46 protein-coding genes and 2 tRNA genes (1 of these 48 running past the window's edge) are annotated in these 57,671 nt (G+C 52.1%); 39 read left to right on the forward strand and 9 right to left on the reverse strand.

Annotation, left to right across the window (positions count from 1 at the left end; genetic code table 11):
- Positions 1-370 precede the first annotated feature (370 nt).
- Positions 371-3,448, forward strand: coding sequence for an ammonium transporter (gene amt, locus BCF53_RS15190; protein ID WP_132702896.1), 3,078 nt, complete (start codon positions 371-373; stop codon positions 3,446-3,448).
- 20 nt (positions 3,449-3,468) lie between these two features.
- On the opposite strand, the gene BCF53_RS15195 is transcribed toward amt, so the two are convergent.
- Positions 3,469-4,332, reverse strand: coding sequence for a LysR family transcriptional regulator (locus BCF53_RS15195; protein ID WP_132702898.1), 864 nt, complete (start codon positions 4,330-4,332; stop codon positions 3,469-3,471).
- A gap of 201 nt (positions 4,333-4,533) precedes the next feature.
- Here BCF53_RS15195 and BCF53_RS15200 point away from each other — a divergent pair, with 201 nt between their 5' ends.
- Both BCF53_RS15200 and BCF53_RS15205 read left to right on the forward strand, forming a co-directional pair.
- The gene (locus BCF53_RS15200; RefSeq protein WP_132702900.1) at positions 4,534-5,934 is read left to right on the forward strand and encodes an MATE family efflux transporter; all 1,401 of its coding nucleotides are present in this window, start codon (positions 4,534-4,536) and stop codon (positions 5,932-5,934) included.
- A 150-nt stretch (positions 5,935-6,084) separates the two neighbouring features.
- Positions 6,085-6,585, forward strand: coding sequence for a YbhB/YbcL family Raf kinase inhibitor-like protein (locus BCF53_RS15205; RefSeq protein WP_132702902.1), 501 nt, complete (start codon positions 6,085-6,087; stop codon positions 6,583-6,585).
- 106 nt (positions 6,586-6,691) lie between these two features.
- On the opposite strand, the gene BCF53_RS15210 is transcribed toward BCF53_RS15205, so the two are convergent.
- On the reverse strand, positions 6,692-7,654 hold the full coding sequence (locus BCF53_RS15210; RefSeq protein WP_132702904.1) for a LysR family transcriptional regulator: 963 nt from the start codon (positions 7,652-7,654) through the stop codon (positions 6,692-6,694).
- A 150-nt stretch (positions 7,655-7,804) separates the two neighbouring features.
- Here BCF53_RS15210 and BCF53_RS15215 point away from each other — a divergent pair, with 150 nt between their 5' ends.
- The 3 genes from BCF53_RS15215 to BCF53_RS15225 all read left to right on the forward strand — a co-directional run bounded on the left by BCF53_RS15215 (position 7,805) and on the right by BCF53_RS15225 (position 12,107).
- Complete coding sequence (locus tag BCF53_RS15215) at positions 7,805-9,220, forward strand: acetyl-CoA carboxylase biotin carboxylase subunit (RefSeq protein WP_132702906.1); 1,416 nt, start codon at positions 7,805-7,807, stop codon at positions 9,218-9,220.
- A gap of 71 nt (positions 9,221-9,291) precedes the next feature.
- Positions 9,292-11,082, forward strand: a complete 1,791-nt coding sequence (oadA, locus tag BCF53_RS15220; RefSeq protein ID WP_132702908.1) for a sodium-extruding oxaloacetate decarboxylase subunit alpha — start codon at positions 9,292-9,294, stop codon at positions 11,080-11,082.
- A 737-nt stretch (positions 11,083-11,819) separates the two neighbouring features.
- Positions 11,820-12,107 carry a hypothetical protein gene (locus BCF53_RS15225; RefSeq protein ID WP_132702910.1) on the forward strand — a complete coding sequence of 96 codons (288 nt, stop codon included), beginning with the start codon at positions 11,820-11,822 and terminating at the stop codon, positions 12,105-12,107.
- 72 nt (positions 12,108-12,179) lie between these two features.
- On the opposite strand, the gene BCF53_RS15230 is transcribed toward BCF53_RS15225, so the two are convergent.
- From BCF53_RS15230 to BCF53_RS15245, 4 genes are read right to left on the reverse strand one after another with little or no spacing between them, the layout of a single operon-like run.
- Positions 12,180-12,830 carry a CDP-alcohol phosphatidyltransferase family protein gene (locus tag BCF53_RS15230; protein ID WP_132702912.1) on the reverse strand — a complete coding sequence of 217 codons (651 nt, stop codon included), beginning with the start codon at positions 12,828-12,830 and terminating at the stop codon, positions 12,180-12,182.
- On the reverse strand, positions 12,823-13,461 hold the full coding sequence (locus BCF53_RS15235) for an ATP-binding cassette domain-containing protein (RefSeq protein WP_132702914.1): 639 nt from the start codon (positions 13,459-13,461) through the stop codon (positions 12,823-12,825). The genes BCF53_RS15230 and BCF53_RS15235 overlap by 8 nt, the downstream gene beginning before the upstream one ends.
- A gap of 15 nt (positions 13,462-13,476) precedes the next feature.
- Positions 13,477-15,213, reverse strand: coding sequence for an ABC transporter permease (locus BCF53_RS15240; protein WP_132702916.1), 1,737 nt, complete (start codon positions 15,211-15,213; stop codon positions 13,477-13,479).
- Between the two features lie 9 nt (positions 15,214-15,222).
- Positions 15,223-16,413, reverse strand: a complete 1,191-nt coding sequence (locus BCF53_RS15245; protein ID WP_132702918.1) for an ABC transporter substrate-binding protein — start codon at positions 16,411-16,413, stop codon at positions 15,223-15,225.
- Positions 16,414-16,730: 317 nt separating this feature from the next.
- Between BCF53_RS15245 and glnE the strand changes: the two genes are divergently transcribed.
- Together glnE and BCF53_RS15255 are read left to right on the forward strand one after the other, a co-directional pair.
- The gene (gene glnE, locus BCF53_RS15250; RefSeq protein WP_165901938.1) at positions 16,731-19,541 is read left to right on the forward strand and encodes a bifunctional [glutamate--ammonia ligase]-adenylyl-L-tyrosine phosphorylase/[glutamate--ammonia-ligase] adenylyltransferase; all 2,811 of its coding nucleotides are present in this window, start codon (positions 16,731-16,733) and stop codon (positions 19,539-19,541) included.
- 144 nt (positions 19,542-19,685) lie between these two features.
- On the forward strand, positions 19,686-20,681 hold the full coding sequence (locus BCF53_RS15255; RefSeq protein WP_132702922.1) for a branched-chain amino acid aminotransferase: 996 nt from the start codon (positions 19,686-19,688) through the stop codon (positions 20,679-20,681).
- Between the two features lie 63 nt (positions 20,682-20,744).
- Here the strand turns inward: BCF53_RS15255 and yhbY are convergent, their stop codons facing one another.
- Entirely contained in the window at positions 20,745-21,059 is a 315-nt protein-coding gene (gene yhbY, locus BCF53_RS15260; RefSeq protein ID WP_165901939.1) for a ribosome assembly RNA-binding protein YhbY, read from the reverse strand.
- An 82-nt stretch (positions 21,060-21,141) separates the two neighbouring features.
- Between yhbY and rlmE the strand changes: the two genes are divergently transcribed.
- From rlmE to pnp, 15 genes are all read left to right on the forward strand, one after another.
- Complete coding sequence (rlmE, locus tag BCF53_RS15265) at positions 21,142-21,762, forward strand: 23S rRNA (uridine(2552)-2'-O)-methyltransferase RlmE (protein WP_132702926.1); 621 nt, start codon at positions 21,142-21,144, stop codon at positions 21,760-21,762.
- 44 nt (positions 21,763-21,806) lie between these two features.
- On the forward strand, positions 21,807-23,777 hold the full coding sequence (gene ftsH, locus BCF53_RS15270; RefSeq protein ID WP_132702928.1) for an ATP-dependent zinc metalloprotease FtsH: 1,971 nt from the start codon (positions 21,807-21,809) through the stop codon (positions 23,775-23,777).
- Between the two features lie 62 nt (positions 23,778-23,839).
- The gene (gene folP / locus BCF53_RS15275) at positions 23,840-24,679 is read left to right on the forward strand and encodes a dihydropteroate synthase (RefSeq protein WP_243645846.1); all 840 of its coding nucleotides are present in this window, start codon (positions 23,840-23,842) and stop codon (positions 24,677-24,679) included.
- Between the two features lie 12 nt (positions 24,680-24,691).
- A complete protein-coding gene (gene glmM / locus BCF53_RS15280) occupies positions 24,692-26,035 on the forward strand; it encodes a phosphoglucosamine mutase (RefSeq protein WP_132702930.1) in 1,344 nt (447 codons plus the stop codon).
- A gap of 123 nt (positions 26,036-26,158) precedes the next feature.
- The gene (gene tpiA / locus BCF53_RS15285; RefSeq protein WP_132702932.1) at positions 26,159-26,908 is read left to right on the forward strand and encodes a triose-phosphate isomerase; all 750 of its coding nucleotides are present in this window, start codon (positions 26,159-26,161) and stop codon (positions 26,906-26,908) included.
- Between the two features lie 6 nt (positions 26,909-26,914).
- Positions 26,915-27,256 carry a preprotein translocase subunit SecG gene (secG, locus tag BCF53_RS15290; protein ID WP_132702934.1) on the forward strand — a complete coding sequence of 114 codons (342 nt, stop codon included), beginning with the start codon at positions 26,915-26,917 and terminating at the stop codon, positions 27,254-27,256.
- Between the two features lie 15 nt (positions 27,257-27,271).
- Positions 27,272-27,358: transfer RNA gene (locus BCF53_RS15295), tRNA-Leu, on the forward strand.
- Between the two features lie 123 nt (positions 27,359-27,481).
- Positions 27,482-27,558 (forward strand) — tRNA-Met (locus BCF53_RS15300).
- A 240-nt stretch (positions 27,559-27,798) separates the two neighbouring features.
- The gene (rimP, locus tag BCF53_RS15305; RefSeq protein WP_165901941.1) at positions 27,799-28,254 is read left to right on the forward strand and encodes a ribosome maturation factor RimP; all 456 of its coding nucleotides are present in this window, start codon (positions 27,799-27,801) and stop codon (positions 28,252-28,254) included.
- Between the two features lie 53 nt (positions 28,255-28,307).
- Complete coding sequence (gene nusA, locus BCF53_RS15310; protein WP_132702938.1) at positions 28,308-29,801, forward strand: transcription termination factor NusA; 1,494 nt, start codon at positions 28,308-28,310, stop codon at positions 29,799-29,801.
- 17 nt (positions 29,802-29,818) lie between these two features.
- Entirely contained in the window at positions 29,819-32,380 is a 2,562-nt protein-coding gene (gene infB, locus BCF53_RS15315) for a translation initiation factor IF-2 (RefSeq protein WP_132702940.1), read from the forward strand.
- A gap of 70 nt (positions 32,381-32,450) precedes the next feature.
- The gene (gene rbfA / locus BCF53_RS15320; RefSeq protein WP_132702942.1) at positions 32,451-32,864 is read left to right on the forward strand and encodes a 30S ribosome-binding factor RbfA; all 414 of its coding nucleotides are present in this window, start codon (positions 32,451-32,453) and stop codon (positions 32,862-32,864) included.
- Between the two features lie 2 nt (positions 32,865-32,866).
- Positions 32,867-33,790, forward strand: a complete 924-nt coding sequence (truB, locus tag BCF53_RS15325; RefSeq protein WP_132702944.1) for a tRNA pseudouridine(55) synthase TruB — start codon at positions 32,867-32,869, stop codon at positions 33,788-33,790.
- Positions 33,791-33,917: 127 nt separating this feature from the next.
- A complete protein-coding gene (gene rpsO / locus BCF53_RS15330) occupies positions 33,918-34,187 on the forward strand; it encodes a 30S ribosomal protein S15 (RefSeq protein ID WP_132702946.1) in 270 nt (89 codons plus the stop codon).
- A 205-nt stretch (positions 34,188-34,392) separates the two neighbouring features.
- Positions 34,393-36,510, forward strand: a complete 2,118-nt coding sequence (pnp, locus tag BCF53_RS15335; protein ID WP_132702948.1) for a polyribonucleotide nucleotidyltransferase — start codon at positions 34,393-34,395, stop codon at positions 36,508-36,510.
- Positions 36,511-36,589: 79 nt separating this feature from the next.
- On the opposite strand, the gene BCF53_RS15340 is transcribed toward pnp, so the two are convergent.
- On the reverse strand, positions 36,590-39,130 hold the full coding sequence (locus BCF53_RS15340; protein ID WP_132702950.1) for a penicillin-binding protein 1A: 2,541 nt from the start codon (positions 39,128-39,130) through the stop codon (positions 36,590-36,592).
- A 168-nt stretch (positions 39,131-39,298) separates the two neighbouring features.
- Here BCF53_RS15340 and BCF53_RS15345 point away from each other — a divergent pair, with 168 nt between their 5' ends.
- From BCF53_RS15345 to BCF53_RS15380, 8 genes are all read left to right on the forward strand, one after another.
- Positions 39,299-40,375: a pilus assembly protein PilM gene (locus BCF53_RS15345; protein ID WP_132702952.1), complete on the forward strand. Its 1,077-nt coding sequence runs from the start codon at positions 39,299-39,301 to the stop codon at positions 40,373-40,375.
- Entirely contained in the window at positions 40,362-40,931 is a 570-nt protein-coding gene (locus tag BCF53_RS15350; RefSeq protein WP_132702954.1) for a PilN domain-containing protein, read from the forward strand. The genes BCF53_RS15345 and BCF53_RS15350 overlap by 14 nt, the downstream gene beginning before the upstream one ends.
- On the forward strand, positions 40,928-41,566 hold the full coding sequence (locus tag BCF53_RS15355) for a type IV pilus inner membrane component PilO (protein ID WP_207902754.1): 639 nt from the start codon (positions 40,928-40,930) through the stop codon (positions 41,564-41,566). The genes BCF53_RS15350 and BCF53_RS15355 overlap by 4 nt, the downstream gene beginning before the upstream one ends.
- Entirely contained in the window at positions 41,566-42,117 is a 552-nt protein-coding gene (locus BCF53_RS15360; RefSeq protein WP_132702956.1) for a pilus assembly protein PilP, read from the forward strand. Before BCF53_RS15355 ends, BCF53_RS15360 begins: the two co-directional genes overlap by 1 nt.
- 12 nt (positions 42,118-42,129) lie before the next feature.
- On the forward strand, positions 42,130-44,271 hold the full coding sequence (locus BCF53_RS15365; RefSeq protein WP_132702958.1) for a type IV pilus secretin PilQ: 2,142 nt from the start codon (positions 42,130-42,132) through the stop codon (positions 44,269-44,271).
- On the forward strand, positions 44,271-44,807 hold the full coding sequence (locus tag BCF53_RS15370) for a shikimate kinase (protein WP_132702960.1): 537 nt from the start codon (positions 44,271-44,273) through the stop codon (positions 44,805-44,807). The genes BCF53_RS15365 and BCF53_RS15370 overlap by 1 nt, the downstream gene beginning before the upstream one ends.
- Positions 44,788-45,870: a 3-dehydroquinate synthase gene (gene aroB / locus BCF53_RS15375; RefSeq protein ID WP_132702962.1), complete on the forward strand. Its 1,083-nt coding sequence runs from the start codon at positions 44,788-44,790 to the stop codon at positions 45,868-45,870. The genes BCF53_RS15370 and aroB overlap by 20 nt, the downstream gene beginning before the upstream one ends.
- An 80-nt stretch (positions 45,871-45,950) precedes the next feature.
- On the forward strand, positions 45,951-47,414 hold the full coding sequence (locus tag BCF53_RS15380; RefSeq protein WP_132702963.1) for an SPOR domain-containing protein: 1,464 nt from the start codon (positions 45,951-45,953) through the stop codon (positions 47,412-47,414).
- On the opposite strand, the gene BCF53_RS15385 is transcribed toward BCF53_RS15380, so the two are convergent.
- Entirely contained in the window at positions 47,403-47,969 is a 567-nt protein-coding gene (locus tag BCF53_RS15385; protein ID WP_132702964.1) for an acyl carrier protein phosphodiesterase, read from the reverse strand. The two genes, BCF53_RS15380 and BCF53_RS15385, sit on opposite strands and share 12 nt — an antisense overlap.
- 69 nt (positions 47,970-48,038) lie before the next feature.
- On the opposite strand from BCF53_RS15385, the gene hemE reads away from it, so the two are divergent.
- The 8 genes from hemE to BCF53_RS15425 form a co-directional block, all read left to right on the forward strand.
- Positions 48,039-49,115 (forward strand): uroporphyrinogen decarboxylase, encoded by a 1,077-nt coding sequence (gene hemE / locus BCF53_RS15390; protein WP_279389140.1) that lies wholly within the window; start codon positions 48,039-48,041, stop codon positions 49,113-49,115.
- Positions 49,116-49,180: 65 nt separating this feature from the next.
- A complete protein-coding gene (gene parC, locus BCF53_RS15395; RefSeq protein WP_132702966.1) occupies positions 49,181-51,427 on the forward strand; it encodes a DNA topoisomerase IV subunit A in 2,247 nt (748 codons plus the stop codon).
- Positions 51,428-51,503: 76 nt separating this feature from the next.
- Complete coding sequence (locus BCF53_RS15400; protein ID WP_132702967.1) at positions 51,504-53,597, forward strand: putative bifunctional diguanylate cyclase/phosphodiesterase; 2,094 nt, start codon at positions 51,504-51,506, stop codon at positions 53,595-53,597.
- Complete coding sequence (locus BCF53_RS15405) at positions 53,597-53,872, forward strand: late competence development ComFB family protein (protein WP_132702968.1); 276 nt, start codon at positions 53,597-53,599, stop codon at positions 53,870-53,872. The genes BCF53_RS15400 and BCF53_RS15405 overlap by 1 nt, the downstream gene beginning before the upstream one ends.
- Before the next feature lie 92 nt (positions 53,873-53,964).
- On the forward strand, positions 53,965-54,909 hold the full coding sequence (hemC, locus tag BCF53_RS15410; protein ID WP_132702969.1) for a hydroxymethylbilane synthase: 945 nt from the start codon (positions 53,965-53,967) through the stop codon (positions 54,907-54,909).
- Complete coding sequence (locus tag BCF53_RS15415; protein ID WP_132702970.1) at positions 54,909-55,643, forward strand: uroporphyrinogen-III synthase; 735 nt, start codon at positions 54,909-54,911, stop codon at positions 55,641-55,643. The genes hemC and BCF53_RS15415 overlap by 1 nt, the downstream gene beginning before the upstream one ends.
- 26 nt (positions 55,644-55,669) lie before the next feature.
- On the forward strand, positions 55,670-56,770 hold the full coding sequence (locus tag BCF53_RS15420) for a uroporphyrinogen-III C-methyltransferase (RefSeq protein WP_132702971.1): 1,101 nt from the start codon (positions 55,670-55,672) through the stop codon (positions 56,768-56,770).
- Positions 56,767-57,671 carry the 5' portion of a heme biosynthesis HemY N-terminal domain-containing protein gene (locus BCF53_RS15425; RefSeq protein ID WP_132702972.1) on the forward strand. The gene runs 262 nt beyond the window's last position, so the window shows 905 of its 1,167 coding nt (coding positions 1-905); the start codon lies at positions 56,767-56,769; its stop codon lies off the right edge, out of view. The genes BCF53_RS15420 and BCF53_RS15425 overlap by 4 nt, the downstream gene beginning before the upstream one ends.

Consider the following 57,671-nt stretch of genomic DNA (forward strand, 5'->3'; position numbering starts at 1 on the left):
TTTTCTGAGTCGTGTCAGAGGGTTCTACCCGTTAAAATCAGAGGCTGCAACCCTTTCAAAGAATCCCATTAATTTATTCCGGACAGTAGTGCGCGCACCCCTAAACCCACGCCACATATTCCGGGCTGCGGGCATCCCCGCCCGCATCCTACTGTTCGTTTCTGCTACCTAATGCCTAACGTCACCCCGCCTGTAAAAGTGGTAATGTGCTCGGGCGAATTATTAGGTTCATGGCTACACTGGCAGTATCGCATTCTAACACCCTAAGAACCGGCGCCGGTGGCATCGGTGATTGCGTCTCTGTTTTTGTGCAGCTCAATTGCATTCGATATGTCAAATACGATTACCCTGAAGTCAGGAGAACGGTAAGTTGGAAGATTACTCTTGGTTGCTGGTCAGCGCCTTTTTAGTGTTTGTTATGCAGGCTGGCTTCCTTTGTCTGGAGACCGGAAGGGTTCGAAGTAAAAACAACATCAATGTCGCGGCGAAGAATCTGGCAGACTTTATTCTGTCGATTCTGTGCTTCTGGTTATTTGGCTTCGCCATTATGTTCGGCGACAGCTTTTTCGGCATCTTCGGGCATCAGGGGTTCTTCTTCGATGGTAACGGAGCTCCGTGGAATATCAGTTTCTTTGTGTTTCAGGTGATGTTTTGCGGTACCGCCACCACGTTGATGTCGGGTGCGGTCGCTGAGCGTATGTCTTTTATCGGCTACCTGCTCTGTGCGCTCGTGCTCAGCGGCTTGATCTACCCGGTAACCGGCCATTGGGCGTGGTCGGGTGTGTATAACAGCGATAACCCGGGCTGGCTGGAGCAGCTTGGTTTTGTTGATTTTGCCGGTTCGATGGTCGTCCACGGTGTTGGCGGCTGGATTGCCCTGATTACGGTGATCATCATTGGGCCCCGGCTGGGTCGCTTTGATAAAGGCGTCACTATCACTCAAGGCAGTAACCTGACGATCTCTGCATTAGGCACCATGCTGCTTTGGTTTGGCTGGTTTGGTTTTAACGGCGGCAGTACGCTGGTATTGAATGCGCAGGTGCCGGTGGTGATTCTCAACACCTGTCTGGCCGCGGCCTGGGGTGGCCTGGCCGCCGTGGCTATCGGCTATTACCGGCAGCGCTATATCGATGTGCCCAACCTAATGAATGGCGTGATTGCCGGTTTGGTCGCCATCACCGCCTGCTGCCACGTGGTCAGTACGGCGGATGCCATGATCATTGGCCTGGTTGCCGGTGTGATCGTTTACTGGGGTGAACTGTGGATTGAGCGGATGCGCATCGACGATGCCTTAGGCGTTGTGCCTGCTCATCTGTTTGCCGGCGTCTGGGGGGTATTGGCGGTCGCGCTGTTTGGTGATCTGGACACAATCGGCACCGGGCTTGGCAGATTAGAGCAATTGGCCATTCAGCTGTTGGGCATCGTGGCCATCAGCGCCTGGTGTATTGGTGTGGGTTATCCTTTGTTGCGGCTGGTGAACAGATGGGTACCGCTGCGCGTTTCCGCGCACAACGAACAGCAGGGCATGAATGTCTCTGAGCATCGCGCGGCCTCGGAGCTGCTCGACTTGCTGACGCTGATGAAGCACCAGCAGGACGAGGGTGACTTTTCTCATCAGGTTCCGGCACAGCCCTTTACGGAAGTGGGGGAGATTGCCGGTCAGTATAACCGGGTGATTCAGCGGGTGAATCAGGAAATATCGGCCAGAGACGACGCCATCGGCCGCTTCCGCAGCAGTGAGCAACGCAAAAGTGCCATTCTGGATTCCTCGATGGATGCCATCATCACGCTGAATCCGGATGGCAACATCGTGGAATTCAATACCTCGGCAGAACGAATATTTGGCTGCTCAAAGCGCCACATTCAGGGCCGAAATTTTATCGACTCCTTTGTGTTGCCGGAGGATCGTGACTCGGTGCGTTCGAGCCTTAAGCACCATTTTGTGACCGCCGAAGGCTTGTTGCTCAACCGGCGCAACAGTCTGACGCTGATGCGCAGCAGTGGCAATCACTTTCCTGCGGAAATTACCATTACCGGAGCGCAGCTTTCCTCACCAACCAAGGGCGAGTTTATCCTCAGCATTCGCGATGTGACCCGTCAGCGAAAGTTGCAGGAAAAACTTCGTCAGTTGGCCTACAGCGACCCGCTCACCGGCCTGTACAACCGAACCTATCTGATTGAACAGATCAGTAAAATGCGTAACGGACTGGCGCAGAGCGATGAAACTCTGGCTGTGTTTTTTCTCGATCTGGATAAATTCAAGCGCATTAACGATACGCTTGGCCATAAGGCCGGAGACGATCTGTTATGTGAGGTTTCTGTTCGCCTGGCGCGCGTGACCCGCGAAGACGATGTCATTGCGCGCTGGGGTGGCGATGAATTTATTGTGTTGATGAAGGGCCAGCTCAGCTCGGAAAGCATCGCCATTAAAGCGATGGAAATTTTAGAGGTAATGCGCGACCCGATAGAGTTGGAAGGGCACCATTTAAGTATTCTCACCAGTATTGGTATCGCGCAACTGGCGGAAAAAGATCAGGAGGCGGATGCCTTTATCCAGCAGGCCGATATCGCCATGTATCAGGCAAAAATGCAGGGGCCGGGCAATTACAGGATATTTGCCACTGAAATGGCCGATCGCATTAACCGCAACTTCCGCTACGAGCAGGATCTGAAAAACAGTTTAGAGACCGAGCTGTTCAGCCTTGTGTATCAGGCCAAGGTGAAGGCCGGTGGCAGCATCGTCGGCCTTGAGGCTTTGTGCCGCTGGCAGCACCCGGATGATGGCATGGTGCCACCGGATGAATTTATTTCGCTGGCGGAAGAGTCCAATCTTATTCTGGCGTTGAGTGAGCAGGTCTTTCATTTGGCGCTGAGCCAACTCGCCCGGTGGCGCGAGGCGGGCATTCGCCTTGTACCGGTTTCTATTAATGTTTCCGGCCGGCAGCTGCTCTCTGAAAGCTTTGTTCCCTTCCTGCACGAGGCGTTGCTGAAATACGGCATTGAGGGCCGATTGCTGGAGCTGGAAATCACCGAAGGGGTATTGGTGAGTGATATTGATCGCTGCATTGAGGTGCTCAGTAAACTGAAAGCGCTGGGTGTTGCTATTTCGGTGGATGATTTTGGAACCGGCTATTCCTCGCTGAGTTACCTGAAACGGTTGCCGATTGATGTCTTGAAGATTGACCGCAGCTTTATTGAAGAGTGTGACAGCGTTTCTGAAGATGCCAAAATCTGCGAAACCATCATTAACTTGGCCAGAAACCTGGAGCTGACCACCGTCGCCGAAGGTGTTGAAACGCAATCGCAACTCGCCTTTCTACAAAGTCATGGCTGCGATCTTTATCAGGGTTATTACTTCCACCGCCCGCTGCCGGCAGCGCAGGTGAAGGGATTGCTTGATGAGCACGGCCAGTTACAGCCGCAGGGTGCGGATGAAATAGGTTCTTAGCGCGGCTGTGCGTTACGCCTTTATAAATGCTCCGCCAAATAATCAATCAGCAGCCGCAACTTCGGCGATAAATAACGGTTCTGTGGGTACAGCGCCCAAATGCCTTCGGATGATTCGCGGAAGTTATCCAGCAGGGTGATCAGCTCGCCATTGCGGATGCAGTCATCCACATAAAAGTCGGACAGCTGCACAATACCGATGTCTTTCAGGGCGGCATCCAGCAGTGCGGTGCCACTGTTGCAGCGCAGGTTGCCGTTCACTTTGATGCGCTTTTCTTTGCCCTTTTCCATGAACAGCCAGTATTCACGCGTACCCAACAGGCAATTGTGATCCTTCAGGTCTGTCGGGGTCGTCGGCTTGCCGTATTTCTCTATATAGCCGGGGGATGCACAGACGTAGCTGTGGCGCATACCAATTTTTTTAACGATCAGGCTGGAGTCTTCCAGTTGACCGATGCGTATCGATAGATCAAAACCTTCTTCCACCATATCCGCCGGGTGGTTGCGTAATTCGGTTTCCACTTCCACCTGATCGTACTGGCGCACGAAGTCGTTGACCAACGGCTGGATTTTTCGTTCGCCAAAGGTGACCGGTGCCGACATCTTAATTTTGCCCTGCGGGGTGGTGCGCAGGCTGGTCACGGCTTCTTCTGCGGTATCGAGTCCATCGAGCAGTAACCGGCAGTGCTGGTAGTAAAGGCTGGCTTCTTCGGTCAGCGTCACCTTGCGGGTGGTTCGGTAGAACAGCTTAACCTGCAGTCGCTCTTCCAAAGCACTGACCTGACGGCTGACCTGCGCCGTGGAGATGCCCAAATGCCGGGCGGCGGCAGAAAAACTCTGGGATTCGGCGACGGCCACAAATTCATAAATTCCTTGCCACTTCATTGTTACTACCTGGTAAAAGTTAATTGTAAAAATAACGGATAATCATTTATTTGGAAATAAATATAATAGGTCCCCGGACGGTAAGACAAAGCGAGCGATCTCATAGCCGTTGATGGATGCTAAACCTGGTGTGTCCAGCACGGTGAGGTCGCAGGCTTTTATTGTTTCGCAGTGTCCGTGATCAGCAGTGAGAGGGTGAGAGTGAGCGCAGCGTTAGATTTACATCAAGACCCGATCCGAACGCTGGTATTCAAGATGACAACACCGCTCATGCTGGCGGGCCTTGTTACAACCTCCTATAACTTCGTTGATATGATCTTCGCCTCCCGTCTGGGCAGTGTCGAAGTGGCTTCCATTGCATTTGTTGCCCCCTTTTTTATGATGCTGCAGGCGCTGGCGATAGGCGTGATTCGTGGTGGCATCAGTATTATCGCCACGCTGCTGGGTCAGCAGGAGCAAAAGGAGGCATCTGCCTATGCCACTCAGTTAAGGCTGCTGGTGGTTTGGCTGTCCCTTATTTTTGCGGTGCCCGGATTTTTTGTTTTGCCGGTTATAATGCGCGCTGCCGGTGTTTCCGATGAGCTGTTCAGCAACTCGGTGACCTATTCCAGAATTCTGTTCTGCTCCATCCCCTTAATGCTGATGTTCCAGCTTTATCTGAGCTTTTTTAAATCTCAGGGCAAGATGAAAACCATCTCTCGCGTGTCCATTTTTGGTGTTGCCTGTAATGCCGCGCTCAATGCCGTGTTTCTGTTTGTGTTTCATTTTGAGATCGATGGTCTGGCTTACGCCAGCCTGTTAACAACCTTTACTCAGTTGCTGATTATCTATGTGCTGTACCGCCGTGAAGAGCAGGAATTTACCGTGGCCTGGCGCAAGCTGCCGGGCTATTCGGCGCTGCAAATCTGGAAGCGGCTGCTGGCGGTGGGCCTGCCATTGTCGCTCTCGCAGGCCAGTACGCACTTCGGCTTTATGGTGCTGAATATCTTTATTGTGCAGTACGGGCATCAGGCGGTGGCTGCGTTTGCGATCGGTAATCGTATTCACTCGCTGCTGTTCTTTCCTTCCAAGGAAATTGCCAGTGGGCTGATCCCGCTGATTGCTCAGAACTGGGGCCGTGGTGCCATCGACAGAGTGCGCGAGACGATTAAAGTCGGCCTGGGCTTTGCGCTGGCGTTTGGCGTTTTTGCGGCGGTGGTGATTCAGCTGATTAAGTACCCGCTGGCGCACTTCCTGACCAATGACGACCCGGAAACCTATCGGCACGTCATCAACTACATTGGTTTGGTGGGCTGGACGGTTATCGCCTGGGCACTGTTTCATACCTTTATGGGCATCTTCATCAGCTTCCAGAAAACACTGTTTGCGTTGGCGGTGGATATCGTCCGGCTCTGGGGTATTCGCATACCGGGTATCCTGCTGTTTTATCATTTCATGCCTGAACTGGCGGAATACGGCATCTGGAACACCATGTTCATTTCCAATACCGTCACCATGTTCTTTGCCATCGGCTATTTCTTTGTGATGATTCCGCCCATGCTGCGGCAGGCGGAAGCCGAAAAGCCACTGGTTTCAGCGGACGGGCGTGGTTCACTGGCCTGATTGGCAATCGCCTTTTCTGCACGTTTTTCTGACAAAATCTTTTCTCATGCATGGATCACATTCGCCCGAAAGTATCATGGGCAATCCGCCCGCATAGTCTTAACTTCAATCAGCAGTCAACTCAACAGAAATAATTAAAGGACGTCTGTTATGAAATTAACATTACCGCTTGCTTCGATACTTGCCGTAAGTCTCTCCGCCAATGCACTGGCATTAGATGTCAAGCTGGCCGACAAAGCCTGGAATGGCATGAAGGTTCCTGAAGGGCAGCAGTGCCAGAAATTCGGTGGTAATAACCCGGGTTCACCGGCGCTGACCGTGACCGATATTCCTGCCGGCTCCGACACCATCGTACTGGAATACAGCGACCGTGATTCCGCAGGCATGAACAACGGTGGCCATGGCCGCATGAAGTACGCCATTCCTGCCGGTGCTAAAACCGTGAAAGTGCCTTCTGTACCCGGCCATTCCTATGACCTGCCCAAGGGCTTTACCATGATTGAAGCACACCGTGGCCCGGGCTGGGATAAAGAGGGCGCTTACATGCCGCCTTGTTCCGGTGGTAAAGACCATGCTTACTACGTAACGGTGAAAACTCTGCAGAACTATAAAGTAACCAGTGAAACGGTTGTGGAATTGGGCAAATATTGATTCCCTGCTGAGTCGCTTGCGTTAACGGATTGCGGGCGTTGGGCCCGCACTCTTATGAGCGCGAATGAGGTTTGCAGCTGCCGTAACAGTCTGCAAACCTTTGTGCTCAACCCTTCACCGGCGCGCCGGTTACTTCTTCAAACAACGCCTCAATAGTTTTGATGTTACCCTGAACATAATCGATAAACGCACGCATCGCCGGCACCGGATGTTTATTACGCGGGTACACCAAACTCCACGATCTGCGCAGCGGAAAGCCGGCAATCGGTACCGCTTTTAACGCGCCAATTTGCAGCTCGGCCAGTATATTCAGCCGGGGCAATACGCAAACACCCAGACCCGCCATAACCGCATGTTTCAGGCCATCGTTAGAGTCAATTTGCATGTAAGGCTCCAGCTTTACCCGGACCTTCTGGCAGTGTTGTTCCAGCGCCAGCCGGTTGCCGGAGCTGGGTTCGCGGACCAGCAGCTTGCTGCTTAAAAACTCTTCAATGCTGACCTGCTTTTTCTTAAGCAGCGGGTGATTCGGTGGCACAACCGGCAGCAGCTCGTTATCCAGAAAGGGGAGCGAGGAAAAGGGCTTGCCGCTGGGCACCATGCCCATAATTACGATGTGATCGACGTTTTCACCCAGCCGCTGTATGGCCTGTACGCGGTTTACGGCGCTGATGTTGATCGATACCTGCGGGTGCTGTTCCATGAAGCCGGGCAGCAGGTAGGGCACAACACAGCGCGCGGTATTGACGGCGGCAATGTTGAGTTCGCCGGAAACCTTACCCTTCATCATGCCGATGTCTTCCTGCAGGAATTGCAGCTGCTCAAAGATGACATCAATGGCCTCGTGCAGGCGTTCCCCGGCGGCGGTGCAGAATAGTTTTCGGCTGACGTATTCAAACAGCGGCTGCCCGAGTGCCTGTTCAATCTGGCGAATCTGGCTGCTCACCGCCGGTTGGGTCAGCCCCAGTTCAACACCCGCGTGGCTGTAGCTCTTTAGTTCATACACGGTTTGAAACACCTGTAGCTGCCGGAACGACAGCCGTGAGGCCAGCCTTTGTACGTTGATTGCCATTGTTTTTTGCCCTGATGATTTATCTATAAGTAATAACTTATAGATAAACGAAGAAATATCAATTATGAGTTTATGGGTTGCTTGGTTATTGTTCTTTGCCGCAGCCAGAGCCGAACTCTGGTCAGAGCACTCTTTTGGGAGTAGATACCGATGATAAAAAAAGTCTTAATTGCCAACCGTGGTGAAATTGCGGTCCGTATCGTGCGCGCCTGTGCCGAAATGGGCATTCGCTCGGTGGCGATCTATACCGAGCCCGACCGATATGCGCTGCACTTAAAGCGCGCGGATGAATCCTATTCTTTAGGGGCGGACCCGTTGGCAGGCTATCTTGACCCGCTGCGGCTGGTAAACCTGGCACTGGAAACCGGCTGTGATGCGATTCACCCCGGCTATGGTTTCCTTTCCGAAAATGCCGAGTTTGCCCGCCTGTGCGAAGAAGCTGGCGTGATCTTTATTGGCCCGAAATCGACCGTGATTCATTCCATGGGTGATAAAACTCAGGCGCGCGACAGCATGCGTGCGGCCGGTGTGCCGATTACCCCGGGCTCCGACGGTAACCTGAAAGACATCGACGAAGCGCTGACCCTGGCTGAAGAAATCGGCTACCCGGTGATGATTAAGGCAACCTCCGGTGGCGGTGGCCGTGGTATCCGCCGTTGTGATTCGGCAACTGAGCTGCGCCAGCAATACCCGCGGGTAATCTCTGAGGCCACCAAAGCCTTTGGCTCGGCCGATGTCTTCATGGAGAAGTGCATCGTTAACCCGCGCCACATTGAGGTTCAGATTCTGGCCGACAGCCAGGGCGATGTGATTCACCTGTACGAGCGCGATTGCTCCATTCAGCGCCGTAACCAGAAGCTGATCGAAATTGCCCCCAGCCCGTCACTGACGCCGGAACAACGCGAATACATCGGCGGCCTGGCGGTACGTGCCGCCGAAGCCGTGGGCTATGAAAACGCCGGCACCGTTGAGTTTCTGCTCACCGGCAACGAAGTCTATTTCATGGAAATGAACACCCGCGTGCAGGTAGAGCACACCATTACCGAGCAGATTACCGGTGTTGATATTGTGCGTGAACAATTGCGTATTGCCTCTGGCCTGCCGCTGAGCTACCGCCAGGAAGACATCAGTTACCGTGGTTTTGCCCTGCAATTCCGTATTAACGCCGAAGACCCGAAGAACGATTTTCTGCCCAGCTTTGGCCGAATCTCTCATTATTACGCGCCGGGCGGCCCGGGTGTGCGAGTCGATACCGCCATCTACACCGGCTACGACATTCCGCCGTATTTTGATTCCATGTGTATGAAGCTGATCTGCTGGGCACTGACCTGGGAAGAAGTGATTGCCCGTGGCCGACGTGCGCTCGATGACATGCGTCTGCGTGGCGTGAAAACCACTGGAACCTATTACCAGCAGATTCTGAACCACCCGGATTTCCAGCGTGGTGAGTTCGATACCAGCTTTGTACCGAGCCACCCGGAACTGCTGAATTACTCGGAAAAGGCGCTGCCGAAAGAAATAGCGCTTGCCCTGGCCGCTGCGATTGCCGCACACGCCGGTTTGTAAGCGGGCAACCTGTGCCCTCATGAATTTCAGGCCCTGACACAGGTGCCCAAACAGAATTTTGGAGTAAAACAATGAGCAAGATTCAGATTACCGACGTTACTCTGCGCGATGCCCACCAGTCGCTGATTGCCACCCGGCTGCGTACCGAAGATATGCTGCCGATCTGTGAAAAACTTGATCAGGCCGGTTTCTGGTCGCTGGAGGTCTGGGGCGGCGCAACCTTTGATGCCTGCGTGCGCTTCTTGAAAGAAGACCCGTGGGAGCGCCTGCGCACCCTGCGCCAAGCGCTGCCGAACAGCCGCCTGCAAATGCTGTTGCGCGGTCAGAACCTGCTCGGTTACCGCCACTATGCCGATGACGTTGTTGAAGCCTTTGTTCACAAGGCTGCCGAAAACGGCATGGATGTGTTCCGTGTGTTCGATGCGCTGAACGACCTGCGCAACCTGGAAACCGCTATGAAGGCGGTGAAAGCTGCCGGTAAACATGCACAGGGCACCATCTGCTACACCACAAGCCCGGTGCATACCGAAGCGCTGTTTGTACAGCAGGCGAAAGACCTGGTGAACATGGGGGCCGACTCCGTTGCCATTAAAGATATGGCCGGTCTGTTAACGCCTTATGCCACCTTCGATCTGGTGAAAGCCCTGAAAGCCGCTGTTGATGTGCCGGTGATTGTTCACAGCCACAGCACCGCGGGCCTGGCACCGTTGTGCCAGCTGAAAGCGATTGAAGCCGGTGCTGATGGCATCGATACCGCCATTTCATCCTTTGCCGGTGGCACCAGTCACCCGGCAACCGAATCGCAAGTGGCGGCGCTGAAAGGCACCGAGTTCGATACCGGCCTGGATTTAACCCAGTTGGGTGAAATTGCCGATTATTTCCGCGAAGTACGCAAGAAGTACCACCAGTTTGAATCCGAGTTCACCCGCGAAGATGTTTCGGTGCAAATCAATCAGGTACCGGGCGGCATGATGTCGAACCTGGCCAACCAATTGAAAGAACAGAACGCGCTGGATCGCATCAACGAAGTGTTTGCAGAAATTCCAAAGGTGCGTGCCGACCTGGGCTACCCGCCGCTGGTTACGCCAACTTCGCAAATTGTCGGTACGCAGGCGGTTTACAACGTACTGGCTGGAGAGCGTTATAAAACCATCACCAACGAGGTGAAGCGATACCTGCAGGGCGGCTACGGTGCCGCACCGGCCGCTGTGAATACCGAGTTGCAGAAGAAGGCCATCGGTAACGAACTGGTGATGGAAGGTCGCCCGGCGGATCAGCTGAAGCCGGAAATGACCCGACTGAAGGGTGAAATTGGCGAGTTGGCAAAAACCGATGAAGACGTACTCACCTTCGCCATGTTCCCGGATTTAGGCCGCGAATTCCTTAAGCAGCGCGCCGAAGGCACCCTGGTGCCGGAAGCACTGTTGCCGGTTGAACACGCCAAAGCCAAGGTTTCGATGGCGACCGAGTTCAAGATTAACGTCTCCGGTGAAACCTACGATATAGCGGTAACCGGTGTGGGTGACCACGGTGGCGGTAAGCGCAAGATCTATATGTCGATGGACGGCGTTCCGCGCGAAGTGATCTTTGAATCGTTGAACGAATACGTCGACGATGGTCACAGTAAAGGCCGTAAAAAAGCCACCGAGCCGGGGCATGTGACCGCCACCATGCCGGGCAACGTGGTTGAACTGTTGGTCAAAGAAGGCGACAGCGTTGAAGCCGGGCAGGCTGTGATGGTTGCCGAAGCCATGAAGATGGAAACGGAAATTCATGCCAATGTCGCCGGCACCGTGAAGGCGATTTATGTAGGCAAGGGTGATCGTGTCACACCGGGAGAGGTGTTGATCGAGATTGGCTGATTTCATTAGAAATTGGGTTTGATAGAAAGCCGGGTAAGCAGATGCTTATTCGGCTTTTTTGTTTTTGCTTTGGTGAGTTTTCCAATCTTAAAAATACAGCAGCTTGTTTATTGCTGGGGCTCTTGAAAAGATACACACGGATTCTGTGGATAAGTCTGTTGGTAAACTTTTGAGAAGTGGCTCAAAGCTGCATGAGGCGTGCACTTTAGAAATTGTTTCAATTTCAATCACTTGTTTTTAAGATCAGAAAAACACCATGAAATCAACAGCTTAGATCATCTTTGTAGGTTATTCACAGTGCCGGCTTAGACTGCGGCGCCTGCGTAAATCTAGCCAACGGTTTACGTCGTCATTCGGCGGATATCTTCGTTGGGAAGGCTTGATCGCCATTCAGCTTCTGCGCTTTTTAGTGGCCGGATGGCTCGCATGAACCACGCGCGCGCTCAGCTGAATCCGGCTGTTTATGAGCGTACGCGCACTCATATTTTGAGCCCTGCACTACGAACGAACACAATAACCCCATGTTTATTCTGGGCTTTTTGAAAAGCTTAAAAAATATACTTAATTAGCTGAAATCTAAAACTGCTTAAAAATCATGCAGATGCAAATAAGCTCACAGATATGAATCTTTGTTTATAGGCGTATCGCCATTTGGTACACGAGTTGCTGTAGTGAGTGGATTGCAATTTCAATTGAGTGCAATCCATTCTTAAATGATCAGAAGGAGACTCACTGTTATGAAACTTCAGCAAGGTGATACCGTCGTTGTTGGCGGCGCGGCCTTTGTGGCTAAGAAATTAGCCCGCTCAGACAACCATGTTGCAGAGGGCGTGTACCTTGGCAACCAAACTCATTTGGCATCCGGGCAGAAGCTGCCTAAAGAAATACCGGTGTTGATCTTTTGCAGTTCAGTAAGTGAGACGCTCAGCGTGAAAGCACACACACCGATTGGCAACTGGCTGGTGGATGAAGTGCCCTACGCGGATGTGGTATTGGTTGAAAATGACTACCTCAGAACGGCCTGATGAACCCGGTTTGTTTCTATCCGCATGCTGCACCTGAAAGCTTTGGGCCGGCAGGCAACAGTATTTAAGCCCTTAAGTACTGTGCCGGCCTGTATTACTTTGTTTTATTTTTTCCAGAATTGCCAGCGTGTGTGCCCCGCCCACAACACGGGTCACGGTGGTGACCACGCAAAGCGCGAAGAACAGCCAGGCAATCACCGGGAAGTAAGCCGGGAATAAACACATCATCACAAAGAACAGAATCGTTTCTGTGCCTTCCGTTATGCCATTTAAATAATAAAAACCCTTATTGGGGTAAACCATGGAGTGCAGCTTCAGCTTTTCAGCCAGAATGGCGAACGCCAGAAAGCTGGAGCCGGTGCCTATAAAGCTGAAGATCAACGCGCTCGCCGCCAGTGCATTCTGCTCCGGGTTGGCCAAAGCAAAGCCAAACACGATGCCGGAATAAAAGATAAAGTCGAGCACGATATCCAGGTAAGCACCCTGCTCAGTTGATTGGGTCATGCGGGCGACGGTGCCGTCTAATCCATCGGCGATGCGGTTCAGTGCAATGAGCAGCAGCGTGATGCCGTATTGTTCCAGGGCGAGCATAGGAATGGCGCACATGCCAATGGCAAAACCAGCCCAGCTGATTTGGTTGGCGCTGATGTTGTTATCGACGGCAAGTTTTGCCGCCTGCTGCAGCGGTGGCTTGACGAGTTTTAAACTCCAGCGGTCAAGCATAGGAAACCTCCAGCTCTATTTTTACAGCGCTTTCCGGAATGTCCCGGGCATCGTGAGTCACCAGTACTGCGGGAATATCCTGCAGTTGAATTTGTTTGAACACCCAGCTGCGAAACTGGTCACGCAGCTCTTCATCGAGTTTTGAAAACGGCTCGTCCAGCAATATAAGTTTTGGCTCGGAAAGGAGTGTGCGCAGCAAACTGATGCGTGCACGCTGACCACCGGAAAGGGTGGCGATATCGCGCTTTTCAAAACCCTGCAGACCGGCATGGCTCAGGGCGCTGGAAATCTTCTGCGCCTTTTCTTTTTTGCTCAGCTTTGCCGGAATACCGAACACCAGGTTTTCAAACACATTCAGGTGAGGGAACAGCAGGTCGTCCTGAAAAAATATACCAACATGGCGCTGACCGGTGGGTAAGCCGGTGATGTCTTTTTCGTTCAGCCTAATGTTGCCGGAACGTGAAAAGATAGCCGGCAGCACCCCCAATATGTCGGATAGAATCGTTGACTTGCCGGAGCCGCTTGGCCCGGTAATCGCACCTATTTGTCCGGCCTTTATGTGAAGTGAAAAAGGCTCGAACAGGGCTTCATTATTCAGCGTTATTTGAAAATCGGTTAACTCAAAACACATTTATCAGACTCATGTTTAAATCGAACTCTGTTGCATCGCTTTGCGGTTTTTAAACAGCAGCGAAGGGACCAGTGTTGCCAGTAAAAAAATGATCAGCGGTAAAATTTGCTGCCACAGTGCCATCACTGCAATCAGCCGGCGATCGCTGCCACTGGTCATGGCGACTGCTTCGGTTGTAATGGTCGAAAACTTACCGGCGCCAACAAACAGGGTAGGCAGGTATTGGGCAATTGAAACCGAAAAGCCGGTCGCAAAGGCATAAAGGATGGGTCGCAGTAAAATCTGAAACTTCACCTTCCAGAAACTTTTTGCCGGACACGAGCAAAGCGTCACGGCCGCCACACTGTAGCGCTGATCAAACTTACGGTAAGGCCCGCTCAGCGTTAAAAAGACATAGGGTATAACGAACACACAGTGAGACCAGAGCAGGGAATAGAAGTTCGCATCCAACCTTGTTTGAATGAGGAACACCTGAAAGCCAAACAGAAACGCAATCTGTGGAATCAGTAACGGCAGGTAAACAATTAATACGCTGCGCTGGGCATCGAAACCCGGTTTTCTTTGCTTGATGCGCACTTCGTTTTCCAGCATCAGGATGGTCAGCACCAATGCGATAAAGGCCGACAGTACCGCCAGCCAAAAGCTGCAGAAGAACGGCTCTTCAATGCGGTTGAAAATACGCCCCCAGGAGCGCAGCGAAAAGTGTTCAGGCAGTAAGTCGGGGTAGCGCCAGCGGCTGGCAAAACTCCAGAAAAGTATCTGCAGAATCGATGCAATGTACAGCCCGATCAGTGACAGTGATGCCACGATGGCTGCGGGTGTTTCCCAGTGAAATCTTTTGCGGTGGTGCGCGCCCTTATTGAGCATTGCCGTGCGCAATTTCTCTAACGGCTTTTCAGATAAGTGCAGAACCAGCAGCGTAACGACGTTGATCAGCAGCAGCAGCGTGGCGCCGGCAGCACCGACCATACGGTACTGAAAATCCGGATTATAAAACCACTGGTTGACCAGCACCGCGAGCGTTGGTGGCGTGGTTGGACCGGCAATCATGGCGATATCCACAACCGTCAGGGAATAGGCCACCACCGCGTAGAAGGGCAGCTTAATTTGTTTATACAGGCGCGGCAGCAACAGCCATGTCCAGGCGTAGCGTTTGCTGTGACCCAGGCTTCCGGCCAGCGCCAGTGTCTGCTTCGCTTTCAGGGTCGGTAACACCGCCAGCGACATAAACAGCAGGAAGGGAATCTCTTTCAGCGCCAGTGCGAATATCAGGCTGATGCCCTGTGCATCCTGAAAGGTTGTCCACAAGGGTGGGGTTGATAACGCTTCGGTAAAGGTCGCCAGCAGGCGCACCAGCCAGCCGCTGGGCATAATCAACAGGCCAAGGCCAATGGCAAAGGCGGCATGTGGCATGGAAAGCAGCGGTGCAAGGCTGCGCTCAATCTGGTTGAAGATCTTCGAAGGGTACAGACCAATGAGTATCAACAGCGTGATCAGCAATGCCAGCGCCGAGGCACCCAGGCCCGTGACGAGTGTTTTTACAATTGCGGAATCCGCACCGGGGTAAGCGAACAGCTGCTGCCACGGCGCTAAGCTGAATCTGCGGCTGTCGATCGCCGGTAGCCAGCCAAACGCTGGCAGCCAGGTGCCTAACAGCCCGACAACGACCGGTATTAAAAAGATGCTGGTGGTAATCCAGGGCGAGGCACCGAAAAGGGTGCCCCGTGCAGCGAGACGTTTAAAGGTGTTCAAGGTGGTTTATTAATTTCCGTAGCGTTGTAACCAGGCGGCTTCCAGTGCTTCAACCCAACTGGCGTGAGGTTCGCGCAATACGTTGGCAAGCTCTTCATTGGAAAGGGTCGCAATACCCTTTGGCAGGGCGTTAAACACGGCGCGATCGCTGCTGTTCAGTTTTGTCATGCTCAGCACCGTTGGGTCTCCCCAGATATCGGCGTTGGCTTTACGCGCCTGAGCTTGTGGTGACATCAGAAAGTTTGCAAACACCATCGCTGCCTCTGGGTGGCTGGCATTGAACGGAATAGTCACAAAGTGAGTGTTGCCGATGGTGCCGGCTTCATGAATATAGGTGCGGATGGTGTCGGGTAATTCACCGTTGGCAATCGCACTGCTGGCTTCAAACGGGTTAAAAGAAAGAGAGATGAAAATTTCACCATCGTTCAGCAGCTGCTTCATGCGCGGTGCGCCATCGGTAAAGGTTTTACCCTGCTGCCACATGGCGGGATGCAGCTGGTCAAGGTAACGCCACAACGGCGCGGTTACGGCGGCGAAGTCGGCCTGATCAACCGGGGAAAACAACGCTTCGTTTCCGTTGCCCAGTTCCAGCAGTATCTGTTTAATAAAGGTAGTGCCGTGGAATGCCGGCGGTGCAGGGTAGGTGAATCGTCCCGGGTTACTCTGCGCGAAGCTGAGCAGCTCAGACGCGTTGTTTGGGTGGTTGGCAACCATCTCGCTGTCGTACATGAACACCAGCTGCGCCATGCCCCACGGTGCTTCCAGATTATCGACCGGCACGGTGAAGTCATACAAAGTGGTTGGCTTGTTTTCGGTATCAACAAACTGGTAATTCGGTAAGTCCTGCGTGAATGAACCGTAGAGCAGCCCTGCCTCCTTCATGTTGGCGAAGTTCTCACCGTTAATCCAGATCAGATCGACAGCGCCGCCGCTGTTTTTACCGGCGGCCTTTTCCGCCAGTACCTGACTGACAGCATTGGGCGCAACATTCTTAACGTGACGGACGGTAATGTTGTATTGGTCTTTAACCTCGTCTGCGGCCCATTGTATGTAATCATTGATGTTTTCATCACCGCCCCAGGCGTGAAAATAAACGGTTTGGCCTTTGGCTTCGGTAACGGTGCTCTGCCAGTTTTCGGCAGACGCGGTGGCGGCAGCGGTCATCGCCAGGCAACCAATCAGATGAATCAGAACTCTCATGAAATTCCCTATTTTTTATATGTTTTTTATAGGTGCCAAATAATGGCACTGAAGTTGTAGAAAAGACAGCGGCGGTGGCGGTTAGTTCCCTGGGCGACGCGATGGGCGATTAGTGGCACAGGGCGGGTCGCGCGCTTGCAGCAATCAACGGCGAACCTCTGGCCTAATTCTGAAACAAATCAAGAGCCACAGAATGGATGAAAATAGTATCAACAGGCCCTAAGCTATATCGCTCAGGCTTAATGATTTCCGCCCGCCGAAAGTGGGGGAGTCAGCGCTACGTCTTATCACAGAACAAGAACAAAGGTTTTTGAATCGTGCCAAAAGAAAAACAGCTGAAAAAAGAACTCGAACGCCTTCAGTCACAATCGCAATTCTGTAATTTGGAACCCCAGCATCAACCGGTTTTTGAGCGGATGTGTCTGGCCAGTCCGTGGCTGTTCACCTGGCTGAAAGGGCAAACCGATTGGGTGGCCTTCCTTGGTTTTGTTGAGGCGGATGCTAATCCGCAGGCCGCTCTGCAAGAGGCGGCTCAAACCTGGACGATCAAAGACGAAGCCCGGGTCATGAAGGATTTACGCGTTTGGCGTAACCGCTATATGGCGCGGCTGATCGCGCGTGACATTTTGCAGCTGAATCATGTTCGAGACACCGCCCGCGCGGTTTCTGATCTCGCCGATGCTGCCATCCGCCAAGCCTTGGCCTGGAGTACAGAATTCTGGCAAGCAAGCCAGGGTGCGCCGGCCATCTGCCCGCACAGTGATCAGCCGGAGCAGATGATTGTTATCGCTATGGGTAAGCATGGCGCGCAGGAGCTTAACCTTTCTTCCGATATTGATCTGATCTTTGCCTACCCAACGCAGTCAGAAACCACGAAAGGCAAGCCGCATGAGCTGTTCTTTACCCGCGTTGGCCGCAAGCTGATTCAACTGCTGGATCAGCGCACGGCCGATGGTTTTGTGTTTCGGGTTGATATGCGTTTACGCCCCTGGGGGCAATCCGGCGCGCTGGTGTCCAATTTTCGCGCGCTGCAAAACTATTACCTGCAACAGGGGCGCTTCTGGGAGCGCTTTGCCATGGTGAAGGCGCGTGCTGTCACCGGCGCTGTTCAGGCTCAGCAGGCGCTGGAGGATATTCTTACGCCCTTTGTTTATCGCCGCTATGTCGATTACCAGGCCGTGGGTGCGCTGCGTGACCTTAAGCAGAAGATTCAGGCAGAGGTGCGCCGGCAAAACCTTGAGCGCAACATCAAGCTGGGGCGCGGTGGTATTCGGGAGATCGAATTCATCGCCCAGGTGTTTCAGCTGATTCGCGGTGGTCAGGATGAAATCCTGCAGCAGCGCGGTACCTGGCCGGTTCTGGCGTCGTTAGGCGATTTGGGTCTGTTGCCTGATAACGCCGTGACCGAGTTGGTCGAGGCCTACGATTTTCTGCGCGATCTGGAGCACCGTATTCAGGCCATAAACGATGAGCAAACACAGGTGTTGCCGGTGGATGACGCGGCGCTGGAGCGTCTGGCCATTTCAGCCGGTGCTGAATCGGCCGATCAGTTGCTGACCCGGCTGACTGATTATCGTGAACGGGTGCATAAGCACTTTTCTTACCTGATTCAGGATGACTCACCTGAATACACGCCGAAGAGCGTGGAACAGTACGAATCCTTGTGGCTGGCTGAATCTGCCGCAGCGGAAGGCGAACTGGCTGCCGCGCTGCTGGCGTTTCGGGCATTGCCCGGCGTTGATCGGCTGTCTGAAACCGCCCGCCACAATCTGGATGTGTTTATGCCGCTGTTGTGGGCGAACCTGGCGGAGTATGACGATGCGCCGCGGCGCTTTGAGGCGATACGGCCGATACTGGAATCAATCTTACGGCGCACCTCTTATTTTGTGTTGCTGGCAGAAAATCCGGTTGCCGTGCGTGAGTTGGTCAAGCTGGCACCGCAAAGCGTTTGGATTGCCGAGAACCTGCAGGAAAAGCCCTTCCTGTTGGATGAACTGACGGATATTGAAAGCCTTTACCGTCTGCCGAATAAGGTTCAGCTGATGGACGAGCTGCACCAGATGCTGATCCGTGTTCCGGAAGAAGACCTTGAACGGCAGATGGAGCTGCTGCGCCATTTCCGCCATGGCAAGGCCTTGCGTGCGGCGGCCTGCGAAATCGCCGGCCAGCTGCCGTTGATGAAAATTTCAGACTACCTGGCCTGGGTGGCCGAAGTGGTGGTCGAACAGGCACTGGCGTTGGCGTGGCAGCAAATGGTTGCCAAAAACGGCCGCCCTTCAAAAGAAAACGGCGACTGGTGCGATACCGATTTCGGGGTAATCGCCTACGGCAAAATGGGTGGGATTGAGCTGTCTTATCAATCCGATCTGGACCTGGTGTTCATCCATAATGCCGCGCTGAATGGCCAGACTGAAGGCCCGAAAAAGATCGACAACAGTGTGTTTATGGCGCGCCTGGGGCAAAAGCTCATTCACCTGATGTCGTCAGTGACACCGTCGGGAATGTTGTACGAAGTCGACATGCGACTGCGGCCCTCGGGTAACTCCGGCATGCTGGTGTCCGGTTTGGCGGCCTTTAAAAAGTACCAGCTGGGTCAGGCCTGGACCTGGGAGCATCAGGCTCTGGCGCGTGCTCGCTTTATTGCCGGTGATCCGGAGCTCAAGGTGCTGTTCGATGAGCTGCGCGCAGAAATCCTTTGTTTACCACGGGAAACGCAAAAATTGCGCACCGAGGTATTAGAGATGCGCCAGAAGATGCGCGATCACCTTTCCACTCCGGCGCGTGGTGATAACCCGGAGGAGAATTTCCACCTCAAGCATGATAGCGGTGGCATTGTGGATTTGGAGTTTCTGGTGCAGTTTTGCGTGCTGGCTTATGCCCGGCAACACCCTAATCTGGCGATCTGGTCGGATAATGTGCGTACGCTCGATGAGCTGCTGGCGGCGGGCATTGTTGACGCGGATGATCATAATCGCCTGCTGAGTGCTTACCTGCAATTGCGTACTGCCGTGCACCGGGCGATTCTCGACGGCCATTCAACTTCAATCGAGCGTTCTGCCATTGATGATAAGTTGAATTTGGCGATTGAGCACATCCGTCAGGCGTGGCGTAAATATGTCGAATGCTGATGCACTGAGCCACTAGTGTCTGCCGGTTATTAGGCTTACAATGTTGCGCAATTTCATAGCGAATCCAATGGCTTAGTGCGTTTCATGCATTATTTTCGGGTTCTACTCACTCTATCTACTCAGCAATCTTTTTAGGGGGCACTCATGGCTGCATTTGGTACCGTTTTTATGCCGGAAATGACACTGGCAACGTTCGAGGATAACAAATGGAACGAGTCGAGCGTGGTGCCCGCAGATAGCCTTCAATTCCACCCCGGTGCGCATGTTCTGCATTACTCCAGTACCTGCTTTGAAGGGTTGAAGGCGTTTCGTCATGAAGACGGCAGCGTGCACATCTTCCGTATGGATGCCAATATCCGTCGTCTGGCGCAGAGCTCTAAGCTGCTGCACCTGCCGGAAATTGATGAAGCGCAGCTGTCGCAGATGATTATTGATATTGTGCGTAAGTTTGCTGACGAAGTACCGTCACCTCCGGGTTCCATGTACATCCGTCCAACGCATCTCGGCACCGAGGCGGCCATCGGCAAAGCCGCAGCGCCTTCACTGAGCTCGATGCTCTATGTTCTGCTTTCTCCGGTGGGCGATTACTTTGCCGGTGGCGCACACACGCTGCGCCTGTTGCTGGATGAGCAGGGCGCACGCTGCGCTCCGCATATGGGCATGGTTAAGAGCGGTGGTAACTACGCCAGTGCGCTCGACCCAATCCTGCGGGCCCGCGCCGAAGTTAAAGCCGATCAGGTGCTGTTCTGCCCGAATGGCGATGTTCAGGAAACCGGTGCGGCCAACTTCCTGTTGATCGACGGTAACGAAATTATTACCAAGGCGCTGGATTCCAGCTTCCTGCACGGCATCACCCGGGATTCACTGCTGAAGCTGGCTGCTAAGATGGGTATGGATGTTCAGGAGCGAGAGCTGACCGTCAGCGAATTGCTGGAGCGCGCTGCCAAGACGGGTTGCGAAGCGGCACTGTCCGGCACGGCTGCGGTACTGGCACCGGTCGGTACTCTGATTCATAAAGGTAAAGAATATGCGGTGGGCAACGGTCAGGTGGGCCCGACTACAGAGAAACTGCGTGCAGCATTGAATGATATTCAGTGGGGTAAAGCGGAAGACAGCTTTGGCTGGTTAACTCAGGTATAGGTCGCTGTCAGCGATCGCCCTGTTTCAACGATGCCCGCCGGCGCGGGCATAGCGTTCAGCCGCTTACAGATGGTTGAAGCGGATGATGTTCGAGAGCTTAGGGTTTGGCTCGTCAGATTTTCGCAACAGCAGGGCAATATGACCAATGGTCTGTACCAGTTCTGCACCGGTTTCGGCCACCAGTTCTTCAATCATGGCTTTCTTATCTTCACGGTCTTCCGCGACTACCTTTACCTTTATCAGCTCGTGATCATCGAGTGCACGGTTGATTTCAGCCATGACGGTATCGGTCAATCCTTTTTCTCCGATCATAACGATCGGATTTAATTTGTGACCAATGGTGCGTAAACGCTTTTTTTGTTCCTGTTTCAAACTCATAATTGGGTTATCTCGTACTTACATTAATACTTTGATCTAGATTGTACTTTAGATGCGGGTAAATAACTAAAGAGGATTATACGTGGCTCGGCCAAAAAACAGTCAGGATTGGCTGAAAGAACATTTTGATGACAAATATGTCCAAATGTCCAAGCAGGATGGCTATCGCAGCCGTGCCAGCTATAAGCTCATTGAGCTGAGTGACAAGTACCGGCTGATTAAGCCCGGCATGACAATTGTCGACCTGGGTTCGGCGCCGGGCGGCTGGTCGCAGGTGGCGGCAAGGATGGTTGGTGACAACGGCCGTGTTGTGGCCTCCGACATATTACCAATGGACAGCATTGCCGATGTCGAGTTTATTCAGGGCGACTTTACAGAAGAGGCCGTTTATGACGAGCTTCTGGCACGAATTGGTGATAGGCCGGTTGACCTTGTAATTTCAGATATGGCCCCCAATATGAGCGGAAATGCGGTCATTGATCAGCCCGCCGCCATGTACTTGGTGGAGTTGGCGCTGGATATGGCACAATCTATTTTGAAACCGGGTGGATCGTTCGTCGCTAAGGTGTTTCATGGGGAGGGTTTTGACGAGTACGTCAAAACAGTCAGACAGCACTTTACAAAGGTTATGATGCGCAAGCCAGATGCATCCAGACCGAGGTCGAGAGAGACCTACGTAGTTGCAACTGGTTATAAAAATTAGGCAAACACGCAGAAGTTTGCGTAAGAAGGTGAAAATTGAACGATATGGCTAAAAATTTAATTTTATGGGTAATCATCGCGGTTGTACTGATCGCTGTTTTTAATAACTTCGATATGTCTTCCAGTGCTGAGCCGGTGAGCTACTCCCGTTTCGTGCAGCAGGTAGAGCAGGATCAGGTGCGTTCGGTGACCTATTCAGGGCTGGATATTACCGGTGAAATGCGTGATGGCACCTATTTCAGCACGGTTCGTCCGGATTACAGTGACCCGAATGTGCTGATCGACGAAATGATTGCACACGGCGTTGATGTTGCCGTTCAGCCGCCTGAACAGCCAAGTATCTGGACTCAGCTGTTTGTCGCAGCCTTCCCGATCTTAATTATTCTGGGTGTGTTCATGTTCTTTATGCGCCAAATGCAGGGCGGTGCCGGTGGCGGCAAGGGTGGCCCGATGAGCTTTGGTAAGAGTAAGGCGCGCCTGCTCAGTGAAGATCAGATTAACACCACCTTTAAAGACGTGGCCGGTGTTGATGAAGCAAAGGAAGACGTTCAGGAACTGGTCGACTTCCTGCGTGACCCGGGTAAGTACCAGCGTTTGGGCGGTAAGATTCCGCGCGGTGTGTTGATGGTGGGTCAGCCGGGTACTGGTAAAACACTGCTGGCTAAAGCCATTGCCGGTGAAGCTAAGGTGCCGTTCTTCTCTATTTCCGGCTCCGATTTCGTCGAAATGTTCGTTGGTGTGGGTGCGTCGCGTGTGCGTGACATGTTTGAGCAGGCTAAAAAGCAGGCGCCTTGTATTATCTTTATCGATGAGATCGACGCTGTGGGTCGTTCCCGTGGTGTGGGCATCGGTGGCGGTAACGATGAGCGTGAACAAACTTTGAACCAGCTGCTGGTGGAAATGGACGGTTTTGAGGTCAATGACGGCATCATCGTGATTGCTGCAACCAACCGACCGGATGTACTCGACCCTGCACTTAAGCGTCCGGGCCGATTTGACCGTGAAGTTGTGGTTGGCCTGCCGGATGTGCGTGGCCGTGAGCAGATTCTGAAAGTACACATGCGTAAAGTGCCGATTGCGGACGATGTCGATGCCTCTATCGTTGCCCGTGGTACGCCAGGCTTTTCCGGTGCAGACCTTGCGAACCTGGTGAATGAAGCTGCCTTGTTCTCGGCGCGTCTGAACAAGCGCGTGGTGACCATGGAAGAGTTCGACCGTGCTAAAGATAAGATCATGATGGGTGCCGAGCGCAAGACCATGGTGATGTCGGAAAAAGAAAAGGTGAATACCGCCTATCACGAAGCCGGTCACGCCATTGTTGGTCGCCTGGTGCCGGATCACGATCCGGTTTATAAGGTGAGCATCATTCCTCGCGGCCGGGCTTTGGGTGTCACCATGTTCCTGCCCGAAGAAGATCGCTACTCGGTCAGTAAGCGCGGACTGGAAAGCCAGATTTGTGGTCTGTACGGTGGCCGTATTGCCGAAGACATGACGCTGGGTGGTGCGGGTGTTACGACCGGTGCCTCCAATGACATTGAGCGTGCAACCGCGATTGCCCGTAACATGGTCACCAAATGGGGCTTGAGTGAGCTGGGTCCTCAGCAGTTCGAAGAAGAGCAACAGGGTTATCTGGGTAGCCAGAGCTCCGGGTCTAAGGTGTCTGGTAAGACCGCTGAAATGGTCGATGAAGAGATCAAGAAGATTCTGGACAAGTGCTACAAAGAGGCTTACCGCATTCTGGAAGAGAACCGCGATAAGCTCGAAGCGATGAAAGATGCATTGATGGAATATGAAACCATTGATGTTAATCAGATTGAAGACATTATGACCGGTTTGACCCCTCGTAAACCGCGCGGCTGGGATGATCGCCAGTCGGCGGCAGAGGCTGCAGCGTCTGAGAAAGACGAGCCTGCAGAGAAAGAGGCGGCTGTGGCCAAAGAAGCCCCGGCTGAAGAGAAAGCGCAGGGAGACTCTGCTGCTGAATCGCAGGAGCAGGATCGTTCGTCTAAAGAATGATCTGATATGAAATGAATAAAAGTCGGCTTGTGCCGGCTTTTTTTATTTGCAGGGGTGCAGGTTTGAAGTCGTTTAAATTTAAAGAGAAATCATTGCCGCTCGATCATGCTCATGTCATGGGTATTTTGAACGTCACGCCGGATTCGTTTTCAGACGGCGGTCAGTTTGCCGGTGTGGAACAGGCAATGACGCATGCCAGGCAGATGGTTGCTGCCGGTGCTGCTATTGTTGATGTAGGGGGCGAGAGTACTCGTCCGGGCGCAGCGCCTGTTTCATTGCAGCAGGAAATGGACCGGGTCTTGCCGGTGGTGGAATCGTTGACTAAAAACGTCGATACCATTATTTCAGTGGATACCAGTTCCCCCGAGGTGATGACTGAGGCAGCCGCGTTGGGTGCGCACCTGATTAATGATGTGCGTGCATTGCAGCGCAGCGGCGCTATGGCTGCGGCTGCGATGACCGGTCTGCCGGTTTGCCTGATGCACAAGCAGGGTGAGCCGGATTCGATGCAGGATGACCCGGTTTATGCGGATGTTATGACAGATGTTCATGACTTCTTTGTTGAGCGTATAGCCGCCTGTCACCGTGCAGGTATCGAACAGCATCAGATTATTCTGGACCCGGGCTTTGGCTTCGGTAAGTTGCTGAATCACAACCTGACGTTGCTGAATCGATTGGATCAGCTCACAATTGGCGGCTGCCCGCTGCTGGTCGGGATGTCCAGAAAGCGCATGATTGGCGAAGTGTTGAATAAAGCTGTAAATGACCGGCTGAATGGCAGCCTGGCACTGGCGGCGGCAGCGGTGATGAATGGTGCCTGGATTGTTAGGGTGCATGACGTTGCGGAAACCGTCGATGTTGTGCGCATGCTGAATGCGGTAAAACAAGAAAACTTAGCGTAAGGAGTAATTCAAATGGCTAAAGGAAAGAAATATTTCGGAACCGATGGTATTCGTGGAGAGGTCGGTAAAGGCGCTATTACTCCTGAATTCGTACTCAAGCTGGGCTGGGCGGCTGGCAGGGTGTTTTCTCGTCATGGCCGTGGAAAAATTCTGATCGGCAAGGACACCCGTATCTCTGGCTATATGTTCGAGGCAGTGCTGGAGGCGGGTTTGGCCGCTGCCGGCTGCGATAGCCTGCTGGTGGGGCCAATGCCAACGCCGGCTATTGCCTACCTGACCCGGACCTTCCATGCCGATGCCGGTATTGTTATTTCAGCCTCCCATAATCCGTTTTTCGACAACGGCATTAAGTTCTTCTCTGCTGAGGGCACCAAGTTGCCTGATGACATTGAGTGGGAGATCGAGGCAGAGCTGGAACAGTTAATGGAGTGTGCCCCCAGTTCTAAGCTAGGCAAGGCCCGCCGCATCGATGATGCCAACGGTCGCTATGTTGAATATTGCAAATCCACTTCCGGCTACCTGAATCTGAATGGCCTCAGCATCGTGCTGGATTGCGCCCACGGCGCCACCTACGATGTCGCCCCAAAGGTATTCCGTGAGCTGGGTGCCGATGTGCACCTGATCGGCGTGCAGCCTAATGGCCTCAACATCAATGAGGGTGTCGGCTCAACGCATCCGGCCGCGCTGCAGAAAGAGGTGCTGGAACAGAAAGCTGACTTGGGCATTGCGTTTGATGGTGACGGTGACCGCCTGCTGATGGTGGATCATGAAGGTCATACCGTCGATGGTGACGAGTTGCTCTACATACTGGCGAAACACCTGAAAGAGAAGGGTGTGGTTGCCGGCGGTATCGTCGGTACCCTGATGACCAATCTGGGTCTGGAAGTCGCCCTGAAGAAGCAAGGCCTTGAGCTGATTCGTGCTAAAGTTGGAGATCGCTATGTCATGGAGCAGTTAGGTGAGCGGGGATGGACGCTGGGCGGAGAAAACTCCGGCCACCTGGTCTGCAAGCATGTTTCAACCACTGGAGACGGCATTGTATCTGCGCTGCAGGTGTTGTGCGCCTTGCGCGAAAGTGATCAAACCCTGTCACAGGCAAAATCAGGAATGCGCAAATATCCTCAAGTGATGATCAACGTCAAATTGCCTAAAAAGCAGGATGTGCTAGCCTTGCCTGCCATTAAAGCGGCCACAGAAGCTGCTGAACACCAATTAGCGAATACTGGCCGAATATTGCTGCGTCCTTCCGGGACCGAACCTGTTGTTCGGGTGATGGTTGAAGGAGAAGACGTATCAACGGTGAAGTCAGTGTGTAAGAAGCTAGCCGCCGAAGTAGAGCTGGCAGTCGCTGACTGATGACCTAATGTATTGATTTAACAATTATTTTTTAAACTAGAACCCGTGTGCTTTTTCGGTCCAAAGCTTGCTCCGAAACATTAAAATAAGTACACTCTGCGCCCGCTCGAGGAGGCATTGTTTATGCGACGTCTATTAGTTGCTGCAAACTGGAAAATGAATGGTAATAAAGAGTCTAACGCGGCTCTGTTGAAAGCTTTTAAAGAAGGCTTCGATGGTTCAGCTGACACGGCGATTTTCCCGCCGGCTCTGTACGTACCTCAATTGAGTGAAGAATTAGCTGATTCAGCAATCGCTTACGGTGTTCAGAACGCATACTTTGAAGAAAAGGGTGCATTCACCGGCGAATTAAGTCTGTCTATGGCAAAAGAATTTGGCTGTGAATATATTTTGGTGGGTCACTCTGAACGTCGCGAACTGTTCGGTGAAACTGACGAAATCGTAGCTAAAAAAGTTGAAGCGATTCTGGCTGCTGGCCTGATCCCAATGCTGTGTATCGGTGAAAAGCTGGAAGAGCGTGAAGCCGGCACCACTGAAAAAGTATGTGAGACTCAGGTTAAGGCTGTTTTGGATAAAGTCGGTATAGCGGCTTTTGAAAAAATCGTAATTGCATATGAGCCAGTATGGGCAATTGGTACTGGTAAAACAGCAACGCCTGAACAAGCTCAGGACGTTCATGCCTTTATCCGTCAGATTCTGGCGGCAGAAGATGCTGAAGTTGCTGCTAAGACACGTATTTTGTATGGCGGCAGTGTTAAAGCTGCCAGTGCAGAAGCACTGTTCGGTCAGCCTGACATTGATGGCGGCCTGGTTGGTGGTGCTTCATTAATCGCAGATGAGTTCGTAGCTATTTGTAACGCTACAAAAGGGTAAGTTTAAATGGTATATGAAAATCTGGTGTTACTGATTCATGTGTTGCTTGCTGTCGGTGTAATCGGTTTTGTACTGATTCAACGTGGTAAGGGCGCAGAAGCTGGCGCATCTTTTGGTGGTGGTGCTTCGCAAACTGTATTTGGTTCTGCGGGTAGCGGGAACTTTTTGACCCGTATGACTGCCATTCTGGTCGCCGGTTTTTTTGTAACAAGTTTGGCACTGGCTTTTGTTGCCAAGCAAAAGGCCGAGGGTCTTTCTGAATTTAACGTTCCGGTAGAGGTTTCTCCAGTAGAGACTGATGTTGTTCCGGTTGTTAATGAGCCAGAAAGCGCACTGCCTGCAGAGTAATTCATATACGATTTAGCCGACGTGGTGAAATTGGTAGACACGCCATCTTGAGGGGGTGGTGGGCGCAAGCCCGTGCTAGTTCGAGTCTAGTCGTCGGCACCAATTCAAAGGCCTGCTTTTGCAGGCTTTTTTTGACTCTGAAGTATCCTTGCATGCTTGGGCCGCTGTCCGTATAATTCGCGCGGTTTTTAAGGCACCCGAAATTGCAGGTGTGGATGATTTTGTTGCGGGGTGGAGCAGCCTGGTAGCTCGTCGGGCTCATAACCCGAAGGTCGTCGGTTCAAATCCGGCCCCCGCTACCACTCAACAAGATCAAAGCGAGTCAGCTCATCTTTCAGTATGAGTCCGATCGCTCAAGGCCAGTGGTATGCGGCCTGAACGTACGTATGTTTTTTATTGCGTACGCAGAGACACCGGGGGTGTCTCTTTAAATAAACGTTTACTTTAAGCCCCTCACTGAAGGGGTTTTTTAGTTTTAAGATGTCCGTTTTTTTGAAGTCGTGGCATCCGATAATTTTTTTATAGGTTACAGGCTTAATAAAGTGGCAAAGATTGATGAGTTAAATGCGTTGATTGAACCGGTTGTCACCGGTATGGGCTTCTTGCTTTGGGGTATTGAATACGTCCGCAGCGGGAAGTTTTCAACTCTGCGCATTTATATTGACCATGAGAATGGTATTAACGTTGATAACTGTGCAGACGTAAGTCGTCAGATCAGTGCAGTTATGGATGTGGAAGACCCCATTTCAACAAACTATACACTTGAGGTTTCCTCTCCGGGTATGGACAGGCCGTTGTTCACTGCTGAGCAGTACGAGCAAAGCAAGGGTGAGTGGGTTGAAATAAAACTGCGCTTTGCGTTTGAAGGTCGTAAAAATTTCAAAGGCGTTATTAACGGAGTTGAAGACGGCGATGTCGTTGTTCAGGTTGATGGCGAAGAGTTTTTACTGCCGATTGAAAGTATCGATAAAGGTCGGATTATTCCGAACTTTAAGTAATTAATAAGACATAACCGGGCCATTGGCTCAAACGATTGAAAGAGGCTGAAACGATGAGCAAAGAATTACTCTTGGTCGTAGATGCGGTTGCAAACGAAAAGGGTGTTTCACGCGAAGTTATTTTTGATGCGATGGAACAGGCTTTAGCAACGGCTGCGAAAAAGCGCTTAGACGACGAAGGGGAGGCCGATGTCTACGTCGTAATTGACCGTAAAACCGGTAACTATGAAACCTTTCAGCGTTGGGAAGTTGTGAGTGACGATGTGGTACCACTGCTGGGTTCTCAATGGACTACAGAGGAAGCCCATGAAGTGGATACAACGCTTCAGCCCGGTGATATTTACGAGAAGCAAGTAGAAAGCGCGGCTTTTGGCCGCATCAGTGCGCAGGCTGCCAAGCAGATTATCGTACAGAAGGTTCGTGATGCTGAGCGTGCCCGCATTGTTGATATGTACCGTGAACGTGTCGGTGAAATGGTTTCCGGCACAGTTAAAAAAGTGACACGTGATGCCCTGATAATTGATCTGGGTGGTAACGCAGAAGCTGTGTTGCCGCGTGAAGAAATGATCGGTCGAGAAGCCTTCCGTCTGGCAGATCGGGTCCGTGCTGTTCTTCAATCCATTAAGTCTGAAGGTCGTGGTCCTCAATTGGTGTTGAGCCGATCCAGTAATGAAATGCTGGTTGAGCTGTTCCGAATTGAAGTACCGGAAATTCAGGAAGAGATTATTGAGATCCGCTCCTGTGCGCGTGATCCGGGTTCCCGTGCAAAGATCGCGGTGAAAACCAATGACGGCCGAATTGATCCGGTCGGTGCCTGTGTCGGTATGCGTGGTTCACGTGTGCAGGCAGTCTCTAACGAACTGGGTAATGAGCGTGTTGATATTATCCTCTGGGACGATAACCCGGCTCAGCTGGTGATTAATGCAATGGCTCCGGCCGAGGTTGCATCGATCGTTATGGATGAAGATGCGCACACCATGGAAGTTGCCGTCGCTGAAGACAACCTGGCAATGGCCATTGGCCGTAACGGCCAGAACGTTCGTCTGGCAAGCGAATTGACCGGCTGGACCATCAATGTCATCACTGAAGATGAAGCCGGTGCACGTCAGGAACAGGAAGTTGGCCAGTTGGTTGCGCACTTTATCGATAAGTTAGGTATCGATGAAGACTTCGCCGGGGTGCTGGTCGAAGAAGGGTTCACCACGCTGGAAGAAGTTGCGTATGTACCTCTGGCTGAAATGCTGGAAATTGAAGGCTTCGACGAAGATCTGGTTGAAGAGTTACGTCAGCGTGCGAAAGACGTATTGCTAACACAAGAGCTTGCCAGTGAAGAACAGCTGGAATCTGCAGAGCCGCAACAGGACCTTCTGGAAATGGAAGGTATGGATGAGCATCTGGCGCTGGTTCTGGCAAGCAAAGGTATTGTTTCCATGGAAGATCTGGCAGAGCTGAGCATCGACGAAATGGTTGATGTCAGCGGTCTGGATGAAGAGACCTCCGGGAAACTGATCATGGCTGCACGAGCTCCATGGTTTGAAAATGAATAGGCGGGAAGGAGAATTTGATGTCCGAAGTAACAGTTAAGCAGTTAGCCGATTCGGTTGGCACTCCCGTAGACAAGCTATTGACTCAGATGAAAGCTGCGGGTTTATCTCAAAAGAAAGAGTCTGATTCAGTCAGTGATGACGAAAAACAGAAATTACTGAACCATTTGAAAACGAGTCATGGCGATAAAGCTGATGCGCCAAAGAAAATTACGCTGAAGCGTAAGGTCACTACGACTCTGAAAACCGGTGGTTCAAAGAACAAGACTGTGAGCATTGAGGTTCGTAAAAAGCGAACCTATGTTAAGCGCGATGAATCGGCGGCTCCTGCTGCTGCCCAGGCGCCTAAGGTTGAAGACGATCGCACTGCTAAGCGCGCTGAAGAAGACGCGAAGTTAGAAGCCGCACGTTTGAAGGCTGCTCAGGAAAAAGAAGCGCAGCTGAAGAAACAGGCAGAGGAAAAAGCCGCTGCCGAAGCCGCTGAAAAAGCAGCGAAAGCCAAGGGCGCGAAAGCTGCCGGTGGTGATGCCGCTGAACAGGAAGCGCAAATAGCAACAGGCGACGCCCAGAAAAAACGTCAGCCAAAAACTGTGCGTGATACACCGCGTCGTGATGATGATGGTGTTGCTGAAGCCGGTCGTAAAGCCGGCCACAAGAAAGGCAGCCAGAAGGTTCAGGCGCAGCGTGCTTCTACGCACCGTACCGGTAACAAGCATCAGCAAATGCTGGTAGCGCTGGACGATGAAGGCTTTGGCCGCCGTCGTAAAGCGAAGCGACCGAAGAAGAGCCTTGAGCATCAGTTTGAAAAACCAACAGCTCCGGTTGTTCGCGAAGTTGAACTGGGCGAAAGCATTACTGTTGCTGAGCTTGCTCAGAAAATGTCTGAGAAGTCGGCTGCAGTTGTGAAGAATCTGTTCAAGATGGGTGTAATGGCGACCGTTAACCAAACGCTGGATCAGGATACGGCCATTCTGATTGTTGAAGAGATGGGTCACAGTTACAAGATCGTTAATGAAAACGCGCTGGAAGACACCATGATGGAAGTTTCCTATCAGGGTGAACTCGAATCGCGCGCACCGGTTGTTACCGTGATGGGTCACGTTGACCACGGTAAAACCAGTTTGCTTGACTATATCCGTAAGTCACGCGTAACTGCCGGCGAATCCGGTGGTATTACCCAGCATATTGGTGCTTACCACGTAGAATCTTCACGCGGCATGATCACCTTCCTGGATACACCGGGACACGCCGCCTTTACTGCGATGCGTGCGCGTGGTGCACAGGCAACTGACGTTGTTATTCTGGTGGTCGCTGCCGATGACGGTGTGATGCCTCAGACTCAGGAAGCCATCCAGCATGCTAAAGCGGCGGGTGTGCCTCTGGTCGTTGCGATCAACAAGATCGATAAAGAATCTGCAGATCCGGATCGTGTAACCAATGAACTTGCCCAGCAGGACGTTATTCCTGAATCCTGGGGTGGTGATACACAGTTTATTCAGGTGTCGGCACACAGCGGTCAGGGTATCGAAGAGCTGCTGGAAGCGATCTCCCTGCAAGCCGAGCTGCTTGAGCTTAAAGCGCATGCGACTGGCCCGGGTAAAGGTGTGGTCATTGAATCGAGTCTGGATAAAGGCCGTGGTGCCGTTGCAACCGTTCTGGTTCAGTCCGGTATGCTTAAGCGTGGTGACATCGTACTGGCCGGTTCTCATTACGGTCGCGTTCGTGCGCTGCTGGATGAAACCGCTCAACCGATCGATGAAGCCGGTCCATCCATTCCTGCTCAGATTCTGGGCCTGAACGGTACACCGGAAGCCGGTGACGAATTTGTTGTTGCAGAAAGCGAGCGTGCGGCCCGTGAAGTTGCTGAATTGCGCTCCTCACGCAGCAAGGGTGCTCTGCAGGCGCAGCAGCAGGCGGCTAAGCTGGATGCTCTGTTCTCCAACATGGGTGATGCCGAGAAGAAGGTTCTCAACGTTGTTCTGAAAACAGACGTACGTGGTTCACTGGAAGCGATTAACGGCTCTCTGCTCAAGCTGGGTAATGACGAAGTGAAGGTGAACATTGTTGCCGGCGGTGTCGGTGCAATCTCTGAATCTGATGCGAACCTGGCGATTACTTCTGGTGCCGTTGTCTTCGGCTTTAACGTTCGTGCAACCGGCAAAGCCCGTGAAGCCATTGAGCGTGGCGGCCTGGATCTGCGTTACTACAACGTTATCTATGATCTGATCGACGATGTTAAGGCGGCGCTGAGCGGCATGCTGGCTCCAGACCTGCGTGAAGAGATTGTAGGTCTTGCGGAAGTGCGCGATGTCTTTAACTCGCCTAAGTTCGGCCAGATTGCCGGCTGTATGGTGGTTGAAGGTACGGTCTACCGTAACAAGCGCATCCGTGTTCTGCGCGATGAAGTGGTTATCTATGAAGGCGAGCTGGAATCCCTGCGTCGCTTTAAAGATGACGTTCAGGAAGTGCGTCAGAATATGGAGTGTGGTATCGGCGTTAAGAACTACACCGACGTTAAGGTAGGCGACAAGATCGAAGTATTCGATGTCAAAGAAGTGGCCCGCACTATCGATGACGCCTAATCGGCGTAATTAATAATGACCGGCTTCGCTAATGGCTAAGCCGGTTTTTTTGTATTCAGGAGTTCGAAAAATGGCGAGTAACAGTAGTCGCATTCGAAAAATTGGCGATCAGATTCAGCGTGATCTGTCGAAGATTATTCAGCAGGAAATTAAAGATCCGCGCGTTGGTATGGTAACCATTAACGACGTTCGTGTGTCGTCTGATCTTTCCTATGCTGATGTGTATTTCACCTGCATGGCGTTTGGTGCGCAGGGTGAAGAAGATGAGCAGGAAGCCAAGCGTGTCGAGCAGTCCAAGCTGCTGAACCAGGCCGCAGGTTTTATGCGTTCGCAACTGGCCAAGGGCTTGAGCCTGAGGGTTATCCCGCAATTGCGCTTTCATTACGATGCCATTATTGAATCCGGATCTAAAGTCTCGGCGCTGATCGATAAGGCTATCTCGGAAGATAACGATAAGCACGAATCAGACGCGCAGGAAGACTAAGCATGGCGCGTAAGCGTAAAGGCCGCGCCATTGATGGTGTTGTATTGGTTGATAAGCCGGCAGGGTTCAGTTCAAACGGCCTGCTGCAGAAAATTCGCTGGATCTATCAGGCGCAAAAGGCCGGCCATACCGGTGCGCTCGACCCTGCAGCAACCGGGCTGCTGCCTATTTGTTTTGGTGAGGCGACAAAGTTTACCCGTTACCTGCTGGACTCCGATAAGCGTTATCTAACAACCGGCGTCTTGGGTATTTGTACCGATACGCTGGATGCGGAAGGTGAGGTGGTCGCGGAAGCGCCGGTGCCGGCGGTTCAGCAGAAAGAGCTGGAAGCGCTGATCGCAGCGCGTTTCACTGGTGATATCGAGCAGATTCCGCCCATGTATTCCGCGTTGAAGCGGGATGGTAAAAAGCTGTACGAGCTGGCCCGTCAAGGTGAAACCATTGAGCTGGAGCCGCGTCCGGTAACGATCTATGAAAACCGTGTGCAAGGGCTGTCTGAACCTGAGTTTTCATTGAGTGTTCATTGCTCCAAAGGCACCTATATTCGAACGTTGGTTGCCAATATTGGTGATGCTATAGGGTGCGGGGCGCATGTAAAAAGCCTGCGTCGCACTTCTCATGGCCCATTTCAGCTTGCGGATGCCCATACGGTGGATGCACTAGAGGCACTGCGCGAGCAGGAAGACTTTCAGACGCTGGATAGCTACCTAATATCAATTGATGAGCTGCTTGGGCATTTGCCCAGGGTCGATCTCAATGAAAAGCAGAGTCGGTTGTTCAGTCATGGCAACGATATTCAGTTTGAACCGGTGGTCGGTGAGGCCCGAGTTTACAGCAGTACCGGCGCTTTTCTGGGTGTCGGTGAAGGCAGAAATGGTCAACGGCTGCAGCCGGTTCGGTTGGTTGCCAAGCGCGATAGCGAATAGGTTGGTTCGTGACTGCGGCTTGTGTATAATCGCCGCGGTTCAGCTGATTCAGACTGAATTTGATGTTGCTGTTAATGTGCACGGCAGACATTAGATGAATAGAACGCACATTCCTGGAGTATTAAAAATGGCATTAAGTGTCGAAAAGAAAGCAGAAATCATTAAAGAGTTCGGTCAAAGTGAAACAGATTCCGGTTCTCCTGAAGTTCAGGTAGCGCTGCTGACTGCAAACATCGAAACATTGCAGTCTCACTTTAAAGATCACGCAAAAGATCACCACTCTCGTCGCGGCCTGATCCGTATGGTTAACCAGCGCCGTAAGTTATTGGACTACCTGAAGCGTAAAGACGTTGCACGTTATGCATCTCTGATTAAACGCCTGGGTCTGCGTCGATAATCATCCGATTTCTAAAAGGGCTCTTTGTTGAGCCCTTTCTCGTTTCTGGCAGATATCTGTTTGCCTGCTTTGCCGCTCTTTGAATTAAATTAACCCGACTGTTAACGATTACTGCCCAGATTGAATTGGGGCTTCTATCCATGTGTTTGTAAAGCGCAAGTCCATGGATAGAAGCATCGTTACAGTCATTAAGAAGGAACGTTAAATGTTAGATTTAACCCCTAAGACCACCTCTTTTGAGTTCGGTGGCAAAACTGTAACACTGGAAACCGGTCGTGTTGCCCGTCAGGCAACCGGTGCCGTTGTATGTACAATTGAAGATACCGTTGTTCTGGCAACTGTCGTAGCAAAAGACAGTGTTTCACCAGGTCAGGATTTCTTCCCTCTGTCTGTTCACTATCAGGAAAAGTTCTACTCTGTGGGTCGTATTCCGGGTGGTTACCTGAAGCGTGAAGGTCGTCCGTCTGAAAAAGAAACGCTGACCTCACGACTGATCGACCGTCCGATTCGTCCACTGTTCCCGAAAGGCTTCATGAACGAAGTTCAGGTAATCATCAACGTACTGTCGGCAAATAAGACGGATGATCCGGATATCGCAGCCATGATCGCAACTTCTGCGGCGCTGGCTGTATCTGGTATTCCATTCAGCGGCCCGATTGGTGCAGCGCGTGTTGGCTATACCGATGAAGGTGGCTATGTCATCAACCCGAGCTATGAAACCCTGGCAAGCTCTAAGCTGGATATGGTTGTTGCCGGTACTGAAAGCGCCGTATTGATGGTGGAATCAGAGGCCGATGAGCTTTCTGAAGATCAGATGCTGGGTGCTGTTCTGTTTGCGCATCAGGAATTCCAGTCTGTGATCACTGCGATTAAAGCCTTTGCAGCTGAAAACGCCAAGCCAGCATGGGATTGGCAGCCAGAAGCTGAAAACGAAGAGCTGAAAGCAAAGGTTTCTGAAGCCTATGCCGCCAAGATCGCTGAGTGCTATCAGATCGCCGATAAAATGCAGCGTTATGCCGCACTGAACGATCTGCGCGCAGATGCTGTTGAGAAAATCGCTGTTGACGAGGGTGAGCCTTCTGCGGACGACGTGTCTGCTATGTTCAGCAAGATTGAAAAACTGACCGTGCGTCAGCGAATTGTTGCCGGTGAGCCACGCATCGATGGTCGTGACGGTAAAACCGTTCGCCCAATCAAGGTTGAAGTCGGTGTACTGCCTGGTGCGCATGGTTCTGCCTTATTTACCCGCGGTGAAACTCAGGCTCTGGTGACGACAACTTTGGGCACATTGCGTGACGGCAAGATGGAAGACATGTTGCACGGCACCATGACCGATAACTTCATGCTGCACTATAACTTCCCTCCGTTCTCGGTAGGTGAAGCGGGCCGTATGGGTGGCGTTGGTCGTCGTGAAATCGGCCATGGCCGTTTGGCTAAGCGCGGTGTGCTGGCGATGATGCCAACGACTGATGACTTCCCATATACCGTTCGTGTTGTGTCTGAAATTACCGAATCAAACGGTTCTTCTTCGATGGCCTCTGTGTGTGGTGCTTCTCTGGCGATGATGGATGCGGGTGTACCGGTTAAGAACCCGGTTGCTGGTATTGCCATGGGTCTGGTGAAAGAAGGTGACGGCTTTACTGTTCTGACTGACATTCTGGGCGATGAAGATCACCTGGGTGACATGGACTTTAAAGTAGCCGGTACTGAAGGTGGTATTACTGCGCTGCAGATGGATATCAAGATTCAGGGTATTACTGAAGAAATCATGGAGATCGCTCTGGAGCAGGCTCTGGATGCTCGTCTGCATATTCTGCGTGAAATGGCTAAAGTCATTGGCTATTCACGTCCGGAACTGCCGGATAACGCGCCTACGATGGACGTTATGAAGGTCGATCAGGACAAAATCCGCGATGTTATCGGTAAAGGTGGTGCAACCATTCGCAGCATTATCGATCAGACCGGTGCTGAAGTGGATATCCAGGATGACGGCACTGTGCGCATCTATGGTTCAACCAAAGAAGGCGCACTGGCTGCCCGCAACATGATTCTGGCCATTACTGCTGAACCTGAAATTGGTGAAGTGTACAAAGGTAAGGTTGCCCGTTTGGCTGACTTTGGTGCCTTCGTTACCTTCCTGCCGGGTAAAGATGGTCTGGTGCATATCTCTCAGATCGCTCAGGAGCGTATTGAGAAGGTGACCGATAAGCTGAAAGAAGGCGAAGAAGTCATCGTTAAGGTTCTGGACGTTGATGCTCGGGGCCGTGTGAAGCTGTCGATCAAAGAAGTGACAGAAGAAGATAAGGCTAAAGTCGCGGAATAATCGCTGACTCGCTGATAAAAAAACCGCACCCTAAGGTGCGGTTTTTTTTTGGCCTGATACTTTTTCAGTACAGGTTTTTTCAGAACAGGCTTTCGACCGGCGCACTGGCCGGAGGTGCGCCATTCTCAGTTTGCGGCAGGGTTTGCTCGGCACTGAAATCGATGGTGAGTGCCGAGTTGCTGTACTCAGTCGGGACATTGTTTTCTTTGAAGAACTCAAACCTGGCGCCCGAGCTGCCCGGTCGGGCTAACAAGCCGGTTGCTGGGTCAATGCGCACCTGCACAATGCCCACAGGCTGAGGCTGTGAATTCAGTGGTTTGTTCTCAAGTGCGGTTTTCATAAACTCCAGCCAGGCCGGCAGGGCGGCTTTACCGCCGAATTCGTTGTTGCCGAGAGAGGTATTGGAGTCGTACCCAACCCAGGCGGTTGCCACATAATCGCCGTTGTAGCCGGTGAACCAGGCATCAACGGCATCATTAGTGGTACCGGTTTTACCTGCCAGGTCGGAGCGGTTCAATTCACTTCTGGCGGCGCGCCCGGTGCCTTTTTGAATGACATCCTGCAGCATGGAGTTCATCAGGAAGGCCGTTTGCGGTGACAGGACCTGTGGGGCGTATGACTTTTTCGCAGTACTGCCAGCCGTCGCTTGGCTTGCTTCCTGGTCGACTGCCAGTGCCAATGGCGTGATATCGATAGCTACTGCGTTTTCGTTGGCGGGATCAGTTTCACCCTCCAGGTACGAAGGTGCTTCCGGGCAACCGCGACAGACCGTTTTAGGCGTTGCCTCAAACAGGATATTACCGGACTTATCTTCAATTCTTTGGATGAAATAGGGCTCAACCTGATAGCCGCCGTTTGCGAAAACGGCATAACCGGTGGCCACCTTTAACGGCGACATGGCCGTACTGCCCAGAACCAGGGTCATATCGTTTGCCAGCTCTTCAGCTTTAAATCCAAACCGCTCAGCGTAGTTGCGTGCATAGCGAATGCCGATGGAGTCGAGAATTCGAATGCTGGACAGGTTCCGGGATTGGTACAGAGCCTGGCGCATCGGTATTGGCCCAAGGTAGCGGTCGCCGGAGTTTTTTGGGCGCCAGACATCTTCCAGAGAGGCGTCAGCTCTGACAATCGGCGCATCATTCACGATTGATGCCGGTGTGTAGCCGGCATCAATGGCTGCACTGTATATGAATGGTTTGAAGTTTGAGCCGGGCTGGCGGCTCGATTGCACGGCGCGGTTGTATTTGTTCAGAATGAAATCAAAACCGCCGACCATTGCCTGAATACTGCCGTCTGTTGGTGATAGCGCAACCAGGGCTCCCTGAGCTTCCGGGACCTGAGCAAGAGCCCAGCCGGTTGCTGTTTTTTCCAGTCGGATCAGGTCGCCGGGTACCGCAACCTGATAGCTGCTGGTAATTTCAGGCCCTCTTTCGTTTACGCTAATGCGCTTTCGTGCCCAGGAGATCTCTTCCAGAGTCAGGCTGTAAACCTTGTCGTCACCTTTGGGGATGAAGCTCAGCGTGGATTCATCGCCGGGAACAACCAGCGCCGGGATCAGATCGCCGAACACCGGGGTCTTGTTGAGTCGTTCAAGTCGGTTTTTGAAAATTTCACGACCGTCAGCGCCCTCAGGGTTGAAGTGCTCTTCGCGCCCGCTATAGCCATGGCGGCGGCTGTAACTCAGCAGCGTTTTGCGCACGCCGCGATTGGCTGCGACCTGAAGGTCGCTGTTTACAGTGGTGTAAATGCTGTAGCCATCTGTATAGGCTGCTTCGCCAAAGCGCTCGAGCATTTCGGCACGCACCATCTCGGCAAGGTAGTAGGCTTCAAAATCCGGATTGTTGCCATGGTAGCTCGCATCAATAGGTTCGGCGACGGCAAGTGAGTGCTCGCTTTCGGTAATGTAAGCGTTCGCTAACATAGCATCGAGAACGGTATTTCTTCTGCGTAATGCCCTGTCAGGATAGGAAATGGGGTTGGCACCTGAAGGAAGCTGGTGCAGCCCGGCAATCATAGCAAGCTGTGCTAGGCTTAAATCATTGATGTCCTTGCCGTAGTAAACAGTGGCGGCCGCCTGGATGCCGTAGGACCGGTAACCCAGAAAATGCTTGTTAATATAAAGTTCAAAGATCTCTGCTTTAGTGAGCTCCTGCTCCATCTTCAGGGCAAGCAAGATTTCAGTGAACTTACGGGTAAAGGTTTTCTGTTGTGTTAAGAAATAGTTACGGGCGACCTGCTGGGTCAGGGTTGAGCCGCCAGCGCCTTCTTTATCGCCGGTGATGAGAACATCGAGCGTAACGCGTGTGAAGCGAATGGGGTCAACACCGTGGTGTTCCTCAAAGCGTTTGTCTTCAATGGCGATTAACGCCTGAACAAATGGTACGGGCACCTGATCAAATGTCAGCGGAGTGCGACGTATCTCTCCGTATTCTGCAATTAGCTTGTTGTCTGAGCTTAAAATCCGCATTGGCGTTTGCAGTTTGAAGTCTTTTAGGGTGACTACATCCGGCAGGTGCGGAGACAAATAGAGATACACGCTGGCGGAAATGAGAACCGAGCCACAAATTGCTAAAAAGCCTAGCCACAACAGGAAATGTATTGATCTGATAACAAGTTTCATGTTTTTCCAATTAAATGAAGGAGTTACGTTAAAATGCCGACAAGAAGCGTAGATTATAAGCCGATTTAGAGCTTTTTATACATTGCGCATTGGTCTATTGTGTTATGTAATAGTTAATGTAAATACTAAAAAGCATGCGTAAGTGTGTGTTGTTGAAGGGAAATATCGGTGGCCTCCTTATTCAAAAAGAAGCAAAAAAGGTTACTTGGCATCGACATCAGTTCTACCTCAGTGAAGCTGATGGAGCTGAGTCGTTCTGGTGATGGATATCGGGTAGAAGCATACGCTGTAGAGCCATTGCCTGATAATGCCGTGGTTGAAAAAAATATCAACGATGAAACCAGCGTTGGTGAAGCGATTGAAAAGCTGAAATCCAAGTCTCGGACCAAACTGACCGAAGCTGCGGTTGCGGTTGCCGGTTCTTCGGTGATCACCAAAACCATCGAGATGGGCGCAGACTTGTCTGAAGATCAGATGGAAACCGATATTCAGGTTCAGGCTGATCAGTACATTCCCTATCCTTTAGATGAAGTTGCGATCGATTTTGAAGTGCAGGGGCCTTCGCAGAAGGGAGATAACCTGGTTGATGTTCTGCTCGCCGCCTGCCGGAAAGAAAACGTCGAATATCGTGAAACTGCATTGGGTATTGCCAATATCGCCTGCAAGGCTGTAGATGTAGAGGCTTTTGCTCTGGAGCGGGTTTATACGCTGCTTGCACAGCAACTTGAACAAACCGATGACAGCCTGACGGTTGCCATCGTCGATATCGGTCACACCATGACCACGCTGAGCGTGTTGAATGATGGTAAAACTATTTATACCCGCGAGCAGCTGTTCGGGGGTAAGCAACTGACCGAAGAAGTTATGCGCCGCTATGGCATGACTCAGGCAGAAGCTGGCCTGGCCAAAAAACAGGGTGGCTTGCCGGACGACTATCCAAGTGAAGTTCTGGAGCCGTTTAAAGAGGCGATTGTTCAGCAGGTTAGCCGTTCATTGCAGTTTTTCTTTGCTGCTTCACAGTATAACGATGTCGATTACATTATCCTTGCCGGCGGTACGGCTTCGATCCCTGGTCTTGCTCAGAGAGTTCAGGAAAAAATCGGAACCAATACATTAATCGCCAACCCGTTTGCAAATATGACTCTATCCAACAAAGTTAATGCTGCTAATCTGACTAACGATGCTCCAGCAATGATGATTGCTTGTGGTTTAGCATTAAGGAGTTTCGAAGATGGCAAATATTGATTTACGCCCCTGGCGTGAAGAGCGTCGAAAAGCTCGACAGAGTCAATTTGTTACCATTTTAGTTGGTGTTTTGGTCGCAGCAGCAGCAGTTGGCTGGTTCTGGAATCAATCCGTTCAAAACCAGATCAGCACTCAAAATTCTCGCAATGCCTATCTGGAAAACAAAATCAAAGAGTTGGACAGTAAGATTGAAGAGATCCAACAGCTGCGCAGTAAGCGGGAGCAGCTGATTGATCGAATGGAGGTCGTACAAAGCCTTCAGGGTGACCGTCCTATTATCGTTCACGTCTTTGAAGAGCTGGTTCGTTCAACGCCGGATGGTGTTTACTTCCGCAGGCTGGATTCTAAAGGCAACACCATTTCAATTTCCGCTCGGGCAGATAAGGCCGCCAGTATTTCAGACTTTCTCCGTAATCTTGATGCCTCTCCTTGGTTTGATAATACCTTTATGCAGAAGATGGAATCTATTAAAGAGGGCCAGGAGGTTGTCGGTCACACATTCGAGCTTCGGGTTAATCGGGTAAATCCTCTGAAGACAGAGGAGGATCAACAATGAAGATGAAAGCGTTCTTTGAAGGGTTCAAGCAGGAAAACTTCGATTATCAAAATCCCGACTTTAACAATATGGGCTCTTGGCCATTAGCCATCAAAATAACAACCTGTCTGCTGTTGAGTGTGTTGATCGTGTTCGGGTTTTATTGGTTCCTTATTAAAGATTCCTATTCCAGATACGATCGTGTTGTTTCCAGAGAGCCTACGCTGAAGCAGCAATATCAAACTAAATCTTTCCAGGTCGCCAATCTGGATGCGTTCAAGCTACAACTCACCGAGATGCAGGAAAACTTTGATGTGCTGCTGTCTCAGTTGCCGGAAGATGTGAAAATGCCGGGCCTGATTGATGATATCAGTACCACCGGAACACAGAGCGGCCTGGAGGTCGATCGTATAGAACCAGCCAATGATGTGGTTAAAGAGTTCTATATCGAGACCCCGATTAGCATTACAGTGAATGGCTCTTACCATGAGATGGGCAACTTTGTCAGTTCAATGGCGGCCATTCCAAGGATTGTAACCCTGCATGACTTTTCGCTAGAGGGTGTGGCTCGCTCAAATGATGAGAACGATTCTGAAGCGCCTCTGAAAATGACCATTCTGGCTAAGACTTACCGTTACAAGGGAGGCGATGAGTAATGAGCGTTGTTAATAAAGCTCTTGTTGTTCTTGTTTTGCCTTTGGTGCTCTTTTCCTGTGTTAAGCAGGACCCTCTGACAGATTTAAAGGCATTCGTTCAGGAACAGGATTCCCGACCTAAAGGTAAAATTCCACCACCTCCGGAGTTTGCTCAGCCAGAGTTCGTTTCTTACACCGCCAGTAGCTTGCGTTCACCATTTGAAGTGCCCAGGCCTGTAGAGCTGGTAGCAGAAGAAAAGAATGCACCGAAAAGCAATGTGTCGCCTGACTTTGGGCGTGTAAAGGAATACCTGGAAACGTTTCGTATTGAAAATATCTCCATGGTCGGCACGCTCTATGGCCTTGACGCTGAAGAGGTGCTGTGGGCATTGGTAAAAGACGCGCAGGGCGAAGTTCATAAGGTTCGGGTAGGGAATTACCTGGGGCGTAACTTTGGTCGTATCGTTGATATTAGTGAAACTCAGATTGATCTGATTGAGATCGTTCCATCCGGCAAAGAGAACTGGGTCGAAAGACCGCGGGTGATCTTGCTGAATGGTCTGGATCAATAAAGGGGTTGTAAGATGAAAATAGTGAAGGTACAAGAAAAAATGAAGCGTTTAGGGACTTTCTTCGCGTTAGTGCTTGCAGCCAAAGCGTTTGCAGTAAACCTGACTGATTTTGAAGTTCTCTCATTGTCAGGTGACCGGACTCAGGTGGTGTTGACATTCGATGGTGCTGCCCCGGAGCCGGTGGGTTACAGTATCGAAGACCCGGCACGAATCTCTCTTGATTTTGTCGGTGCTTCCAGCCAACTCGATAGCAAGTATATTCAAATTGGTAGTGGCAACACCCGCAATGCGGCTGTTTTGGATACTGGAGATCGGGTGCGTATTGTTTTCAGCCTCTCTCAATTGGTTTCCTACGCGTCTGAAGTGAATGGTAACGTGCTTTCGGTTTTCATCGGGGATGGTGTTCAATCTCTGGTTTCCGACAAGCCTAAAGGGCCAGCTGTCACTCAGCCTGCGCCAGCAACTGCAGCCGCGCCAGCACCGAAAGCGATAGCCAAGGCCTCCAATGAGGTATCTGATGTCGATTTCCGCCGCACTGAAGCCGGTGCCGGTCAGGTTGCTATTCAGTTTGCCAATTCAGGCGCTAATGCATCTGTCTATGAAGAGGCAGGCGACATTGTGATTCGGGTTGAAGATTTTGAAGTGCCTTCTGAACTGCGTCGCCGTCTGGATGTTATTGATTTTGCAACGGCGGTTCACTACATCAGTGTGTTCAATGAAGACAATGACGCCTATATCCGCCTTGATGTAGATGGCGCCTATGACTACCTCGCTTATCAGTCTGACAACAGCATGACCGTTGAAGTAAACCAGTTAACCGAGGAAGAAGCTGAAGCCCGTCTGAAAGAGAAATTCCCGTACACCGGTGAAAAGCTATCACTGAATTTCCAGGATGTGGAAGTGCGTGATGTCCTGCAGATTATGGCGAATTATGTTGGCTTTAACCTTGTCGCTTCAGATTCGATCAGTGGTTCCATTACCCTGCGTCTGAACAATGTGCCGTGGGATCAGGCACTCGACCTGGTATTGAATACCAACGGTCTGGATAAGCGTCAGTCCGGTAACGTTTTACGCATTGCGCCTTCAGCTGAGCTGGCAGAGCAGGATAAATTAGCCCTGGAGGCGAGAGATCAGGCAGAAAAACTGGCCGCTCTAAGAACAGAATATGTGCAGATCAATTATGCCAAAGCGGAAGATATTGCGACTATCATTAACTCTGCAGATCGTACCACCGCAACAACAACGGAATTGAATCAGCTGGGTCAAACGACCGTTGAGACGACCGGTAACGGATTCCTCTCATCCCGCGGCAGTATCGTTGTTGATTCGCGAACCAATACACTGGTCATTACCGACACCGCGACAAATTTGGAAGGTATCCGTAAAGCCATCGCAATTTTCGATGTGCCGGTACGACAAGTGCTGATTGAAGCCCGCATCGTATCTGCCCGAACTTCCATCGATGAGGGTTTGGGTGTGCAATGGGGCGGACAGATTTATGAAGATGTTGGCTCAGGTAACTTCCATGCGTCCGGTTCTTTGGATCAGAACGCAAACACGGTAGACGACGACGGGGAAACCATCGACTTTGACGACATGCTGGCAGTCGGTCTTCCGTTAGACAGCAACACCGGGTCGTTTGCAATTGGCTTTACCCAGGGGCTGTTTGATATTGAGCTGGAAATTTCCGCACTGGAATCGACCGGTCAGGCTGAAGTAATTTCTCAACCAAAAGTGATTACTCAGGATGGTCAGCAGGCAAGCATCTTCTCCGGTCAGAACGTTGCAATTCTGGGTGAATTGGTTGAAGCAGGTCTGAAACTGGATGTGACGCCACAGATTACCCCGGACGACCGTGTGGTATTAAACCTGACTGTAAACCAGGATTCAGTATCAACCACTTCCAGCTCCGGTTTGACCGCAATCGATACCAATACCGTAACCACACAGGTATTGGTTGAGAATGGTGCAACGCTGGTGCTGGGTGGTGTATATCGTGTAGAAACCAGTTGGACAGAAGACAAAACACCATTCTTTGGTGACCTGCCGGTCATCGGCAACCTGTTCAAACGTGAAACATCATCAGACGAAAAATCCGAGCTGTTGATCTTTATCACGCCTACATTGATTGAAGAGGACATGCTTTTTAACTAATGCTTCTTCAGAAACATGTAATCCTAATAGGACCAATGGGCGCTGGCAAAAGCACCATTGGTCGCTTTATATCTGAACAACTTACTTGTCCTTTTGTTGACCTCGATAAAGTCATAGAAAACCGAGCAGGGGCTTCTATACCCTGGATCTTTGATATCGAAGGCGAGCAGGGCTTTCGTGAGCGGGAAACTGCCGCACTCGATGAGGTGCTAAGAGAACCGCCGCAAATCATAGCCACCGGCGGCGGTTGTATTCTAAAGCCTGAAAATCAAAAAATGCTGCAGCAGGGAATCACTGTTTATTTGGTTACCTCGATCGAGCAGCAGTTAGAGCGCACCGCGAAGGATAAGAATCGACCACTTCTACAGGCTGAAAATCCGGAAGACATTCTGGCCGGCCTTGCACAGACCCGTAATCCGATATACGAGCGTCTGGCCGATATTGAGGTTGTCACAAACTGTAAACCACCAAAATTAGTTGCGCAGGAAATACTGCAGCATCTCTCAGAGCCAAACCATGAAAACTCTTCAAGTTGATTTAGCTGAACGCAGCTACCCGATCTATATTGGTAATTGTCTAACCAACCCGGACTTAATTGTCGAAACCTTACCGCACAAAGAAATTGTTATCGTTTCTAATGAAACAGTGGCCCCGCTGTATCTTGAAACGGTGAAAGCTCCACTGGTGAATGCCGGCAAGCGTGTTGAAGCCGTAGTGTTACCGGACGGCGAAAAGTTCAAGACCCTTGATACAGTCAATAAAATCTTTGATGTCTTACTCGAAGGTAATTTCAGCCGGAAGGTGGCCCTGGTCGCACTGGGTGGCGGTGTTATTGGTGACATGACTGGTTTTGCTGCCGCCTGTTATCAGCGCGGCGTTGATTTCGTGCAGGTACCCACTACCTTATTGTCTCAGGTCGATTCTTCAGTGGGTGGTAAAACCGGCGTGAATCACCCGCTGGGCAAAAATATGATTGGTGCTTTTAAGCAGCCTCTTGCGGTATTGATTGATCCTTCCACCCTGACGACATTACCGCCCAAGGAATTTTCTGCCGGCTTTGCCGAAGTTATTAAGCACGGTGTTATTCAGGATGAATCCTATTTCGCCTACCTTGAGCAGAATCTGGATAAGATTTTCAGCCTGGATCTTGCAACTCTGGCAGACGTTATCGAGGGCTCCTGCCAAATTAAGCGTTCTGTTATTGAGCAGGATGAGACCGAACAAAACATACGAGCGATCCTGAATTTAGGACACACCTTTGGCCATGCCATTGAAACAACAATGGGCTACGGTGTCTGGTTGCACGGTGAAGCTGTCGCGGTAGGAATGCTTATGGCGGCCGATTTGTCGGCTCGCATGGGTAATATTGAGCCGTCTGTTGTTGCGCGTATTAAAACCTTGGTGAATGCTGCAGCGCTTCCGGTCGAGGTGCCGGAGAAAATGACACCTGAAAACTTTCTGGCAGCCATGTATCGGGATAAAAAAGTTGAGTCCGGCACGCTGCGACTGGTGTTGATTACGGCATTGGGTCAGGCGGAAGTGACCGCAGAATTTGATAGTGCATTACTGAGTGAGACGCTAAGTCATTTTTGCCGTTGAGGTTTGCGCGGGTAAAAGTCGCTAGACAGCCCGAATATTTGCCGTTTAAATAAATTGGATTAGTTTTGGAGAGCTGGCTGATGGACCTGTCTGAACAATCCGAGCGTATGCAAGAACACTACAACCTGCACCACGATCCGTTTGGTGCACTGGTTGATGCTATGGTATTCAGTGGTGCCGGTGGCCGCTATGAGGCTGCCGAAACCATCCGCCACCTGCTTTCTTACAGCCCACAAGAAATCCTGCTTTATGGTCAACCCGGTAGCGGTAAGCGCACGCTGGCACAGCATGTTCTGAAAATGCTGGAAGATCACTGGCGCATCGCCTGGATTGATGGCTCCGATACCGAGTCTGTTGTGGCATTGCTCAAAGAGGTTGTTGGCCAGCTGGGTTTGGGTTTGCGTGTAGAAAGTAACCCGGAGCTGTTGCTGCCGCAGTTGGTCGAACTGGCTTCCCAAAGAGCACAAAACGATGAAATGTTTTTAATCGTGGTGCAATTTGCTGATCGCCTGCCCAAGGACGTATTTTCCTGTTTACAGCAGATCAGAGGCTTGAGTGAAGATACCGAGTTTCGTATTCGTCAGTTCTGGTTAGCGGATTCCGTCGAAAAGCTGCCGGCCGCTCTGGATGAAGAAGCCTGTTATGCACACGAACTCACCCCCTTTGCTCCGCTCGATGCCAGCCAGTATCTGAAAGACAGGCTGGTTGCCGCCGGTGGTATGAATATCTTTCCCTTTACGGAAAAGGATATAAGCCGGTTGAATCAGTTGGCAAAGGGGTTGCCAATGGAACTCAACGAAATTGCGCGTGACTATCTGATTGGCTCAACCTTTAAAACAACCGAGAAGAAGCAGGCTTTTCCAGTCACCCATGTCATTGCCGGCCTGGCAGCCCTTTGCCTGGTTGTGCTCGCCTTCCTTTACAATGCCAATGTAAAAAAAACCGATGAAATCGAAATTCAATCGGCAATCACGCCTGTCGCAGAAAGCGGAATGACCTCCATTGAAGAAAAGCTTGCCAAGGCCGTGGCTAAGGTAGAGGCAATTCAGGCGCAACCTAATGCCGAACGTGAATCAGCTGCATTAACGCCACAGAAGGCAGCGGAAGTTAAGTCTGACGTGACCACCGCCCCCGTTGAACCTGAACAAGCCGTGGTTGCGCAGCCTGAGGTCGTTAGTGAGGTTGAGAGTAAGGCTGTTGAAGAGCCAAAGGCCCCCGCAGAGCCCGTGCAGCAAGCAGAAGTGGTTGATATAAAGCCGTCATCAACACGCTTGATTGATATCGCAGCCGATGCTGAGTTCACCATGCAGTTGATTGGTGTCCGCGAACGGGAAAAGCTGGTTCCGCTGAAAGCTAAGTTCAGTCAGCCGGAAAAGGTTGATCTGGTAGAAACTCAGTATAAAGGATTGCCTTGGTTTATTCTGATCTACGGCCGTTACACCACGAAAGAGGCGGCCGTAAAAGACGCTGCATCGCTACCGGAGCCGTTTGCCGGTCAGCAACCCTGGTACCGCACCTTTGCGGCTATTCGCTCAGATATGTGACCTGAGCATATCGATATACTGATCAAGCGTAGATTCAAAGTCATACGTCCAGTCGATCGCCAGAGGTGCGTTCTGTTCAATCGGGTTCTGAAAACGGACCCGGCGGGCAACCCCGAGTAGCGCATTATGAATTCCCTTTCTGGAGCGGTAACCGACAAACCAATCGTATTGCATCATTGAGCTGAGGGTACGTTGCAGCCGTTCTGGTGCGGGCAACTCATCAAAGGCTGCAATTTTTGCATAGGCGGCATTGGAAAATTGCTCCAGCGGCAGGCTGTGGTAGTTGCGCCAGTGAATGGCAATGTGATGGTCGAGCATCATATCGATGATAACCGGCGTTGTTTTCCTGAACACCGGCCTCAGCTGCTCTCTTACCGGCAACAGAATTTCGCTGTTATCTGTTAGCCGGTCGATGTACTGGTGCCGGTCGAAGTGGCTGAAAAAGCTTGCCGAGCAGGTTCCTTCGGCAGGCCTTCTGGCAAAGTCCGGCCACAGGCTGCCTGCCAGGGCGGCGGGCGTGTCGTCAGAGAAAAGGCAATGCCCGAGAAAGTTCATATCAAACTAAATGCCGTCGTAAGTCGGTGGAACAGCCAGTATACTGCCAGCAAAAGAATTATCAGGTATATCACAGTGACAGAATTACAAAATGACCGCTTTTTACGCGCCTTACTCAAGCAACCCGTAGACCGCACTCCAATCTGGATGATGCGTCAGGCCGGCCGGTATTTGCCGGAGTACCGTGAAACCAGAGCGCGGGCCGGAGATTTTCTCAGTCTGTGCAAGAATGCCGATCTGGCCTGTGAGGTCACGCTGCAGCCGTTGGAGCGTTATCCGCTGGATGCTGCCATTTTGTTTTCCGATATTCTGACCATTCCTGATGCCATGGGCCTGGGGCTTTATTTTGAAACCGGTGAAGGCCCCAAGTTTCGGCAAACCATCCGCAGCGAGCAGGATTTTGCTCTGCTGAGCCGCCCGAAAATGGATGATGAGCTGGGCTACGTCATGAATGCCGTCAGCACTATCCGGCGTGAGCTCAATGGCCGGGTGCCGCTCATTGGCTTTACCGGCAGCCCGTGGACGCTGGCAACCTACATGATCGAAGGTGGCAGCAGTAAAGACTTCCGCCACAGTAAGGCCATGCTTTACAGCAACCCGGCACTGATGCACGCCTTGTTGGATCAGCTGGCCGAGGTAATTATTGACTATCTCAATGCACAGATAGCCGCCGGTGCTCAGGCTGTGCAGATATTTGATTCCTGGGGTGGGGCGCTCAGCCATCGCGCCTATACAGAATTTTCATTGCAGTACATGACTAAGATTGTCGCTGGTTTGAACCGGGAAGCCGAGGGCCGCAAGGTGCCGGTTATTCTCTTTACCAAAGGCGGCGGCCAGTGGCTGGAGGCGATGGCTGAAAGCGGAGCAGATGCACTGGGCCTGGATTGGACCACATCACTGGCAGATGCGCGCTCACGCGTCGGTGATAAGGTTGCCCTGCAGGGCAATATGGACCCGAGCGTGCTGTACGCCAAGCCGGAATATATTCGTCAGGAGGTGGGCCAGATTCTGCAGGAGTACGGCCAGGGCAGCGGCCATGTATTCAACCTCGGTCACGGTATTCATCAGTTTGTAGACCCGGACCATGCCAAAGCATTTATCGAAGCGGTGGTTGAGCTGTCACCTCAATATCACACCCAGCGATAGCATTGTGTGTATTACCCTAAATTGAGACACTACCGCTAATCGATTGATTTTTAACAGGTTCTTTCATGTCAGAACACAGCACAGATTTTACTGAATCACTTTCGCTGAGCGAATTTACCGAAAAGGCGTATCTGGACTACTCCATGTACGTCATTCTGGACCGCGCCCTGCCGCATGTTGGCGATGGATTGAAGCCGGTTCAGCGGCGCATCATATACGCTATGAGCGAGCTCGGCCTGCGTAATACCTCTAAGCATAAAAAGTCGGCTCGTACCGTCGGTGACGTGCTGGGTAAGTATCACCCGCATGGTGACAGTGCCTGTTATGAAGCCATGGTGCTGATGGCTCAGCCGTTTTCCTATCGCTACCCGATGGTTGATGGTCAGGGCAACTGGGGTTCACCGGACGATCCCAAGTCGTTCGCCGCTATGCGATACACCGAATCCCGTTTACACAAGAACGCACAGATTCTTCTGGAAGAGCTGGGGCAGGGCACCGTTGACTGGTCACCGAACTTCGATGGCAGCCTGAATGAGCCGAATGTCTTGCCGGCGCGCTTGCCGCATGTGTTGCTTAACGGCACCACGGGTATTGCCGTGGGCATGGCGACGGATATTCCTCCGCATAATATCAAGGAAGTGGCCGCCGCTTGTGTTCACCTGATTGACCAACCCGAAGCCACTGTTGCTGATCTGATGCTGCATGTTCGTGGCCCGGATTACGCCACCGGTGCCGAACTGATTACCCCGAAGGAAGAGCTGCGCAAGGTTTATGAAACCGGTCGTGGCTCGGTACGTCTGCGCGCTAAGTTTGTCAGGGAAGCGGGCGACATCATTATCACCGAGTTACCGCATCAGGTTTCCGGCTCTAAGGTGCTGGAGCAGATCGCCGCACAGATGCAGGCCAAAAAACTGCCGATGGTTGCCGATCTGCGCGACGAGTCAGACCATGAAAACCCAACCCGTCTGGTGATTGAACCGCGCAGCAACCGGGTTGACATCGACGCATTGATGAACCACCTGTTCGCGACCACCGATCTGGAGAAGACCGCTCGCGTGAACCTTAATGTGATCGGTGTTGATGGTCGTCCGAAGGTGAAATCGCTGGTGGGCATTCTGACAGAATGGCTGGAATTCCGTACCGAAACCGTACGCCGCCGGTTGCAGTACCGACTCGATAAGGTGAATGCTCGCCTGCATATTCTCGATGGCCTGTTGATTGCCTATCTGAATATCGATGAGATTATTGAGATTATCCGTACCGAGGAAGATCCGAAAGCCGAGCTGATGGCGCGCTTTGGTTTAAGCGACATTCAGGCTGAGGCAATTCTGGAAATCAAGTTGCGTCAGCTGGCCAAACTGGAAGAAATCAAGATTCGTGGTGAGCAGGATGAGCTTTCGGCCGAGCGTGAAAAGCTGGAAAAAATTCTGGGTTCGAAGGCGCGCATGCGTACCCTGATCAAGAAAGAAATCCTCGCCGATGCCGAAACCTATGGTGATGATCGCCGAACCGCTCTGGTGACGCGCGCAGAAGCGGCGGCATTCAGCGAAACCGATATTCTGCCTTCGGAAGCAGTCAGCGTCATTCTTTCTGAGCGCGGCTGGATTCGTTCTGCCAAAGGCCATGATATTGACCCGACCGGTTTAAGCTACAAGGCCGGCGATGCCTTCGCCTATATGGCTCAGGGCAAGAGCAATGAGTCAACGGTGTTAATCGATTCGACCGGCCGGTCTTATTCGCTGGCAACGCATATGCTGCCGTCAGCGCGTGGCCAGGGCGAGCCGGTGACGACCAAGCTTAACCCTCAACCGGGCGCAGCGATGAAAGCCTTGCTGCTGGGGCAGCCGGAAGAACAGTACCTGCTGTGCTCAGATGCCGGTTACGGCTTTGTCGCCAAGCTTGCCGACATGGTCAGTAAGAATAAGGCCGGTAAGGCGTTGTTGAGCCTGCCGTCGAATGCCCAGGTGCTGCCGCCGCAACCGGTTGGTCAGTTTGCCACCGACTATCTGGCTGCGGTCAGCAACGAAGGGCGTCTGCTGGTGTTTCCGCTGAGAGATCTGCCCGAGCTTGCCAAGGGCAAAGGCAATAAGATCATCAACATACCGGCTTCCCGTGCGTCCAGCGGTGAAGAGGTGATGGTCAGTGCCGTTGTGCTGGGTGCAGACGATACCCTGCTGGTCTATTCCGGTAAGCGTAAGCTGAAGCTGAAAGGCTCTGATCTGGAACACTACCAGGGCGAGCGAGGTCGCCGGGGTAATAAACTGCCACGAGGCTTCCAGAGTGTTTCCGGGCTGGGCGTCGAGAATAAATAAAGCCAGTCAGAGCAGGATGAATAACAGCAAAGCCTGCTAGACTGAGTGAAGGTACTTTTTCAGGTATGTTTTTTTCGTGAATGCACGACGGTCCTTATTTGCTCTGGTTTTTGTAGCGTTGGTCGTTTTACTGGTTGCCATCGGGCTGGGTATTAAGCTCAGCCGGCTGGCGTCGGTCACCAACTCTCTGGTCGTGGCTTACGATGCCCTGGGTCAGTGGGTTGAGCATGCCGAGCATTCACTGTCAGCCACTGAAGTGCTTGATCTGCACGCTGGTTTGCTGATCGATAACCTGCCCGAAACCCTGGGCGAGGAAGACCTCTCTGCAGCCGAACTCACCGCGTTCATTCAGGATTATCCGCTGGATCAATCGGATTTAGCGCGCGCCACCGAATTGCAGTCGATGCTGGTTTGGGAGCTGTTTGAATGCCACCGCCTGCAGGTGTACTTCACTCAGCTGATCAATTACGCGCGGGCTGGCTTGACCCTACTGTTGCTGTCTATCGCCGGCATGGCCTTTTTTATGGGCCGTCGGGCGCAGGATTATCGCCTGGCACCATTTCCTGAAGATAACCCCAATCCGGTGCTTGGCCTGACCTACTCCGGCAAGCTGATCTATCAGAACTCGGCCGCGTTGAGTGCCTTAAAGCAGCTGATGCCAGACTGTGATGACGCCACCCAGATGCTGCCCGAGGATTACAAAGAGCGGCTTTATGACCTGAAGCGTGAAAAACAGACTCAGGCCGTGTGGATTCGGCATCTGGAAGATCGAATCTACCAATTCAGTGTGCAGCTTCTGAAGAACCATGGCCGAATCCATATCTATGGTGAAGACATTACCGAGCAGGAACAGATTCGAGCCCGGAATGCCTTTATCGCCTATCACGATCCGGTTTGTCTGCTGGCAAACCGCCAGCGCTATGAGCAACTGGTTGATGAAGTTAAGAGCCAGAGCCTCGACCTGACGCTGATAATAACCCGGGTTTCCGGTACCTCCGCGGTGTTGTCGAGTCAGGGCTTGGAGGTGGCCGATCAGTATGTGCGCGAACTGTCGATGAGACTCCGTACCGCTTATCAGGCGGTCGATACCTTTGGCGAGCGCAAGGCCGTTGTGATCCGGTTCGATAACAGCCGGTTTGGCTGCTTATACTTCGGCAAGCTCAGCGACCGGCAGTACCGCTATTTGGCCAAATTGCTGGACCAGTGCGCTGAAGCGCCCTTTGTTTCAGATACCCGGGAGCACTACTTCAAGCTCGAAAGCGGTGCCGTTTGCGAGAAATCCTCTCAGTCGTCTCAATTTATAATGCAGCGGGCCAACATAGCGCTCAGTACGGCAAGAAGCAGTCATGAAAGCTTTCTGTTGTTCGATGAGTCGGTGGCTGAAAAACTGCTGGAAGCGGAGCGGATTCAGCAGGAGCTTCGCTATGCTGTACAGCTGGATGAGCTCAGTATTCATTATCAGCCGCAGCAGGATTTGCGTACCGGTGAGCTGGTGGGCTTTGAAGCCTTGATGCGCTGGAACAACAAAGGCCAGTCGGTGCCGCCATCGGTGTTTATTCCAATTGCCGAGCGAACCGGGCTTATTCAGAGTATGGGTAACTGGGGCATGCGTGAAGTGCTCCGGCAAAGCGTGGAATGGCAGAAGCATCCGGAGCTGAAAACCGGAAAGATTGCCTTTAACGTCTCGGCACAGGAATTCTCACGGCAGGACTTCATCGAATCCATCGAGGTGGCGCTGGTCGACTATCCGGCATTGCCCGAGTCTATCCAGGTGGAGCTGACCGAAAGCATCCTGGTTGAAGATGAACGGGCGGCAATAGAAACCATGCATACGCTGAAGTCGCTGGGCTTTACCCTGGCCATTGATGATTTCGGTACCGGCTATTCCTCGTTCAGTTACCTGTCGCGTTTTCCTGTGGATAAACTGAAAATAGACCGCTCCTTCATCGTCAATATTGCCCGAGGCGAGCGCGATATCGCCATCATTGCGGCGATGGTCGATGTGGCCCATCAGTTGGGTATCAAGGTCATCGCAGAAGGCGTTGAAACCCAAGAAGAAAAAGACGTTCTGATCCGGCTGGGTTGCGATCAGATACAGGGGTATTTCTACGGCAAACCAATGAGCGCCACCGATGCGACATTGTTTTGTTCTAACAAGGAGAAAGCCTAATGAGCTTTGAAAGTCAGATCTCTAATTTTTATGAAAAACTGGTGGCAGATGAGTTTGACCGCCGCCAGGAAAGCCTTCAACTGAGTGAAGATCAGCAGATCGATATTGCCTGTGTGGCATTGAATCAGTTGCCGTCACGTTACTACCGGTTTTCTGTGGACATGGCTTTTTATCTGGAAGCAGCCGATTACCGTGAGATGGAAAAGGCGGTAAAAGAGGCTGTCGATTACGCCATTGAGTTTGTCAAAACCCACAAGAGCCGCGTAGCTGAATAACTGAGTCATCCACTGTGTGCCGTAATAAAGGTTGTCTGTACCGTTGTAACAGCAGTGGTACACTGCCCCCAAGCTGAATTAAAGAAGTTGATATGATCGATAAAATCAGAATTGCCACCCGTAAAAGCCCGCTTGCCCTGTGGCAGGCAGAATTTGTCGCCGCCGAAATTAAAAAGCACCATCCCGATATTCAGGTCGAACTGATACCTATGAGTACCCGGGGCGATAAAATCCTCGATGTCGCACTGGCGAAAGTGGGCGGCAAGGGGCTGTTCGTGAAAGAGCTGGAAGTGGCCATGCAGAATGACGAGGCCGATATTGCCGTGCATTCCATGAAAGATGTGCCCATGGAGTTGCCCGAAGGCTTTGATTTGCCGGTTATCTGCGAACGGGAAACGCCATTCGATGCCTTTGTCAGTAACCGCTATGCGCATATCGATGAGCTGCCGAAGGGCGCAGTTGTTGGCACCTCCAGTTTACGCCGTCAGGCGCAATTACTGGCGCGCCGCCCGGATCTGGAAATTAAAGTCCTGCGCGGCAATGTCGGCACCCGTCTAGGAAAGCTCGATGCCGGTGAATACGATGGCATTCTGCTGGCCGCCGCCGGCCTGGTCCGTCTTGGCCTGGTTGAGCGAATCGCGCATGTGATCGATTATAACTGGTTGCTTCCGGCCTGTGGGCAGGGCGCTGTCGGTATTGAGACCAGAGCCAACGATGCTGCGGTGAGCGAAGTGCTTAAGCCGCTGTATCACCATGAAACGGCCGTGCGGGTGATTGCCGAGCGCGCCATGAACCGTTCGCTCGATGGCGGCTGTCAGGTACCGATTGCCGGCTTTGCGGTCATTAACGGCAATCAACTGTCGCTGGAAGGGCGGGTTGCCTCAAATGATGGCCAAACCCTGCTGCAGGTTTCAGAGCAGATCACCCTGGAAGAAACCGAGGTTCAGCAGCGGGTTCAGGCAGAAAGTCTGGGCTGCTTTGTTGCTGAGCAGCTGATTGCCCGGGGTGCTGAAAAGTTGCTTGCCGAGCTAAGCTGATGCGTGTCGTTATTCCTAAAGCCGCTTCCGAGCAGTCGCGCTGGCAAGCGCAGCTGGCAGACAGCGGCGCGGAACTCGCCTTTGCGGACCCGTGGCAGATCGATGTTCTGCCGGAAACCGCAACCATGCGCTCAGAATGGTTGAATCTGGATCTGAACTTTGCTGTCTTTTGTGTCAGCCCGACAGCCGCAAAAGTATTGGTTGAGGCGTTGGATCAATACTGGCCGATGCCACCGATTAAGGTGCGTTGGTTGTGTAATGGCCCGCGTACCGCAAGCGTTCTGCAAAAAGCCGGATTAAATGCAGAATACCCGGAAACGGGCCATACTTCAGAAGATGTTTATGCGTTGATCCGCTCTGCCATCAATCAGACAGGCCGATGCCTGATTGTTCGCGGTGAAGATGGCCGCGATTGGTTGAGCCACAAACTGCAGCAGCAGGGCGTTAAGGTTGCCCTGGTCGATTGTTACCGCCGGGCCATCAATACCGCGGCGCTGGAGCAGATGGCCGAGCAGGCCCGGCACGCGCAGGCGCTCTGGCTCAGCTCTGAATATTTGGGCGAGCAGTTAATAGACAACAATGGCCCGTTTTGGCGCAGTTGGAACGGGCAGTGGTGGCTGTCGTCCGGGCGCTTGGTTGACTGGGCAAAACAGCATAAATTGAACAATATAAAACAAGCGAACGGCGCTACACCGCAAGCACTGGCACAACTGCTCTGCGCTGTTTCAAAATAATAAGTGTTATCAGGTACGGGTAGATTATGAGCGAGCAAGATAAGGAAAAACTGGTTTCGCAGGACGTTGTTGAAGTCATCGAACAGGATGCCGGCGACAACGATAACAAGGCTACGGAGCCCGCTGAAGAAATTAAAAAGGCAGAAAAAACTCCGGGCCGGTTTGCCAAAGGGCGATCCTGGCTGCTGGCTGTCATCATATTGGTGATTCTGCTGGTGCTGATGGCCGCGGGTGGCTACTGGCTGTTTGACCGGCTGAATCAGAGAATCGACAGCCTGGCCAGCAATCAGCAGGCACTGGTACAGCAGATTCAGGCCAATCAGCAGCAATATGAAACGGTGCAGTCAGGTATTACCAGCAACCGCAATGAATGGCGTCAGGCCTATACCAATATCGAGCAGCTGGTGGTTAATGCCGCTCAGCGCTGGAATCGCGATGCCGACCGTACCGAAAACCGCTGGCCACTCGAGGAAGCTCTTACCCTGACCCGCCTTGCTGAGCAGCGACTGCAGCTCGACAGCTCGGCAACGGTAGCTTCTGGCCTGCTGAAGGCTGCAGACACCATTCTGGCTAATATGGATCAGGCGGCTGTACTGCCACTGCGCCGACAACTGGCGGCAGATATGCTGGCACTGAATTCGACCGTGTCTGCGGATATCAATGGCCTCTACTTTACTCTGGAAGCCATGGCGGAACAGATTCGTGAATTAAACTGGCTGCCCAAACCGCTGAATCAACCGGAGCTGGAATCCGATACCTCGCCGGCTGAAAGCTTCCTGCAGGGCCTGCAGAATGTATTCGTGGTCTCCCGTCTTGATGTGCCGATGGAGGCTCCACCGCTGCATTCCGACTTTGAGCAATGGCGTCAGCGTACCCTGTTGCTGCTTGAGCAAACCCAGCTGGCGTTACTGGCCCACAACCAGAGTCTATTCGATGCCGCTCTGGCTCAGAGCACCGAAATGCTGACCGCTATGCAGAGCCAGATCAGTGTCGCACCGTACCTGGAGCAGCTGTCGACCTTAAAGGCTGCGGTACTTAACCCGCAATGGCCGGATATTCACGCAAGCGTTGAGCTGATCGAGCAGTATCTGGCCGGCCAAAGTGATGCAGAGGAGGCGACAGAATGAGAAAGCTGATTCCGTTTGTCCTGCTGATTATTGTAACCCTGCTCATAGGCGGCGCGCTGGCGCAAATGATGGTGAAAGATTCCGGGGTCATGCTGATTACCTGGAACGGCTGGATGCTCGAAACCACCTTCTGGGCCGGCTTGGGGCTGATTCTTGGTAGCATCCTGTTTATTGTGCTGGTGGTTTGGCTGATCCGGCGTTTGGCACCGGGCAGGCTGGTGCGTTCCTTTAAGAATCGCCGTTATCAGAAGATTGCCAAGAAAGAGACCTCCGCGGCCATTCAGCACTGGATGACTGGCAACGAAGACAGAGCCATTAAATCGCTGCATAAGGTTGCCCGTGCCGGTGGTTCCGATCGGTTGCCGCAGGCCGTCAGCCTGGCGTTGGGTTTAACTCATGCCGACTGGCCAGAGCGCTTCAGTGCCTTTAGTGAGGCCGACCCGGAACTGAAAAACTTTGCCCTGATGCTGCAGGCCGAGCGTCACTGGCAAACCAATCAACACGAGGCTTTTCTGGCGTTGCTTGCCGATCAGCCCGCTGTGTGCAAGGTGCCCTGGTTGCGTGAACGTCAGTGGCAGGCAATGCTGTTGACGGGGCAGGGGCTTCAGTTGATCGATCGGGTCAATGAAGCAATTAATATTCAGCCGGAAGAGCGAGAGCGTTGGCTGATACAGGCAGTAGAGGTTGCCTTTAAGAGTGTGTTGGGCAAAGAAGGCGAAGGCACTAAAATTCTCAGGTCGTTGTCGCGGGCACAGAAGCACATTCCTGAAGTGATTGTGGCCGAGGTGCGTTACCTTATTTCTGTCGGTGCCACTGAGTCGGCCTTTAAACGCCTGAAGCAGTTGCTGCAATTGCCGGATCAACTGGAGCACTGTGATCTGCTGTTAAGCCTGGATATTGA

Origin of the sequence: Reinekea marinisedimentorum, from assembly GCF_004341165.1 — a bacterium.
GTDB lineage: Bacteria > Pseudomonadota > Gammaproteobacteria > Pseudomonadales > Natronospirillaceae > Reinekea > Reinekea marinisedimentorum.

What these genes read in the sequence shown, in the direction of transcription:
- truB (WP_132702944.1), top strand. Translation starts at nt 32,867, where the DNA reads ATGGCGCGTAAGCGTAAAGGCCGCGCCATTGATGGTGTTGTATTGGTT.
- ftsH (WP_132702928.1), top strand. Translation starts at nt 21,807, where the DNA reads ATGGCTAAAAATTTAATTTTATGGGTAATCATCGCGGTTGTACTGATC.
- rbfA (WP_132702942.1), top strand. Translation starts at nt 32,451, where the DNA reads ATGGCGAGTAACAGTAGTCGCATTCGAAAAATTGGCGATCAGATTCAG.
- BCF53_RS15230 (WP_132702912.1), bottom strand. Translation starts at nt 12,830, where the DNA reads ATGCTTGACCGCTGGAGTTTAAAACTCGTCAAGCCACCGCTGCAGCAG.
- tpiA (WP_132702932.1), top strand. Translation starts at nt 26,159, where the DNA reads ATGCGACGTCTATTAGTTGCTGCAAACTGGAAAATGAATGGTAATAAA.
- oadA (WP_132702908.1), top strand. Translation starts at nt 9,292, where the DNA reads ATGAGCAAGATTCAGATTACCGACGTTACTCTGCGCGATGCCCACCAG.
- yhbY (WP_165901939.1), bottom strand. Translation starts at nt 21,059, where the DNA reads ATGAGTTTGAAACAGGAACAAAAAAAGCGTTTACGCACCATTGGTCAC.
- BCF53_RS15380 (WP_132702963.1), top strand. Translation starts at nt 45,951, where the DNA reads ATGGACCTGTCTGAACAATCCGAGCGTATGCAAGAACACTACAACCTG.
- BCF53_RS15205 (WP_132702902.1), top strand. Translation starts at nt 6,085, where the DNA reads ATGAAATTAACATTACCGCTTGCTTCGATACTTGCCGTAAGTCTCTCC.
- aroB (WP_132702962.1), top strand. Translation starts at nt 44,788, where the DNA reads ATGAAAACTCTTCAAGTTGATTTAGCTGAACGCAGCTACCCGATCTAT.
- BCF53_RS15195 (WP_132702898.1), bottom strand. Translation starts at nt 4,332, where the DNA reads ATGAAGTGGCAAGGAATTTATGAATTTGTGGCCGTCGCCGAATCCCAG.
- hemC (WP_132702969.1), top strand. Translation starts at nt 53,965, where the DNA reads ATGATCGATAAAATCAGAATTGCCACCCGTAAAAGCCCGCTTGCCCTG.
- BCF53_RS15365 (WP_132702958.1), top strand. Translation starts at nt 42,130, where the DNA reads ATGAAAATAGTGAAGGTACAAGAAAAAATGAAGCGTTTAGGGACTTTC.
- BCF53_RS15370 (WP_132702960.1), top strand. Translation starts at nt 44,271, where the DNA reads ATGCTTCTTCAGAAACATGTAATCCTAATAGGACCAATGGGCGCTGGC.
- BCF53_RS15360 (WP_132702956.1), top strand. Translation starts at nt 41,566, where the DNA reads ATGAGCGTTGTTAATAAAGCTCTTGTTGTTCTTGTTTTGCCTTTGGTG.
- BCF53_RS15245 (WP_132702918.1), bottom strand. Translation starts at nt 16,413, where the DNA reads ATGAGAGTTCTGATTCATCTGATTGGTTGCCTGGCGATGACCGCTGCC.
- pnp (WP_132702948.1), top strand. Translation starts at nt 34,393, where the DNA reads ATGTTAGATTTAACCCCTAAGACCACCTCTTTTGAGTTCGGTGGCAAA.
- BCF53_RS15215 (WP_132702906.1), top strand. Translation starts at nt 7,805, where the DNA reads ATGATAAAAAAAGTCTTAATTGCCAACCGTGGTGAAATTGCGGTCCGT.
- BCF53_RS15350 (WP_132702954.1), top strand. Translation starts at nt 40,362, where the DNA reads ATGGCAAATATTGATTTACGCCCCTGGCGTGAAGAGCGTCGAAAAGCT.
- BCF53_RS15355 (WP_207902754.1), top strand. Translation starts at nt 40,928, where the DNA reads ATGAAGATGAAAGCGTTCTTTGAAGGGTTCAAGCAGGAAAACTTCGAT.
- nusA (WP_132702938.1), top strand. Translation starts at nt 28,308, where the DNA reads ATGAGCAAAGAATTACTCTTGGTCGTAGATGCGGTTGCAAACGAAAAG.
- infB (WP_132702940.1), top strand. Translation starts at nt 29,819, where the DNA reads ATGTCCGAAGTAACAGTTAAGCAGTTAGCCGATTCGGTTGGCACTCCC.
- rpsO (WP_132702946.1), top strand. Translation starts at nt 33,918, where the DNA reads ATGGCATTAAGTGTCGAAAAGAAAGCAGAAATCATTAAAGAGTTCGGT.
- BCF53_RS15385 (WP_132702964.1), bottom strand. Translation starts at nt 47,969, where the DNA reads ATGAACTTTCTCGGGCATTGCCTTTTCTCTGACGACACGCCCGCCGCC.
- glmM (WP_132702930.1), top strand. Translation starts at nt 24,692, where the DNA reads ATGGCTAAAGGAAAGAAATATTTCGGAACCGATGGTATTCGTGGAGAG.
- BCF53_RS15255 (WP_132702922.1), top strand. Translation starts at nt 19,686, where the DNA reads ATGGCTGCATTTGGTACCGTTTTTATGCCGGAAATGACACTGGCAACG.
- BCF53_RS15340 (WP_132702950.1), bottom strand. Translation starts at nt 39,130, where the DNA reads ATGAAACTTGTTATCAGATCAATACATTTCCTGTTGTGGCTAGGCTTT.
- BCF53_RS15405 (WP_132702968.1), top strand. Translation starts at nt 53,597, where the DNA reads ATGAGCTTTGAAAGTCAGATCTCTAATTTTTATGAAAAACTGGTGGCA.
- parC (WP_132702966.1), top strand. Translation starts at nt 49,181, where the DNA reads ATGTCAGAACACAGCACAGATTTTACTGAATCACTTTCGCTGAGCGAA.
- secG (WP_132702934.1), top strand. Translation starts at nt 26,915, where the DNA reads ATGGTATATGAAAATCTGGTGTTACTGATTCATGTGTTGCTTGCTGTC.
- BCF53_RS15420 (WP_132702971.1), top strand. Translation starts at nt 55,670, where the DNA reads ATGAGCGAGCAAGATAAGGAAAAACTGGTTTCGCAGGACGTTGTTGAA.
- BCF53_RS15210 (WP_132702904.1), bottom strand. Translation starts at nt 7,654, where the DNA reads ATGGCAATCAACGTACAAAGGCTGGCCTCACGGCTGTCGTTCCGGCAG.
- BCF53_RS15235 (WP_132702914.1), bottom strand. Translation starts at nt 13,461, where the DNA reads ATGTGTTTTGAGTTAACCGATTTTCAAATAACGCTGAATAATGAAGCC.
- BCF53_RS15415 (WP_132702970.1), top strand. Translation starts at nt 54,909, where the DNA reads ATGCGTGTCGTTATTCCTAAAGCCGCTTCCGAGCAGTCGCGCTGGCAA.
- BCF53_RS15225 (WP_132702910.1), top strand. Translation starts at nt 11,820, where the DNA reads ATGAAACTTCAGCAAGGTGATACCGTCGTTGTTGGCGGCGCGGCCTTT.